General features: G+C 69.0%; 51 protein-coding genes and 2 pseudogenes (2 of these 53 only partly in view). 28 read left to right on the forward strand and 25 right to left on the reverse strand.

The genetic code is table 11. The features are described from left to right. Nucleotides 1-921, forward strand: partial view of a glutamate synthase large subunit gene (gene gltB / locus W7S_RS00840; RefSeq protein WP_008262912.1) — the final stretch only. Its footprint begins 3663 nt before the window's first position; only the last 921 of its 4584 coding nucleotides appear in the window; the start codon falls outside the window, past its left edge; the stop codon is at nt 919-921. Then, nucleotides 914-2389 (forward strand): glutamate synthase subunit beta, encoded by a 1476-nt coding sequence (locus W7S_RS00845; RefSeq protein ID WP_008262914.1) that lies wholly within the window; start codon nt 914-916, stop codon nt 2387-2389. The genes gltB and W7S_RS00845 overlap by 8 nt, the downstream gene beginning before the upstream one ends. A gap of 394 nt (nt 2390-2783) precedes the next feature. On the opposite strand, the pseudogene W7S_RS00850 reads toward W7S_RS00845, so the two are convergent. Continuing rightward, a pseudogene (locus tag W7S_RS00850) lies at nt 2784-3634 on the reverse strand (LLM class F420-dependent oxidoreductase). A gap of 51 nt (nt 3635-3685) precedes the next feature. Here W7S_RS00850 and W7S_RS00855 point away from each other — a divergent pair. Then, a complete protein-coding gene (locus tag W7S_RS00855; protein WP_008262917.1) occupies nt 3686-4126 on the forward strand; it encodes a hypothetical protein in 441 nt (146 codons plus the stop codon). 31 nt (nt 4127-4157) lie between these two features. Then, nucleotides 4158-5165: a PHP domain-containing protein gene (locus tag W7S_RS00860; RefSeq protein WP_008262918.1), complete on the forward strand. Its 1008-nt coding sequence runs from the start codon at nt 4158-4160 to the stop codon at nt 5163-5165. Between the two features lie 8 nt (nt 5166-5173). Here W7S_RS00860 and W7S_RS00865 read toward each other — a convergent pair whose 3' ends face one another. The 3 genes from W7S_RS00865 to W7S_RS00875 form a co-directional block, all read right to left on the reverse strand. Then, nucleotides 5174-5929, reverse strand: a complete 756-nt coding sequence (locus tag W7S_RS00865; protein WP_008262924.1) for a YoaK family protein — start codon at nt 5927-5929, stop codon at nt 5174-5176. Between the two features lie 159 nt (nt 5930-6088). Next, nucleotides 6089-7303, reverse strand: a complete 1215-nt coding sequence (dinB, locus tag W7S_RS00870; protein WP_008262934.1) for a DNA polymerase IV — start codon at nt 7301-7303, stop codon at nt 6089-6091. Nucleotides 7304-7333: 30 nt separating this feature from the next. Beyond that, nucleotides 7334-7972: a TetR/AcrR family transcriptional regulator gene (locus tag W7S_RS00875; protein ID WP_008262935.1), complete on the reverse strand. Its 639-nt coding sequence runs from the start codon at nt 7970-7972 to the stop codon at nt 7334-7336. 76 nt (nt 7973-8048) lie between these two features. Here W7S_RS00875 and W7S_RS00880 point away from each other — a divergent pair, with 76 nt between their 5' ends. Then, the gene (locus W7S_RS00880) at nt 8049-9518 is read left to right on the forward strand and encodes an NAD(P)/FAD-dependent oxidoreductase (protein WP_008262936.1); all 1470 of its coding nucleotides are present in this window, start codon (nt 8049-8051) and stop codon (nt 9516-9518) included. Here W7S_RS00880 and rraA read toward each other — a convergent pair. From rraA to W7S_RS27085, 9 genes are all read right to left on the reverse strand, one after another. Next, nucleotides 9515-10000, reverse strand: a complete 486-nt coding sequence (rraA, locus tag W7S_RS00885; protein ID WP_008262937.1) for a ribonuclease E activity regulator RraA — start codon at nt 9998-10000, stop codon at nt 9515-9517. The two genes, W7S_RS00880 and rraA, sit on opposite strands and share 4 nt — an antisense overlap. A 25-nt stretch (nt 10001-10025) precedes the next feature. After that, nucleotides 10026-10466 (reverse strand): hypothetical protein, encoded by a 441-nt coding sequence (locus W7S_RS00890; protein WP_008262940.1) that lies wholly within the window; start codon nt 10464-10466, stop codon nt 10026-10028. Between the two features lie 88 nt (nt 10467-10554). Further along, a complete protein-coding gene (locus tag W7S_RS00895; protein WP_014710802.1) occupies nt 10555-11058 on the reverse strand; it encodes a copper resistance CopC family protein in 504 nt (167 codons plus the stop codon). Then, the gene (locus W7S_RS00900; protein ID WP_014710803.1) at nt 11055-11723 is read right to left on the reverse strand and encodes a YcnI family protein; all 669 of its coding nucleotides are present in this window, start codon (nt 11721-11723) and stop codon (nt 11055-11057) included. The genes W7S_RS00895 and W7S_RS00900 overlap by 4 nt, the downstream gene beginning before the upstream one ends. A 28-nt stretch (nt 11724-11751) precedes the next feature. Beyond that, nucleotides 11752-12408, reverse strand: a complete 657-nt coding sequence (locus W7S_RS00905) for a DUF6474 family protein (protein ID WP_014378840.1) — start codon at nt 12406-12408, stop codon at nt 11752-11754. A 120-nt stretch (nt 12409-12528) separates the two neighbouring features. Next, nucleotides 12529-12927, reverse strand: coding sequence for a secretion protein EspR (locus W7S_RS00910; protein ID WP_008262950.1), 399 nt, complete (start codon nt 12925-12927; stop codon nt 12529-12531). A 583-nt stretch (nt 12928-13510) separates the two neighbouring features. Beyond that, a complete protein-coding gene (locus tag W7S_RS00920) occupies nt 13511-14044 on the reverse strand; it encodes a hypothetical protein (protein WP_008262953.1) in 534 nt (177 codons plus the stop codon). Between the two features lie 195 nt (nt 14045-14239). Beyond that, a complete protein-coding gene (locus tag W7S_RS00925; protein WP_007771867.1) occupies nt 14240-14863 on the reverse strand; it encodes a superoxide dismutase in 624 nt (207 codons plus the stop codon). A gap of 145 nt (nt 14864-15008) precedes the next feature. Beyond that, the gene (locus tag W7S_RS27085; RefSeq protein WP_008262955.1) at nt 15009-15164 is read right to left on the reverse strand and encodes a hypothetical protein; all 156 of its coding nucleotides are present in this window, start codon (nt 15162-15164) and stop codon (nt 15009-15011) included. Nucleotides 15165-15630: 466 nt separating this feature from the next. Between W7S_RS27085 and W7S_RS00930 the strand changes: the two genes are divergently transcribed. Together W7S_RS00930 and W7S_RS00935 are read left to right on the forward strand one after the other, a co-directional pair. Then, on the forward strand, nt 15631-16668 hold the full coding sequence (locus W7S_RS00930; RefSeq protein WP_193375013.1) for a DUF4328 domain-containing protein: 1038 nt from the start codon (nt 15631-15633) through the stop codon (nt 16666-16668). A 4-nt stretch (nt 16669-16672) separates the two neighbouring features. Next, on the forward strand, nt 16673-17497 hold the full coding sequence (locus W7S_RS00935) for a glycerophosphodiester phosphodiesterase (RefSeq protein ID WP_014710805.1): 825 nt from the start codon (nt 16673-16675) through the stop codon (nt 17495-17497). Nucleotides 17498-17506: 9 nt separating this feature from the next. Here W7S_RS00935 and W7S_RS00940 read toward each other — a convergent pair whose 3' ends face one another. Both W7S_RS00940 and W7S_RS00945 read right to left on the reverse strand, forming a co-directional pair. Then, entirely contained in the window at nt 17507-18451 is a 945-nt protein-coding gene (locus tag W7S_RS00940; RefSeq protein ID WP_014710806.1) for an LCP family protein, read from the reverse strand. Nucleotides 18452-18734: 283 nt separating this feature from the next. Further along, nucleotides 18735-19523, reverse strand: coding sequence for a DUF2470 domain-containing protein (locus W7S_RS00945; RefSeq protein WP_014710807.1), 789 nt, complete (start codon nt 19521-19523; stop codon nt 18735-18737). Between the two features lie 90 nt (nt 19524-19613). Between W7S_RS00945 and pheA the strand changes: the two genes are divergently transcribed. Both pheA and W7S_RS00955 read left to right on the forward strand, forming a co-directional pair. Further along, nucleotides 19614-20564, forward strand: coding sequence for a prephenate dehydratase (gene pheA / locus W7S_RS00950; protein ID WP_009956965.1), 951 nt, complete (start codon nt 19614-19616; stop codon nt 20562-20564). Beyond that, entirely contained in the window at nt 20561-21247 is a 687-nt protein-coding gene (locus W7S_RS00955) for a histidine phosphatase family protein (RefSeq protein WP_008262970.1), read from the forward strand. Before pheA ends, W7S_RS00955 begins: the two co-directional genes overlap by 4 nt. Before the next feature lie 8 nt (nt 21248-21255). Here the strand turns inward: W7S_RS00955 and W7S_RS00960 are convergent, their stop codons facing one another. The 3 genes and pseudogenes from W7S_RS00960 to W7S_RS00970 form a co-directional block, all read right to left on the reverse strand. Next, complete coding sequence (locus W7S_RS00960) at nt 21256-21447, reverse strand: hypothetical protein (RefSeq protein WP_008262971.1); 192 nt, start codon at nt 21445-21447, stop codon at nt 21256-21258. Further along, a pseudogene (locus W7S_RS00965) lies at nt 21444-21846 on the reverse strand (metallopeptidase family protein). The gene W7S_RS00960 and the pseudogene W7S_RS00965 overlap by 4 nt, the downstream one beginning before the upstream one ends. A gap of 4 nt (nt 21847-21850) precedes the next feature. Continuing rightward, nucleotides 21851-23224, reverse strand: a complete 1374-nt coding sequence (locus tag W7S_RS00970; RefSeq protein WP_008262974.1) for a septum formation family protein — start codon at nt 23222-23224, stop codon at nt 21851-21853. Nucleotides 23225-23336: 112 nt separating this feature from the next. On the opposite strand from W7S_RS00970, the gene serS reads away from it, so the two are divergent. Further along, nucleotides 23337-24596: a serine--tRNA ligase gene (gene serS / locus W7S_RS00975; RefSeq protein WP_008262975.1), complete on the forward strand. Its 1260-nt coding sequence runs from the start codon at nt 23337-23339 to the stop codon at nt 24594-24596. On the opposite strand, the gene W7S_RS00980 is transcribed toward serS, so the two are convergent. After that, nucleotides 24597-25343 carry a helix-turn-helix domain-containing protein gene (locus W7S_RS00980; protein ID WP_014383635.1) on the reverse strand — a complete coding sequence of 249 codons (747 nt, stop codon included), beginning with the start codon at nt 25341-25343 and terminating at the stop codon, nt 24597-24599. It abuts the gene before it with no gap. 55 nt (nt 25344-25398) lie between these two features. On the opposite strand from W7S_RS00980, the gene W7S_RS00985 reads away from it, so the two are divergent. Then, nucleotides 25399-25968 carry a class I SAM-dependent methyltransferase gene (locus tag W7S_RS00985; protein WP_014710808.1) on the forward strand — a complete coding sequence of 190 codons (570 nt, stop codon included), beginning with the start codon at nt 25399-25401 and terminating at the stop codon, nt 25966-25968. Here the strand turns inward: W7S_RS00985 and W7S_RS00990 are convergent. Then, nucleotides 25965-26462 (reverse strand): DUF2834 domain-containing protein, encoded by a 498-nt coding sequence (locus tag W7S_RS00990; protein ID WP_008262978.1) that lies wholly within the window; start codon nt 26460-26462, stop codon nt 25965-25967. The two genes, W7S_RS00985 and W7S_RS00990, sit on opposite strands and share 4 nt — an antisense overlap. An 88-nt stretch (nt 26463-26550) precedes the next feature. Here W7S_RS00990 and W7S_RS00995 point away from each other — a divergent pair, with 88 nt between their 5' ends. Continuing rightward, on the forward strand, nt 26551-27189 hold the full coding sequence (locus tag W7S_RS00995) for a TetR/AcrR family transcriptional regulator (RefSeq protein ID WP_008262979.1): 639 nt from the start codon (nt 26551-26553) through the stop codon (nt 27187-27189). A gap of 49 nt (nt 27190-27238) precedes the next feature. Next, complete coding sequence (locus W7S_RS01000) at nt 27239-28801, forward strand: NAD(P)/FAD-dependent oxidoreductase (protein WP_008262986.1); 1563 nt, start codon at nt 27239-27241, stop codon at nt 28799-28801. Here the strand turns inward: W7S_RS01000 and W7S_RS01005 are convergent. After that, nucleotides 28798-29148, reverse strand: a complete 351-nt coding sequence (locus W7S_RS01005) for a hypothetical protein (RefSeq protein ID WP_008262993.1) — start codon at nt 29146-29148, stop codon at nt 28798-28800. The two genes, W7S_RS01000 and W7S_RS01005, sit on opposite strands and share 4 nt — an antisense overlap. After that, nucleotides 29145-30695: an MBL fold metallo-hydrolase gene (locus W7S_RS01010; RefSeq protein ID WP_008262995.1), complete on the reverse strand. Its 1551-nt coding sequence runs from the start codon at nt 30693-30695 to the stop codon at nt 29145-29147. The genes W7S_RS01005 and W7S_RS01010 overlap by 4 nt, the downstream gene beginning before the upstream one ends. A 131-nt stretch (nt 30696-30826) precedes the next feature. Here W7S_RS01010 and W7S_RS01015 point away from each other — a divergent pair, with 131 nt between their 5' ends. The 4 genes from W7S_RS01015 to W7S_RS01030 are packed head-to-tail and all read left to right on the forward strand — an operon-like array spanning nt 30827 to nt 34000. Next, nucleotides 30827-31597, forward strand: coding sequence for a 1-acyl-sn-glycerol-3-phosphate acyltransferase (locus tag W7S_RS01015; RefSeq protein WP_008262996.1), 771 nt, complete (start codon nt 30827-30829; stop codon nt 31595-31597). 3 nt (nt 31598-31600) lie between these two features. Then, on the forward strand, nt 31601-32368 hold the full coding sequence (locus tag W7S_RS01020; RefSeq protein ID WP_008262997.1) for a 1-acyl-sn-glycerol-3-phosphate acyltransferase: 768 nt from the start codon (nt 31601-31603) through the stop codon (nt 32366-32368). Nucleotides 32369-32382: 14 nt separating this feature from the next. After that, nucleotides 32383-33168, forward strand: coding sequence for a 1-acyl-sn-glycerol-3-phosphate acyltransferase (locus W7S_RS01025; RefSeq protein ID WP_008262998.1), 786 nt, complete (start codon nt 32383-32385; stop codon nt 33166-33168). 19 nt (nt 33169-33187) lie between these two features. Beyond that, complete coding sequence (locus W7S_RS01030; protein ID WP_008263000.1) at nt 33188-34000, forward strand: Cof-type HAD-IIB family hydrolase; 813 nt, start codon at nt 33188-33190, stop codon at nt 33998-34000. Nucleotides 34001-34006: 6 nt separating this feature from the next. Here the strand turns inward: W7S_RS01030 and W7S_RS01035 are convergent, their stop codons facing one another. Both W7S_RS01035 and W7S_RS01040 read right to left on the reverse strand, forming a co-directional pair. Further along, the gene (locus W7S_RS01035) at nt 34007-35653 is read right to left on the reverse strand and encodes an LGFP repeat-containing protein (protein ID WP_179293376.1); all 1647 of its coding nucleotides are present in this window, start codon (nt 35651-35653) and stop codon (nt 34007-34009) included. A gap of 132 nt (nt 35654-35785) precedes the next feature. Continuing rightward, nucleotides 35786-36817: a PirG gene (locus tag W7S_RS01040; protein ID WP_173662725.1), complete on the reverse strand. Its 1032-nt coding sequence runs from the start codon at nt 36815-36817 to the stop codon at nt 35786-35788. A gap of 275 nt (nt 36818-37092) precedes the next feature. Here W7S_RS01040 and glf point away from each other — a divergent pair, with 275 nt between their 5' ends. The 11 genes from glf (at nt 37093) to W7S_RS01095 (ending at nt 56427) form a co-directional block, all read left to right on the forward strand. Beyond that, on the forward strand, nt 37093-38283 hold the full coding sequence (glf, locus tag W7S_RS01045) for a UDP-galactopyranose mutase (RefSeq protein WP_008263005.1): 1191 nt from the start codon (nt 37093-37095) through the stop codon (nt 38281-38283). A 99-nt stretch (nt 38284-38382) separates the two neighbouring features. Beyond that, the gene (locus W7S_RS01050; protein ID WP_008263006.1) at nt 38383-40269 is read left to right on the forward strand and encodes a glycosyltransferase; all 1887 of its coding nucleotides are present in this window, start codon (nt 38383-38385) and stop codon (nt 40267-40269) included. Then, nucleotides 40262-40810 (forward strand): phosphatase PAP2 family protein, encoded by a 549-nt coding sequence (locus W7S_RS01055; RefSeq protein WP_179300124.1) that lies wholly within the window; start codon nt 40262-40264, stop codon nt 40808-40810. Before W7S_RS01050 ends, W7S_RS01055 begins: the two co-directional genes overlap by 8 nt. Next, complete coding sequence (locus W7S_RS01060; RefSeq protein ID WP_008263021.1) at nt 40807-41724, forward strand: decaprenyl-phosphate phosphoribosyltransferase; 918 nt, start codon at nt 40807-40809, stop codon at nt 41722-41724. Before W7S_RS01055 ends, W7S_RS01060 begins: the two co-directional genes overlap by 4 nt. Continuing rightward, nucleotides 41711-43681 (forward strand): terminal beta-(1->2)-arabinofuranosyltransferase, encoded by a 1971-nt coding sequence (gene aftB, locus W7S_RS01065; protein ID WP_269147568.1) that lies wholly within the window; start codon nt 41711-41713, stop codon nt 43679-43681. Before W7S_RS01060 ends, aftB begins: the two co-directional genes overlap by 14 nt. A gap of 391 nt (nt 43682-44072) precedes the next feature. Beyond that, nucleotides 44073-45116 (forward strand): diacylglycerol acyltransferase/mycolyltransferase Ag85A, encoded by a 1044-nt coding sequence (gene ag85A, locus W7S_RS01070; RefSeq protein ID WP_008263023.1) that lies wholly within the window; start codon nt 44073-44075, stop codon nt 45114-45116. 162 nt (nt 45117-45278) lie between these two features. After that, nucleotides 45279-46181 carry an esterase family protein gene (locus tag W7S_RS01075; protein WP_008263024.1) on the forward strand — a complete coding sequence of 301 codons (903 nt, stop codon included), beginning with the start codon at nt 45279-45281 and terminating at the stop codon, nt 46179-46181. Between the two features lie 131 nt (nt 46182-46312). After that, complete coding sequence (locus W7S_RS01080; RefSeq protein ID WP_009956783.1) at nt 46313-47323, forward strand: cutinase family protein; 1011 nt, start codon at nt 46313-46315, stop codon at nt 47321-47323. 307 nt (nt 47324-47630) lie between these two features. Next, the gene (gene fadD32, locus W7S_RS01085) at nt 47631-49529 is read left to right on the forward strand and encodes a long-chain-fatty-acid--AMP ligase FadD32 (RefSeq protein WP_009956782.1); all 1899 of its coding nucleotides are present in this window, start codon (nt 47631-47633) and stop codon (nt 49527-49529) included. 11 nt (nt 49530-49540) lie between these two features. Beyond that, nucleotides 49541-54853, forward strand: a complete 5313-nt coding sequence (pks13, locus tag W7S_RS01090) for a polyketide synthase Pks13 (protein WP_009956781.1) — start codon at nt 49541-49543, stop codon at nt 54851-54853. Between the two features lie 8 nt (nt 54854-54861). After that, a complete protein-coding gene (locus W7S_RS01095; protein ID WP_014378854.1) occupies nt 54862-56427 on the forward strand; it encodes an acyl-CoA carboxylase subunit beta in 1566 nt (521 codons plus the stop codon). Here W7S_RS01095 and W7S_RS01100 read toward each other — a convergent pair. After that, nucleotides 56424-57671, reverse strand: partial view of an acyl-CoA dehydrogenase family protein gene (locus tag W7S_RS01100; protein WP_014710809.1) — the 3' portion only. Its footprint extends 537 nt past the window's final position; 1248 of the gene's 1785 nt are visible here — the last part of the coding sequence; its start codon lies off the right edge, out of view; it ends in the stop codon at nt 56424-56426. The genes W7S_RS01095 and W7S_RS01100 overlap by 4 nt on opposite strands.

Raw genomic sequence — 57671 nt, forward strand, 5'->3', positions numbered from 1 at the left:
CTGCACGAGCCGGAATCGGCGTTTATGAACCAGGACCTGTACTGCACCTCGCGTCAGGACCACGGCCTGGACAAGGCGCTCGACCAGCAGTTGATCGTGATGAGCCGCGAGGCACTGGATTCCGGTACGCCGGTGCGTTTCTCGACCACGATCAGCAACGTCAACCGCACGGTGGGCACCATGCTCGGCCACGAGGTCACCAAAGCCTATGGCGGTCAAGGGTTGCCGGACGGGACCATCGACATCACCTTCGACGGCTCGGCGGGCAACAGCTTCGGCGCGTTCGTGCCGCGCGGCATCACCCTGCGCGTCTACGGCGACGCCAACGACTACGTCGGCAAGGGTCTGTCCGGTGGCCGGATCGTGGTTCGGCCGTCGGACGACGCCCCGCAGGACTACGTGGCCGAGGACAACATCATCGGCGGCAACGTGATCCTGTTCGGCGCGACCAGCGGTGAGGCGTACCTGCGCGGTGTCGTCGGCGAGCGGTTCGCGGTCCGCAACTCCGGGGCGCACGCCGTCGTCGAGGGTGTCGGGGACCACGGGTGTGAATACATGACCGGCGGCAAGGTCGTCGTCCTCGGTCGCACCGGCCGCAACTTCGCGGCCGGCATGTCCGGCGGGGTGGCGTACATCTACGACCCGCACGGCGAATTGCCAGGAAATCTCAACACGGAGATGGTCGAGCTCGAGAGCTTGGATGAGGATGACGACGAGTGGTTGCACGGCATGATCCAGGCACACGTTGATGCCACCGATTCCGCTGTGGGTCAGCGCATTCTGGGTGACTGGCCGGAGGAGCGCCGGCATTTCGCCAAGGTGATGCCGCGCGACTTCAAGCGGGTGCTGCAGGCCATCGCCGATGCGGAACGCGACGGCGCCGATGTCGACAAGGCGATCATGGCGGCCGCCCATGGCTGATCCGAGCGGCTTCCTGAAATACACGCACCGGGAATTGCCGAAGCGCCGGCCGGTCCCGCTGCGGTTGCGCGACTGGCGCGAGGTCTACGAGGATTTCGACAACGAGACCCTGCGCGAGCAGGCGACCCGCTGCATGGACTGCGGTATTCCGTTCTGTCACAACGGTTGTCCGCTGGGCAACCTGATTCCGGAGTGGAATGACCTGGTCCGCAGGGACCAGTGGCAGGCCGCGATCGAACGGCTGCACGCCACCAACAACTTCCCGGACTTCACCGGCCGGCTGTGCCCGGCGCCGTGTGAGCCGGCCTGTGTGCTCGGCATCAACCAGGATCCGGTGACGATCAAGCAGATCGAGCTGGAGATCATCGACAAGGCCTTCGACGAGGGCTGGGTGCGGCCGCTTCCGCCGGAGAAGCTGACCGGGAAAAAGGTCGCCGTGGTCGGTTCCGGACCCGCGGGCCTGGCCGCCGCTCAGCAGCTGACCCGCGCCGGCCACAGCGTCACCGTCTTCGAGCGGGCCGACCGCATCGGCGGCTTGCTGCGCTACGGCATCCCGGAATTCAAGATGGAAAAGCGCGTGCTCGACCGCCGGTTGGACCAGATGCGCGCCGAGGGAACCGAGTTCCGGGCGGGCGTCAACGTCGGGGTCGACATCAGCGCCGAGCAGCTGCGCTCCGACTTCGACGCGGTGGTGCTGGCCGGCGGTGCGACCGCCTGGCGCGATCTGCCCGTTCCCGGCCGGGAATTGGACGGCATCCATCAGGCGATGGAATTCCTGCCCTGGGGCAACCGGCAAGCGTTGGGTGATCTGGGCGAAGGCGAGGTGGACGCCGACGGGCAACCGCCGCTCACCGCCAAAGGCAAGAAGGTCATCATCATCGGCGGCGGTGACACCGGCGCCGACTGCCTGGGCACCGTGCACCGGCAGGGCGCCACCGAGGTGCACCAGTTCGAGATCATGCCGCGCCCACCGGAGACGCGCGCCCCGTCCACCCCGTGGCCGACCTACCCGCTGATGTACCGGGTCTCCGCGGCGCACGAAGAGGGCGGCGAGCGGGTGTTCTCCGTCAACACCGAGCAGTTCGTCGGCCGGGACGGTCGCGTCACGGCGCTCAAGGCGCACGAGGTCACCATGGAGGGCGGCAAGTTCGTCAAGGTCGACGGCTCCGATTTCGAACTCGAGGCCGACCTGGTGTTGCTGGCGATGGGATTCGTCGGGCCCGAGAAGGAGGGCCTGCTCACCGAGCTCGGAGTCAAGCTCACCGAGCGCGGCAACGTCGCGCGCGGCGCCGACTTCGAGACGTCGGTTCCGGGCGTCTTCGTAGCCGGGGACATGGGTCGCGGCCAGTCATTGATCGTTTGGGCGATTGCTGAGGGCCGGGCGGCCGCCGCGGCGGCGGACCGGTTCATGATGGGTTCCACCGCGCTGCCGGCGCCGATCAAGCCCACCGCGGTACCGCTTCAGTAGTAACACCAGTCACACCAGAAACACGCGCTGGTTCGTTCGGCGCGTCTTCCGCAGTTTGCCAGACGGTGGGTGTCTAATAATCCCCTGTGAGCCCGCTCACAGGGGGGTCACACTGTTTCCCGGATGGACGGACCGATTGCAGGAGTGGTTTTTGTGCATATCCACCCAGTACCCCGGACGCGGATGGGGCGAATGGCCTGGTCATGGTTGCGTCACCCGGTAAAAAGTCGCGAGTTCCCCGCCAAGCACGAGCGGTTGGTCACCGCCCAGGATCTACTGCTCTTCGGCGCGTGACCACTCTGCCGCCGCGCCTGCGGGCGCCCGGCGGGTTTGCTCCGCGGCCGGCGGGCGGGATTTTCGCCTGAGCGCCAGGGGCGGGGCCCGAAAATCGGTGCTATCCGTCGAGTAATCCCGAATCGCGGATCGCCTCGGCGAGCGGTTCCAGCACGGCGGGGTCGTGTGGCGGGGGTAGGTAGACGATCCCGAGGTCGAGCCCTTCGGCGGCGAGTCCGGCGGCGTCCGCGACGACCTTCCCGTAGTCGAGGTCCGGCTCGAGGCGCAGGTGCGCCAGAGGGTGATCTCCTTCGGATCGCGGCCGATGTCCGCGCAGTGTGCGGCGAGGACGTCACGCTTGTGGGCGAAAACGTCGGGCGGGCCGCCGACGAAGTTCCAGTGCTGGGCGTAGCGGGCGGTGATCCGCAGCGTGCGCTTCTCGCCGCTGCCGCCGATGCAGATCGGGGGGTGCGGACGCTGCGGCCCCTTGGGCTCGTTGCGGGCACCCTTGAGCTGATAGAACCTGCCTTGAAAATCGGAGCAGTCCGTGGTCAAAAGGCTGGTCAACACCTCGCAGGCTTCCTCGAAGCGGTCGAAGCGTTCCTTGATGCTGCCCAGCTCGATGCCGTAGGCGCCGGATTCCTCCTCGTTCCAGCCGGCGCCGATCCCCAGCTCGAGGCGCCCGTTGGAGATGATGTCGAGGGCGGCCGCCATGTTGGCCAGCACCGCGGGGTGGCGGTAGTGGATCCCGGTGACCAGGGTGCCCAGCCGCAATCGCGTGGTGGCCTGTGCCAGCGCCGTCAGCGTCGTCCACCCCTCCAGACAGGGCCCGCTGCTGTCGGAGAAGATCGGGTAGAAGTGGTCGAAGGTCCACCCGGATTCGTAGACGTCGATGTCGTCTGCGGCCTGCCAGACGGCCAGCATCTGGGCCCAGGTGGTGTTCTGCGGAGAAGTCTTGAAGGCGAATCGCATGTCAACGACGTTAGTCGGCGTTTATGAAGGGCAACTAAACTCGACCGCGCTATGACTTGCCCTTGTTGCTCCCTGGGAATCGACACCAAGCTCACGCTGCTGGCGGCGGGCCTGATCTTCCTGCTCGCGCTCGTTCTCGGGATCTGGAAATACCGCGGGATGATGACCTCCGAGAATCATCTCGCGCATCCCTACGTCGACATCGCGCATCGCGCGGCGCTGCTGTATTCGTTCGCGACGCTGCTGCTCGCGGTTTTCGTACAACTGAGCGCCTGGCCGGTGTGGGTGAACCTGACGGCCGCCGGCGTCGTCGTCTTCTTCTTCGTGGCCGCCATCGCCGCCTACATCACCCACGGGGCACGGCGCGACACCGTCAACCAATTCGAAAACGCCGACCGCAGCACCGAATTGGCGATGGCCGCGCTGATCGTCGGGGAAATCGGCGGGTTCGGCGTGCTGCTCGCCGGGTTCGTGGTCGGCCAACTGCTGTAACTCGCCGAGGTCTGGCGGGCACACTGGAGTAATGGATCCGGTAGCGGCCCTGCGGCAGATCGCCTACTACAAGGACCGGAGCCGTCACGACCCGAGACGCGTGATGGCCTACCGCAACGCGGCCGACATCATCGAGGGCCTCGACGACGCGGCGCGCGAACGCCACGGCCAGGCCAACAGCTGGCAGTCGCTGCCGGGAATCGGCCCCAAAACCGCCAAGGTCATCGACCAGGCGTGGTCCGGCCGAGAACCCGACCTGCTGGTCGAATTGCGTTCCACCGCAGAAGATCTCGGTGGCGGTGACATTCGTGCCGCGCTGCGCGGCGACCTGCACCTGCACTCCAACTGGTCGGACGGCTCCGCTCCGATCGAGGAGATGATGGCCGCGGCGGCGGCGCTGGGCCACGAATACTGCGCGCTGACCGACCATTCGCCGCGGCTGACCATCGCCAACGGCCTGTCGCCGGAGCGGTTACGCAAGCAACTCGACGTGATCGACCGGCTGCAGGAGACGTTCGCGCCCATGCGCATCCTCACCGGGATCGAGGTCGACATCCTCGACGACGGCAGCCTGGACCAGGAACCCGAACTGCTGGAACGCCTCGACGTCGTGGTGGCCAGCGTGCACTCCAAGTTGTCGATGGATTCCGCCGCGATGACCCGGCGCATGCTGCGCGCGGTCCAAAACCCGCACGCCGACGTGCTCGGCCACTGCACCGGCCGGCTGGTGTCCGGCAACCGCGGCATCCGGCCGGAATCCAAGTTCGACGCCGAGGCGGTGTTCACGGCGTGCCGCGAGTCCGGCACCGCGGTGGAGATCAACTCCCGGCCGGAGCGGCGCGACCCGCCGACCCGCCTGCTCAACCTGGCGCTGGAGATCGGTTGCGTGTTCAGCATCGACACCGACGCCCACGCCCCGGGCCAGCTGGACTTCCTCGGTTACGGCGCGCAGCGCGCCCTGGACGCGGGCGTTCCCCCCGACCGGATCGTCAACACCTGGCCGGCCGGCCGGCTGCTGGAGTGGACCGGGTCGAATTGAGACGCCGCTCAGACCCGCACCCGTTCGGCGCGCTCGGGAACCGGTGCGGCGCTGCGGACGGTGCCCTGCAGCAGGTTGGCGGCGCCGACGGTCGCGCAGATCGCGGCCGGGATGAGCAGCGCGTAACCCCCCAACTGAGCCCCGAACATGATCCCGGCCACGCCGCCGCCGAGGAATAACACCAGGGTGGCGGCCAGTATCGCCGTTTTCCAGTTCTTGATGCCGTGTATCCGGCTGCGGCCGAGGATCAGCCCGAGGTCGGTGATGGTTCCGGTGAAGTGCGTGGTGCGGATCGCCATCCCGCGAAAGCTCGATGTCATCCCGTTTTGCAGGCCGAGCGCCGCGGCGGCGAACAGCGCCTGCACCGCGGTCTGCTCGACGCCCAGGGCGTTGATCTGTGCCCTGACGACGGTCTCCGCTCCCCCGGCCGCGGCGAGCACGAGCAAGCCTGCCTCGAGGTACAGCACGGCGGCGTGGCGTGGGCCCGCAAGGGCATCGGTGGGTGCGAGGATCGCCCCGGCTATGGCCGCTCCCATCAGGAAGCCCAGAAAGATTGCGCCGAGCACGTGGCCTTCGTACAGCCACGGGTTGGCCGTGTGCATGCCCAGCTGGGTGGTGATCCCGGTCAGATTGCCGACGGGCACCGCCAAGATCAGCAGCGCCACGGCATTGACGAAGCCCGCGGATAAGGCGAGTAACGCGCTGTAACCGAGCAGGAGACCTTCGCGGGGCAGGCCGGTGTCGCGGGATTGGTGCGGCGGCATCGGATTCAGTTGCTCACTTTCGAGGTCGGGTTTACGCCAACCTAACAAGCGGGCCGCCGCACAAGCGGGGTCGCGAGGCTGATTCAAATCAACCTCAAATCATCGAAAAGGCATGTGGCAAAGAGTAATTGAATAATTAGTGAAAACACCGACGACCCGTCAGTCGGGCAGGTGCGGCATCTCGAAGCCCGGATCGCGCCCCAATAGCACCGCGGGCGTGAGCGCCGACTTGCCATAGCGCCGGCGCACCCGGTCGATGGCGGCGTCGATGTCGTCGCCGGCAGCGCGCCGGCGCGATTCGCCGAACGGCAGCATCAGCTGCTGGGCGCCGCTGCGGTCGATGCCCGATACCGCGAACCCGACCAGCGTCAGGCCGCGCTGCGCGATCAGCCGCGCCGCGCCCGCGACCAGGCGCCGCGCGGCGGCCAGGATGGGCGCCGTGGCCGACGTGGCCCACGGCAGGGTGTGCGAGCGCGTGGCCCTGGAGAAGTCGTCGAAGCGCAGCCGCAGCACCACCGTGCGGCCCGTCCGCCCGGCGGCGCGCATGCGGCCGGTGATGCGGTCGATCAAGTTCACCACCACGGCGTCGATCTCGTTAGGCGACATGGCATTGCCAGAGCGGCCCAGCGCTCGCTGCGCCCCGACGGAGCGGCGACCAACGCCGGCGGTGACCCGCCGGCGGTCGATGTTGCGCGACAGCGCATAGAGCTGACGACCCATCGCGCCACCGACCATCGAGCCCAGCGCCGACTCGCTGAGCTCGGCGACGTCGGCCACGGTGACGATGCCGTGTGCATGCAGCTTCTCGGCGGTCACCGCGCCCACGCCCCACAGCCGGCGCACCGGCAGCGGCCGCAAAAACGTCAACTCCTGATCGGGGGGCACCAGCAGCAGCCCGTCGGGCTTGGCCTCCTGGCTGGCGACCTTGGCAAGGAACTTGGTCCGGGCGATCCCGACGGTGATCGGCAGCCCGACCCGCTCGCGCACGTCGGCGCGCAACCGCTCGGCGATCGCCACCGGCGTGCCGCTGACCCGGCGCAGCCCGCCGACGTCGAGGAAGGCCTCGTCGACCGACAGCGCCTCCACGATCGGGGTGCAATCGCGGAACACCTCGAAGACGGCGTCGCTGGCGCGGCTGTAGGCGCTCATCCGCGGCGGCACCACCACGGCGGCCGGGCACAACCGCCGCGCCTGCGCCCCGCCCATGGCCGTGCGCACGCCGTAGGCCTTGGCCTCGTAGCTCGCGGCCAGCACCACGCCGCCGCCGACGATCACCGGGCGCCCGCGCAGGGCCGGGTCATCGCGCTGTTCGACGGACGCGTAGAAGGAGTCCAGGTCCGCGTGCAGAATGGACGGGTCACACCGCACGAACATATGTTCGCACGGGGCGCCGACAAACCCGTTTCAGCAGGCCTCGCCGTACACGCTGCTGACCCAGATGTGCACCAGCGTGTCGAGCAGTTGCTCGCTGGGCACCGACGGTCGCCCGCCGGCGAACGCGCTGAGCATGACCTTTTCGTTGAGCAGGTTCAGTGCCGCGGACAGGTTGCGCGCCGGCAGTGTCACCGGCGCGGCGCCGCGCGCGCGCTCGGCTTCGATCACGGTGGTGATGTGGTCGACCCATTTCTGCATGAAGCGTGACCACAGCCCGCCGACGTCTTTGTTGGTGCGCGCGGCATCGGCGGCCAGCGACACCGCGCGATGCGTGCCGAAGGTCTCGACAAACACGTTGATCCCGATGCGCCACAACGCTTTCAGGTCGGCGGGCGGGCTGGCGACCAGCGACTCCAGCGCGGAGTCTGCCTCCATGATCACCCGCTCGAACAGGGTGAACAGCACCGCGTCCTTGGACGGGAAATAGAAGTAGAACGTCGGCCGGGACAGCCCGGCCCCCTTGGCGAGGTCGTCGACGGAGATGTCGGCGAGCGGGCGTTCCTGCAGCAACCGTTCGGCGGTGGTCAAAATGGCCAGTTCGCGGTCGTCGCCGGACGGGCGCGCCGAGCGCCTGCCCCGGTGGGTGCGGGCGGAACCGACGGTAGTCACGGCCGCTACTTTACACGGCGTCGAGATTTTCGACACGGTGTTGACCGATTCAACACCGTGTTGATAGCGTGGCCGTATGACTGAGCACCTTGACGTCCTCATCGTGGGCGCCGGCATCTCCGGTGTGAGCGCGGCCTGGCACCTGCAGGAACGCTGCCCGACCAAGAGCTACGCCATCCTCGAGCGCCGCGCCGACCTCGGCGGCACCTGGGACCTCTTCAAGTACCCGGGCATCCGATCGGACTCGGACATGTTCACCCTCGGCTTCCGGTTCAAGCCCTGGCGTTCGGCGAAGTCGATCGCCGACGGCGCGTCGATCAAGGCCTACATCAGGGAGGCCGCGGTCGAGAACCGGATCGAGCCGCACATCCGCTACAACCACCGGGTGGTGGCCGCCGACTGGTCCGACGTCGACAACCGCTGGACGCTGACGGTCGAGGACGACGGCCGCACCAGCGAGATGACCTGTTCCTTCCTGTTCGCCTGCACCGGCTACTACAACTACGACGAGGGGTTCTCGCCCACCTTCGAAGGCTCCGACGACTTCGGGGGCACCATCGTGCATCCGCAGCACTGGCCGGAGGACCTGGACTACGCGGGCAAGCGGATCGTCGTCATCGGATCCGGCGCGACCGCGATCACCCTGATCCCCGCCCTGGTGAACTCCGGTGCCGGCCACGTCACGATGCTGCAGCGCTCGCCGACCTACATCGGGTCGCTGCCCGGTGTCGACCCCTTCGCCGAGAAGGCCAACCGGCTGCTGCCCGAGCGCCTCGCGCACATGGCCAACCGCTGGAAAGCCATCGCGTTCAGCACTTTCCAGTACCAGCTGTCCCGCAAGGCGCCGGCCTACATGCGCAAGACGTTGATGACGATGGCGCAGCGACGGCTGCCGCAGGGCTACGACGTCGAGAAGCACTTCGGGCCGCGCTACAACGTCTGGGACGAGCGGCTGTGCCTGGCGCCGGACGGCGACTTCTTCCGGACCATCCGGCACGGCAAGGCCGACGTCGTCACCGACACGATCGACCGGTTCACCAAGACCGGCATCAAGCTCACCTCGGGTGAGGAGTTGGCGGCCGACATCATCATCACCGCAACGGGATTGAACATGCAGTTGCTGGGCGGGGTGAAACCGACCCGCAACGGCGAGGACATCGACCTGACCTCGCTGATGACCTACAAGGGCCTGATGTTCTCCGGCGTGCCGAACTTCGCCATCACCTTCGGCTACACCAACGCGTCCTGGACGCTGAAGGCCGACCTGGTCTCCGAATTCGTCTGCCGACTGCTGAACTACATGGACGCCAAGGGTTTTGACTTCGTGGAGCCGCAGCATCCGGGCAACGACGTGGACGAGCTGCCGTTCATGGACTTCACTCCCGGCTACTTCCGGCGGTCGATGCACCTGCTGCCCAAGTCGGGATCGCGGGCGCCGTGGCGACTCAAGCAGAACTACTTCTTCGACATGCGCACCATCCGGCGCGGCAAGGTCGACGACGAGGGCTTGAAGTTCGCGAAAAAGCCTGCGCCGGTAGCGGTTTAGGGGACTGTGGCGACGACGACGATCCCGTCGTCGTCGCTGTAGGCGATCTCACCGGGCACGAACGTCACACCGCCCAGGGTGATTTCGACATCGCGTTCGCCGGCGCCGGTCTTGGTGCTCTTGCGCGGATTGGTGCCCAGCGCCTTGATGCCGATGTCCATGCCCCGCAACGCGGCGGAGTCCCGCACCGCGCCGTTGATGATGAGCCCGGCCCAGCCGTTGGACCGCGCGAGCTCGGCGATGACGTCGCCCACCAGCGCGGTGTGCAGCGAGCCTGCGCCGTCGATCACCAATATCCCGCCGTCACCGGGCTCCGAGAGCACCGACTTCAGCAGCGCGTTGTCTTCAAAGCAGCGCACGGTACTGATCGGGCCGGCGAACTCGGCTCGCCCGCCGAGCTGGCGGAATTGGGTGTCGCAGCTGCGCACGTCGGGGCCGATGCTGTCGACGAGGTCGGCGGTCGGCCGGAATGGCACCGTCACTTCTGACATGTAAACGCCCGCGCCCTCAGCGACGGCGCAGCTGGCGGATGAGCAGGATGGCCAGCAGGCTGACCGCCACGGCGACGATCAGCGGCACCGGGGATTGGCCCACCGCGGAGCCCGGGACGGCGGGAGAGACCGGGTTGTTGGCGGCTTCCACGGTGGACTTCGCCTGTGCGGCAGCGTCTTTGGCGGCGGCCGTGAGGTCGCCATTGGTTTCGGCCCGCTGCTGCACGCCGGCCGGCGGCCCGGGTGGCCCCGGGGGTGCGGGTTCGGCGTTCTTGGCCGGCGCCTTCTTCGCGGGCGCCTTCTTGGCGGGCGCCTTCTTGGCGGGTGCCTTCTTCGCAGGTGCCTTCTTGGCCGGCGCCTTCGCGGTCTTTTTCGCCGCCTTGGCGGGCGGTTTCTTCTCCGGCGGAGTGCCGGCGCCGTCGGGCGCGCTGTTGGTGGGGTCCTGCGGGTCTGCCATGCGGCCGCTCCTTGAGCTTCCTCTGTCGTCGTTTCCCTAGCTCAGGGATCTCGACCCCATCATGCCAGCACGCGTGACGGCGCCTCGATCACCGCCTGTGCCGCACCGCCCACCAGGCGCCGCCGGCGACGAGCGCCAACGCGGCCGCCACGAACGGCCAGACGGGGACGTCACCGCCGCCGCCCCCGCCGCCGGCAACCGGCGGCCCGGGCGTGCCGGTGCCGGACACCGTGAGCTGGAACGACCAGGACCCGGACACCACGTGGCCGTCCGCGGAGGTCACCCGGTAGTTCACCGTGTACGTGCCGGACGGTCCCAGTCGACGCAGGGCGATGCTGACCATCGCGCCGGCCACGGTGGGCTCGCCGGCGGACCACACGTTGCCGTCCGGGCCGACCACCGTCATCGCGGCGAACGTGGTCTGCAACTGCTCGTTGAAGGTCGCGCTGACCCGCTGCGGGCCGGAGGCCAGCACCGCGTTGGCCGCGGGGTCGGTGGCGATCCGCGTGGCGTGCGCCGACGACACCGGCGCGGTGAGCGTGGCCATCGCGAACATGGCGCTCATGCACGCGCCGAACGCCAGCCGTTTCACGGGCGGCGGCGGATCAACGCGATCGCGACGCCCAGCGCGGCGACCACCAGAGCGGCGCCGCCCAACAATCGCGCGGTGTTGTCGGCCGCGTGGGGCCGCGCCGGTTCGGTCGCTTGGTCGGGCGTCCCATGGTGGTGGTGTGACCCCGCCGGCCCGGTGGCAAGGGTGAGCATGGGCGCCGGGTGTTCGGGCTCGCCGCCGTCGGGCAGCGGCGCCTGATCCCACTTCACGACGGTCCCGTCGGCGTAGGACTGCGTGGCCGGGAAGCTGACGGTGTCGGTGTCGGGCAACTTCACGGACAACCGGAACAGCGCGAATTGGTCAGCGGCGATCCCCCCGCCGGGGGCGGCCGTCCATGTCACCGAGCGGACGGCACCGGACGCCGCGTCGCGGTCGAGCCTGGCCGTCCAGCCCGGCATGCTTTGGGTGCGCGCCGAGGCGACGCCGGGCAGGGCGACGGTCAAGGCGGTGGTGGCGGCCCCGACGTTCGATTCGTTGGGCACCTGGAAGGTGACCAGGGCCATGGCGCCGCGCACCGGATTGTCGCTGCTGGCGTGGACGTGCGCCGACGCCGTCGGCGACTGCAGCGCCGACCCGAGGGCCAGGACGACGACCGCGCCGGCCGCGAACAGGATGCGCGGGATCCACCTGCCGTGGATTGACATGGGAGGAGATTGCCTTTCGTGGGGTCGGTCAGCTCAACCCGAGGCGGGCCATCAGATCGGCCTCGATGCCTTCGAGCTGCGACGAGATCGCGGCGTGGGCGGCCCGGCGACGCGCGGCGGGCAGATTCTCCGCGGCGGTGACGGCCGCCGACAGATCGGTGAGCCGCTCGGTGATGGCGACCACGAACGCCTTCGTCTCGGCGTCCTTGGGCTTCTTGTCCTGCACCGACCGCAACGACCTCTCGGCCCCCGCGATGCGGGCCGACAGCTGGGCGCCGGGGCCGGAGAACTGGCCGATCTGAGCCAGCGGGATTCCGAGCCGGTCCGCGCGGCGCTGATCGATCAGCGCGCGCGCCGAGACGGCCAACCGGTAGATCACCGGGGTGAGGATCGGCGCGAGCAGCCGCGAGACCGTCAGCACGCGGCGGATCCGGGTCGGGGAGAAGATCTTGCCCTCCCGCGCCGCCTTGAGTTGGGCCTCAGCGACTTTGAGCGCGTTGCGGTCGCTGTCGCGCTGCGCCTTGATCTGGGCCCTGAGCGCCTTGTTCTCCGCCCGTTGGGCGGACTTGGCGCGCCGCACCTCGTTTTTCGCGGCCAGCTTGGCCTCGAGCTTCGCGCGGGCCTTGATGGCGCGGGCTTCAGCGCGACGCGTCGCGCGGCTCTTTCGCTTGCCGAACAGGGCCATTCCCGGCCGCCTCCCGGTATCTCGCTGGCAATCGTCGTCTAACGCTCTCGCGTTCGCGATCCGTTTGCCAACCCTAATCGGAATGGGCGGGCGCCAGCTCCCCAGGGCTGGCCGGGGCCGCTAGGCGTCCAGGTGCTCCGCGCGGCGCAGCTCGTTGACGCGCTCCATGACCTCGCGCTGGGCCTCGGGGGAGAGCTCGGCCGTGCGCATCGCGATGCGGCGCACGTTGTCGTCGCGCGCCGTGGCCAGCCACGACAATTCCTTGTCGAGCTTCTCGTAGTACTCGTCGTCGGTGAAGTAGGCCGGCTTGATGCGGAAGAAGTTGGCCAGGGCGGCCATCGTCGCCGAGGACGGGTTGGTGCGGTTGCCGGAACGCAACTGCGACAAGTAGGGAGCCGACATCGTTATGCCCTCCGCCTTGAGCGCCGCGATCACTTCCGCGGAGGTGTGCGCACCGCGTCCAGGCGGATACACCGTGTCGAACAGGCGGTTCAGGCGAGCAGCGAACGTCGTGCTCATTGATATGACCTCCACTGGGCTGTAGAAGCGAACTATTACCTAGGTGTATTTGCTGATCATGGTAGCGAGGCTTGGTAAGGGTAACCAGGTGCAAACCCCGAAGGATTCCCGAGCGGCACAGCCGACGCTCACCAACTCCCCACTTGACGAGCGTCTAACTGATTCGCTGAGGTGTCCACCAAATCCATGGAACTCACAGGTTATCCGCAGAATCGGACACCCGTCCCGAAGTGGCGGGCCGGACGCCTCGTGGGGGCCGTTGCGAGCACCCGCGCCGTGCTGGGCGATTGCACCGCAACGGACCGGCAAGCTGGCCGGATCCGGTACGCCATTTGCTGCCGGGCCCGAAACCTAGCCATCGAGCGCGCGCCGCAACTCGCCGGCCGCATGGTGGACACCGATGGTCGAGGGGCCGTTAACTTAGTGGGCGCCGTCGAAGTCGCGGTCATCCACGACCGGTCCACCGCTGAGCGCCGCCCGACGTGACGGTCGCCAGAGCGGTCCGGTCGCGTGATTCCCGCGGGCGCGAAGCGCCTCCTCGCGGCCGGGAAGGCGAATCGCCATTCGCGCCGCCGTGTTCTCGCTAGGCGGCGAGCAGCATCGCCAAAATCGCCGTGTCGGGATGGCTGATCGGATCGACGCCGACCCGGCTCACCATCGACGTGATGGTGCCGTCGGCTTCTGCTTCCACCCAGGCCGCCCGGTGTTCCAGGCCGAGATAGGGCAACCCGGGCAGCAATACGCATCCCGATGCCGCCCCCGTGCATTCGGGCAGCGACGGCGTGGTTTCCGACGGCGGATGCAGCATGAGTAGCGCGGGGGGCTGATGGTCGGCGAAATAGCCTGGCTGGATTGCCGATTCACCAAAGACCGTGCCCTCGGCCAGCACCAGGCCGACCGTGTCCGGTTCGGGTTCGTCGGGCAGTTCTTCGCGGGCGCCGAACACCGTTGTGGTGGAGAGCAACCCGGGCAACGACGCGATCCGGACCGCGACCATGAGCAGCTGGGCCCATTCTTTCGTCGAATCGGGCCAACGGCCGGAGATCAGGAACCCCTTCAGGGACCCACGAGAATGGAACGGGGAGACCCCGATCGGTCGATCCGACCCAGTTTCCATCTCCGACCTCCGCGCGACGCCTCCGTTGGGAATAACCACACTGGTAGTCCGAATAATTAAGAATGCCTGCGGATTAGGCGCCGTGCAACACGACACGGTCAGCGTCGCGGATCTTCAGATCGACCCCTCCGGGGCCGCACAAACGACTGGGGCGCCGCGCAATCCGCGCGACGCCCCCGCCGATCGAAATAAAAGTCAGCCGAAAATCAGGCCCTGGGTTTTCGAGGTCGCCGCGGCGTAGCGCTTCTGCACGTCGGCCCAGTTGACGACGTTCCAGAACGCCTTGACGTAGTCCGCCTTGACGTTCTTGTACTGCAGGTAGAAAGCGTGCTCCCACATGTCGACCTGCAGCAGCGGAATGATGCCCAGCGGCACGTTGGCCTGCTGGTCGTAGAGCTGGAAGGTCAGCAGCCGGTTGCCGAGGGTGTCGTAGCCCAGCACCGCCCAGCCCGACCCCTGCAGGCCGTTGGCGGCCGCGCTGAACTGCGCGCGGAACCGGTCGAAGGATCCGAAGGCGTCGTCGATCGCGGCGGCCAATTCGCCGGTCGGCTTGTCGCCGCCGTCCGGCGACAGGTTCTTCCACCAGATGGAGTGGTTGACGTGGCCGCCCAGGTGAAAGGCCAGGTTCTTTTCGTTCAGGAAGATCGCAGCGTGATCTTCGTTGGCACGGGCCTCTTCGAGCTTGGACAGAGCGTCGTTCACGCCTTTGACGTAGGTGGCGTGGTGCTTACTGTGGTGGATCTCGTTGATCTGACCTGAGATGTGCGGTTCCAACGCTGCGTAGTCCCAGTCCAAGTCGGGCAGGGTGTATTCAGCCACGGCGTTCCTTTCTTCGATTATCGTCTTGACGCTCAGTCACGGGGCGCCTTGCGGCGGCCGACCGTTATCAACCCTGCTCCATGAGCGCGCGCACCGCAAGAATGACCCCTCTGAGCCGCAGGGCGGATACCCGCTCGGGGTCAGTTCAGAACAAAACGATGACCGCGAGCACGGCCAGTAAGGCCAGTGCGATCAGTCCGGCGCGCAGCGCCGCGATGGTGTAGCTGTGATTCCACGCGGGCGAGCCGCAATACGACTTCGACGCGGCCGGTGAACCCGGACCGAACGAATGCGTGGCCATCAATCGCCTTCCACCCCCCGGTGCACCTCACGGTGAGTGAGGTGAGTCACAAACACTTACGAGAACGCGATCATAGCGCTTTGCGGCGAAGTTGAAAAAATAGCGCCCTGAGCTGCGGGTTAGCGAGGACCGGGACGTGGGTGGTTGCAAGACGTCGGGACGGGAAACGGGGCGGCGTGGGCGCCGCCGCGCCGATGCTTAGCGGGGCAATCCATTTCGCTCACACGGGCGCCTTGGACTGTTTAAGACACGCGTGCAACACCGCGATGTTATCCACAGTTACACCACAGTTCGGCGCCAGAGGCAGTAGCGATGGTTCTCTGTACCCCGGGGGCCTATGTGGATAAACCTGTGGAAACTGTGGATAGTCCGCGGCGGCCGATTACGTTGCCCACGCCCCCTCGAGCGCCGCTCCTCAGCGCCCCGCGTTCCGCGGCCCGCATGGTCGCGGCGCTAGTCTGGTCCGGTGATCCAGGTGTGCTCCCAGTGCGGCACCCGCTGGAACGTGCGCGACCGGCAACGCGAGTGGTGTCCCCGCTGCCGCGGCGCCCTCATGGCGCCCCAGTCCCCGCCCGCCGACCCGCGATGGGCCTCTGCGGGCGCCCCGCCGCCGGCCGGACCCCAGCGGTCTCCGGGGTGGCAGCGCACCCCACCACGGCTGCCGCCCGGCTATCGCTGGATCGCGGTGCGTCCCGGCGCCGCGCCGCCCGCCCGACACGCCCGGCGCCCCCTCGGGCCCACGCCGCGCTACACGGTGATACCGCGTTGGAGTTTGGCGGACCGCGTCGAGCAGGCACCCGCCGCCGCAGCGCCCGGGGCGCCGGGGCCGACGGGGCAGGTCATCCGCACCACCTCATTCGTGAGCGTGCTGGTCCTCAGCATCGCCGCCCTGGTTTACGTCGTCCGCTATGTGCTGCTGGTCATCAACCGGAACACCCTGCTGAATTCGTGGGTCGCCCTCGCGGCCGACTGGCTGGGCGTGCTCGCCAGCGTGGGCGCGGGCGCGGCGGTGATCGCGTCGGGCGTGCTCCTGATCCGTTGGCTGATCGCGCGGCGTGCCGCCGCGTTCGCCCATCACGGGCTGCCGGAGCCGCGCTCGCCGCGGGCACTGTGGGCCGGCTGCGTCGTGCCGCTGGCCAATCTCTTGTGGGCTCCGGTCTACGTGATCGAGCTGGCCCTGCTCGAAGACCACTGGGCGCGGCTACGCGGACCCGTCCTGCAGTGGTGGACCGCGTGGGTCTGCAGCTACGCCGTCTCCATCGCGGCCATCGTGACCAGCTTCGCCACCGACGCGCAGGGCATCGCCAACAACACCGTCCTGATGGTCGTCGCCTACCTGCTCGCGGCCGCCACCCTGGCCGCCGCGACCCGCATTTTCGAGGGCTTCCATCGCAAACCCGTCGCGCGTCCCGCGCACCGCTGGGTCATGGTTCCCGACGACGGCGCCCCCGCACCGGCTTCGGCCGGCCCAGTTGAGTTAGAGGGGCAGGAACCGGCAGCATAGGGATATGACGTGGGCCGACGAGGTGCTCGCCGGGCATCCGTATGTCGTCGCCCACCGCGGTGCTTCGGCGGCGCGTCCCGAACACACGCTGGCCGCCTACGATCTCGCGCTCAAAGAGGGCGCCGACGGCGTGGAATGTGATGTGCGGTTGACCCGCGACGGCCATCTCGTGTGCGTGCACGACCGCCGGCTGGACCGCACCTCGACCGGAGCCGGCCTGGTCAGCACGATGACGCTGGCTCAGCTGCGCGAGCTCGAGTACGGCGCGTGGCACGACAGCTGGCGCGAGGACGGTACGCACGGCGACACCAGTCTGCTGACGCTGGACGCGCTGGTTTCGCTGGTGCTGGATTGGCATCGGCCGGTAAAGCTGTTCATCGAAACCAAGCACCCCGTCCGGTACGGCTCGCTGGTGGAGACCAAGCTCCTGGCGTTGCTGCACCGTTTCGGCATCGCCGCGCCCGCCTCGGCCGATCGGTCCCGCGCCGTGGTGATGTCGTTCTCGGCGTCCGCGATCTGGCGGATCCGGCGGGCGGCGCCGCTGCTGCCCACCGTGCTGCTGGGCAAAACGGCGCGCTACCTGACCAGCGGCGCGCCCACCGCCGTCGGCGCCACCGCCGTCGGGCCCTCACTGCTGACGTTGAAGGAATATCCCCAACTGGCGGACCGCGCCATCGCCCAGGGCAGGGCGGTGTACTGCTGGAACGTCGACGAGTACGACGACATCGACTTCTGCCGCGACGTCGGCGTGGCCTGGCTGGCCACCCACCACCCGGGCCGCACCAAGGCGTGGCTCCGCGGCGATCCCGCCGGCCAGGTCAGCATCTAGGTCGGTCCGCTACTGCTGGCCCTCCGCGGCGGTGGGCGGCAGCGGCGCGTCGGCGGCCAACGCGTCGAACAACCGGCCGGCCGCGTCGTGATTCCACACCACCACCGCGCCGGCGTCACCGCTGGTGAACTCCCCGATCGGGACGGTCATGGTGGCGGTGGGCCCGTGCAACGCCCAGCCCAGCCGAGCCAGGTCCCAGGTGTGGTCGTCCTGGTCGACGGTCAGGGCGTCGGCGGCCGCGCGCGGGACCGAATACCAGCGCCGGGGATCGAGCCACACCGCCGGGCTGCCGGCGCGATGCAGCAGTTCGGCCACGAACTGACGCTGATTGACCATACGGTCCAGGTCGGCCCGCGGGGTGTCGCGCGTCCTGACGTATCCGAGCGCCTGCCGGCCGTCGAGCCTCTGGCAGCCGGCCGGCAGGTCGATGCCGGCCAGCGGGTCATCGATCGGGGTCGTCGGGCACACCGTCACCCCGCCGAGCGCGTCGACCAGCGCGGCGAACCCGCCGAATCCGATCTCGGCATAGTGATCGATGCGCAATCCGGTCGCCTGTTCCAGGGTGCGGACCAACAACCGCGCGCCACCCATCGAGAACGCCGCGTTGACCTTGTCCTTCCCGTGATCCGGGATCGGCACCAAAGAATCGCGGGGTATCGACACCAGCGCCGTCGGAACGCTGGACCCGACCCCCGGCACGTGAACCAGCAGGATCGTGTCGGTGCGGCCGTCCCCGATGTCGCCGCCGGTGGCCAAGTCCTGTTGCTGCGCGGCGCTCAGGCTCTGGCGGCTGTCCGAGCCGACGATGAGCCAGTTGGTGCCGCGGCCGGGCGCGGGGCGTTCGGGATAGTCGGCGAGCACCTGCTCGCGGTGCAGTTTGGTGTCGAACCACACGGCGCCGGCGACCAGGCCACCGCCGATCAGCAGCACGGTCACGACCAATAACGACACCATGGTTCGGATCCAGCGGCGCCGCTTGCGGGGCGCGCGTGGTCGGGGCGGGCGCGGTCGCTGCGCCGGGGCGACGGCCGCCGGAGCCGGTGGCGCCGGGCGGTGCAAGGGTTGGGTCTCCGCGGTCGGCGACGGCGGCGGGCGCCCTCGCGGCGGATTACCTGCGGCGGCTCGGGGCGCGGCGGGACCGGCGGGCCCGGCGGAGCGGGCCGCCGACGCTGCGGTGCGCGGTCGCGGTTCACCTGGCTAACGTACGTGCCCGGCGGCGCACCGCGATCAGGACTGGCTAGCCGCGCGCCCGCAGCCCATTGATGAACGGGCACCCCATCAGCACCCGAATGGCCTGGCGCAGGCCGGTCATGTCGTCCACCGGTTTGTGGAACGGAAGCCGGACGTCGTGGTCCTGGTCGGTGCCCTCGACGCGGAACCGCACGCCGTAGCGGTCGAGCCCCAGCGGTCGCACGTGCCCGCGGCGCAGGGGAGCCGGCAGGCGGGACACCAACCGCGCCAGGACGTCGCCGTGGGCGGCGTCCAGGTGCCGCAGCAGGCTCGACTCGAGCGCGCAGAACGGGTCGGGCCGGGCGGCGAGAAGGTCGTCGACCGCCACCGGCTCCGCGCCGGTCGCGTCGGTGACCACAACCGAGGCGATCTCGAGCCGCAGCAGCGTGTATCGCTGCTCCTGCCCGCCGGGGGGCGCACACCTCGGCGTGTCGACGCCGAGCAACGCCGGATTCGGGCATTCGGCGGCGATCACGTCGAGCGTGGAGAGGATCTCCGCCGGGGGCACCCGCTGCAGGCGCCCGCGCACCCACACCAGCGAACGGACCGGTTCGCGCAGGGGAAGCGGCGCGTAATCGGTCAGCTCCAGCAGCGCTTGCGATCCCGCGATGGGCCGCCCGCGTTGCTGTTCGACGGGCAGCGCCAGCGCGAAGGAGCCGTCGTCCATCAGGTGGTGCACGGGCGTGGGGACCGGGTCGTCGTGCTCGATCGCCAGGAGCGCGCCGCCGGCGCGCACGCACGCGCTGCGGATCCGTTCGGCGGTGGTCGGGGCGTGGCAGCTCAGCGGTAATACCATTCTCATCCTTATGCTTAGGTAAGCCTAAGTTAACTTACGGGGGTTGGCGTCGCAAGGGTTTTCTGTGCGGCGCGCCGCTAGGGTTGGGACGTGGCCCGCATCGCTTACCTCGGTCCGGAAGGGACCTTCACCGAGGCGGCGCTGCGGCAGATCACGGCCGCCGGCATGGTTCCCGCCCCGCACTCCGACGGGGTGCAGTCGGTGCCGTTCGACAGCACCTCCGCGGCGTTGGCCGCGGTGCGCGACGGCGCCGCGGACTACGCGTGCGTCCCGATCGAGAACTCGATCGACGGTTCGGTGACGCCGACCCTGGACAGCTTGGCCATGGGCTCACCGCTGCAGGTCTTCGCCGAGACGACGCTGGACGTCGCGTTCAGCATCGTCGTCAAACGGGGATGCCGCGCCGCCGACGTGCGCACGTTGGCCGCCTTCGGGGTGGCCGCGGCACAGGTGCGGCAGTGGGTGGCCGCGAACCTGGCCGATGCCGAACTGCGGCCGGCGTACTCCAACGCCGACGCCGCCCAGCAGGTCGCCGAGGGGCGGGTCGACGCCGCGGTGACCTCGCCGCTGGCGGCCACCCACTGGGGCCTGGACACCCTGGCCGACGGCGTGGTCGACGAGCCCAACGCCCGCACCCGCTTCGTTTTGGTCGGACTGCCGGGCCGCCCGCCGGCCCGCACCGGAGCCGATCGGACCTCGGTGGTGCTGCGCATCGACAACGCGCCGGGCGCCCTGCTGGCGGCGCTCGCCGAGTTCGCCGTCCGCGGCATCGATCTGACCCGGATCGAATCCCGGCCGACCAGAACCGGACTCGGCACCTACCGGTTTTTCGCCGATTGCGTCGGACACATCGACGACGACGCCGTGGCCGAGGCACTCAAGGCGCTGCACCGTCGTTGTGCCGATGTGCGATATCTCGGATCTTGGCCCACCGGTTCGCCCGCCGGGGCCCTGCCGCCGTCCGCCGACGAGGCGTTGCGCTGGCTGGCGCGGGTCCGCGACGGAAAGCCCGAAGACCCTGCCGGGGGGTCGCAGCGGTGAGCGGTCGCTTGATCCTGGTGCGCCACGGCCAGTCCTACGGCAACGTCGAGCGCCGGCTCGACACCCGCCCGCCCGGGGCGGAGCTGACGCCCTTGGGCCGCGACCAGGCCCGGGCGTTCGCCCGCGGCTCGGGCCGCCCGGCGATGCTCGCGCACTCGGTCGCCACCCGGGCATCGCAGACCGCGGCGGTGATCGCGGACCAGCTCGCCATGTCGGCCATCGAGGTGCCCGGCATCCACGAGGTGCAGGTCGGCCGGCTCGAAGACCGCAACGACGACGAGGCGGTCGCGGAGTTCAACGCCATCTACGACCGCTGGCATCGCGGCGAGCTCGACGTGCCGCTGCCCGGCGGCGAGACCGGCAACGACGTGCTGGACCGCTACGTGCCGGTGCTCACCGACCTGCGCCTGCGCTACCTCGACAACCACGACTTCCACGGCGACATCGTGGTCGTCAGCCACGGCGCCGCGATCCGGCTGGCCGCCGCGGTCCTGGCCGGCGTGGAGGCCGACTTCGCGCTCGACAACCATCTCGAGAACGCCCAATCGGTGGCCCTGACCCCGATCACCGACGGCCGGTGGAGTTGCGTGCGCTGGGGGACGTTGACCCCGCCGTTTTATCCGGAGGCCGAGGCCACCCCGGTCGCGGACGCGGTGCGGTCAAGCACCGACCCGATGGGTTGAGACGTCGATCAGACGGCCAGCGCGATCACTTCGGTGCAGGCACAGCCCACGGCGTCGCAGTCGATGACGAAGGCGTGCGGCAACAGTTCCGGGCTGAAGCAGTCCGGCTCGGTGCACTCCGACCGGTGCAGCGCGTGGTGAATGATGGTGCCGTGACAGTGATCTAAGCCTGCCCGGCAGTCGCGGCAGTCAGTGCTCATAACGCGTTCATAGCACCCGCGGGGGACAAATCCGGGACGCCGCGCCAGTCAGGCCCAGCCCAGTTCGTGCAGCCGGTCGTCGTCGATGCCGAAGTGGTGCGCGATTTCGTGGATCACCGTGATGGCCACCTCCTCGACGACCTCGGCCTCGGACTCGCACACGTCCAGCAGCGCCTCGCGGTAGATGGTGATGGCGTCGGGCAGCGCGCCGGCGTAGTCGGAGTCGCGCTCGGTCAGCGCCACTCCTTCGTACAGCCCGAGCAGTTCGTCGTCCTCGGGATGGCGGTCCTCGACCAGCACGACGACGTTGTCCATCGCGGCGGCCAGCTCGGGCGGTATCAGATCGAGCGCGTCGGAGACCAGTTCGTCGAAGCGCCGCGGGTCCATCCGCACGGGCACCCGGCTAGCCCCCCGGTGGGGGCTCGGCGGGCGGGGCCGGCGGCGGCGGGGGCGCCTCGGGTGCCGGGTTCGCGGGCGGTGCGCCGTTGTCCGCCGGCGGGGGCGGTGCTTGCGGCGCGGGAGGCTGCTGCTGGGGGGCCTGCTGGGGTTGCGGTGGCTGCTGGGGCTGTGTCACCACGGGTTGCTGGCCGGGCAGGTGCTGATTGTTCGGCGGCATCTCCGGCGCCGTGGTGGACTGGTTGGACGGCGCCTGCGCCGGGACCTGCAGCGGAATCGGCGGCATGGTCAGGCGCTCTTCGGGGATGTCGGGCGGCGGCACCGGGGGCTGGCCGTTGATCAGCAGCTGACCCTTGGCGCTGTTCAGCAGGGTGGCCCAGCCCCCGTTGCCCAGCGTCGCGCCGATGCTGCAGGCCACCTCGCGGCTGCCGGCCGTCCAGCTCGCCAGCGGCACCGTGGGGTAGATCAGGGTCAGCGTGGTGGTGCGCAGCTTGACCGGCGCCAGGTAGGCGTCGGTCATCTTGGTGCACGAATCCTTGATGAAGCTGTCCTGGTCCGGCTCGGCGGGCAGGGCGTCGGGGAACCTCTCGGCCAGGTTGACCGTGCCGGTGACCTCCATCGCGTGCGGGGCCGTGCAGTCCACCGGCACATCGGTCGGCTGGTTGGTCGCCGGATCGATGCCCAGGCAGGTGCCGGCCGGCCAGATCTTGGACTGGTCGACGTCGGCGACCTTGCCCTTGAACGCCTGCTGCTGGTTGTTCGTGGCGGGCAGTTGCAGGCCGCACAGCATGCGGCGATCGCCGGACTGACGCCACGCGCGGTCGCCGGGCCACAGCAGGCTGACGGTGAACTTGCTGTTCGGATCGAACTTGAGTCCGAGGTAGTTACGGACGGACGCCTCGCACTGCTCCTGGGTGATCTGCTGGATGCGGGCGGGCGTCGGGGGCGCGGCGTTGGGGCCGTACTCCGAGCCCGGGAACGTCCGCATGTCAATGGATTCGGCCACTTCGAACTTGTGGTCGTCGCCGCAGTTGACGATCTTCGCCGACTCCGGCGTGGCGTCGGGCCACATCAGGCATTCGCCGCGAGAGGCGCGGTTGAGGGCGGCGTCGCTCTTGGCCCCGGTGCTGCGCACGGGGCTGCTGTCGAGGAGTCGCCCGGATTCGGTGCTGACCGGGATCGCGGTCACCAGCCCGGCGATCAAGAGGCCGCCGAGCGCGGTCAGCAGCAGCGCCCGCCGGGTGGCCCGGGCCTGCAGGCTGCGCGGCCACAAGAAGGCCGACGGCTGCTGTCCGGACGGCTCACCGGTCGAGGCGGCGGGCGTCTCGACGGCGGGGCCTTCCGAACGTTGCTTCTCGGGCGCTTGCGACATCGGGTCCATTCTGACAGGACGACCTGAGGCGCGTGACAAAAGTTACTGATGTGAGTCCTGAGCCGGGCCGGCGGGGACGCTGTGCCGGTCGGGCGGTGCCGGTGAAAGTAGTGTCAGGGCCGTGATCGACCTGAAGCTGCTCCGGGAAGACCCCGACGCCGTGCGCCGCTCCCAGCTCAGCCGCGGTGAAGACCCGACGCTGGTGGACACGCTGCTGTCGGCCGACGCCGCACGCCGGGCCGCCATCTCCTCCGCCGACGCGCTGCGCGCAGACCAGAAGTCCGCGAGCAAGAGCGTCGGCGCCGCGTCGCCCGACGAGCGGCCCGCGTTGCTCGCGCGCGCCAAGGAACTGGCCGAGCAGGTGAAGGCCGCCGAGGCCGCGCAGGCCGAGGCGGAGGCGGCGTTCACCGCGGCGCACATGGCCATCTCGAACGTCGTCATCGACGGCGTCCCGGCCGGCGGGGAGGACGACTTCGCCGTCCTCGACACCGTCGGCGAACCCCCCGCGCTCGACGACCCCAAGGACCACCTCGAGCTGGGCGAGTCGCTGGGCCTGATCGACATGCAGCGCGGCGCCAAGGTGTCCGGCTCGCGGTTCTACTTTTTGACCGGCCAGGGCGCGCTGCTGCAGCTCGGCCTGCTGCAGCTGGCGGCGCAGCTGGCAGTCAGCAACGGTTTCACCCTGATCATCCCGCCGGTGCTGGTGCGCCCAGAAGTGATGTCGGGCACCGGATTCCTCGGCGCCCACGCAGAAGAGGTGTATCACCTCGACGCCGATGATCTTTACCTCGTCGGCACGTCCGAGGTGCCGCTTGCCGGCTACCACGCCAACGAGATCCTCGACCTGTCCGGCGGACCGCTGCGCTATGCGGGCTGGTCGTCGTGCTTCCGGCGCGAGGCCGGCAGCCACGGCAAGGACACCCGCGGCATCATCCGGGTGCATCAGTTCGACAAGGTCGAAGGCTTCGTCTACTGCACGCCCGCCGACGCCGAGGCCGAACACCAGCGGCTGCTGGGTTGGCAGCGCGAGATGCTGGCCCGCATCGAGGTGCCGTATCGGGTGATCGACGTGGCCGCAGGCGATCTCGGCTCGTCGGCCGCCCGCAAGTTCGACTGCGAGGCGTGGGTTCCCACGCAGGGCACCTATCGCGAGCTGACGTCGACGTCGAACTGCACCACGTTCCAGGCGCGCCGGCTGTCGACCCGCTACCGCGACGAGAACGGCAAGCCCCAGACCGCGGCCACGCTCAACGGCACGCTGGGCACCACCCGCTGGCTGGTGGCGATCCTGGAGAACCACCAGCGGCCCGATGGCAGTGTGCGGGTTCCCGAGGCGCTGGTGCCGTTCGTCGGCGCCGAGGTGCTCGAGCCGGGTGGGTAGCTAGCGCCCGCCGGCCAGCTGCCCCGGGGTGTGGCCGAACGCCCGCCGGTAGGTGTCGATGAACGCACTCGCCGTGGCCCAACCACATTCGGCCGCCACCGACGTGACATCGCGCCGATCGGCGAGCAACACGAGGGCATGCTGCAGCCGGACCTGGGTGCGCCATTGCGGGAACGTCATGGCCAGCTCGTCGCTGAACAATCGGCTCAGCGTGCGTTGTCCGACGCCGACCCGATCGCCGATCTGCTGCAGCGTCAACGGCTCGCGCAGGTTGTCGGCGATCAGTGCGCACGCCCGGCGCAGCCGGGGGTCGACGGGCGTGGGGATCCACAGCGGCTCCGCGACGCCGGTCGCCCGCACCTGGTCGTGCAGGACGGCCAGCATCCGGTGATGCTCGGCGGTCTCGGTGCCGTCGGCCTGCGAACACGCGATGATCAGTTCGCGCATCAGCGGGCTGACCGCCAGCACGGCCGGCGCCCGCGGGCCGCGGCGGTAGCGGCCGGGATCCAGTGCGACGCCGTGAAATTGCGTCGTGCCGTGGAACTTGTGCTCGTGCCAGCATCCGGCCGGTATCCAGATGGCGCGATTGGCCGGCGTGATCCACGTTCCGGCCGGGGTGGTCACCGACACCGCGCCCGAGGACGGGTACACGATCTGGTGTTGCGGATGGCGGTGCCGTTCGATCCGCGCGCCCGGCGGCAGCGTCTGCGCCGACGTGACCAGTCCGTGGTGGCTGATTTCCGACATATCTCGGCAGGATATCGGAAGCACGCACCCGCCGTCGCGGCCTAGCGTGGGCGGTATGGCGATGAATCTGATCCACCGACGGCGCTGCAGCTCCCCGTCATGGGAAAGGGCGGTGGCCGATCAGCTGCTGCCGTGGGCGCTCCACGGCGTCGAACTGGGCACGCGCACTGTGGAAATCGGCCCCGGATACGGCGCGACGCTGCGCGCCCTGCTCGATCGCACGGAATCACTCACGGCCGTTGAACTCGACGGCGCGATGGCCGATCGCCTGCAGCGCCGCTACGGCGAGCGGGCCCGGATCATCCAGGCGAGCGGCACCGAAACCGGCCTGCCCGCAGCCGATTTCACGTCGGTGGTGTGCTTCACGATGCTGCACCACGTTCCCACCGCCGCGTTGCAGGATCAGCTCTTCGCCGAGGCGTTCAGGCTGCTGCGGCCCGGCGGGGTGTTCGCCGGTAGCGACGGCGTCCCGTCGCTGGCGTTCCGACTGATCCACGTTGCCGACACCTACAACCCCATCGCGCTGAAGGACCTGCCCGGCCGGCTTCGCGCCGCGGGATTCACCGACATCGACACCGAGGTCAAGCGTGGCCGGCAGCGATGGCGGGCCACCAAACCGGGCTAGGCGCTGATCTTCGGCGCGGCCTCGCCGGTGACCTGCGCGTGCCGGCGCTGCCGTTCCATCGTCGCGAAGTAGAAGGCGAACGCGAACGCGAAGCTGGTGAACAGGCTGGACACGAAGTACAGCCAGGGGTGGCGCAGCCCGCGCCGGTAGCCGTCCACGATCGTAAAGATCGGCAGCAGAATCACATTCGCGATCGTGTAGTCCTGGCTGGCCGAGCTCGCGGCGGGGTTGGTGAACATCAGCTTGATGTATTCGGCCCAGCTCCCGTGTTCGCCCCACAGGGGATTGGTGGAGCCCTGCGAGTACTCGTGCACGAACGTGATGTTGAAATACCAGCCGAGCGCCACGGACGCGATGCCGACGACGTAGTAGACGATTTCCATCGGCGAAAACAGTGGGCCGTTGGCCGGCCGGGCGAAGACCTTCGAGTTCGACGTGACGATCCAACCGATGACCGCCAGTCCGAGCACCGCGTGAGTGAGTAGCGAGACCATGGGCGCAGTCTCACCCGCGCCGCAAAGTTTTGTCAATATTGACACAACAAACCGAATGGCCAAACCGAAGTGTTGGTATCTTGCTGCAATGGTCAGGCCCGCTCAGACGGCGCGCAGCGAGCGCACTCGCGAAGCGTTGCGCCAGGCCGCCCTGGTGCGGTTCCTCGCCCAGGGCGTCGAGGACACGTCGGCCGAACAGATCGCCGCCGACGCCGGGGTGTCGCTGCGGACGTTCTATCGCCACTTCAGATCGAAGCACGACCTGTTGTTCGCCGATTACACGGGGCTGCACTGGTTTCGCGCTGCCCTGGACGCCAGGCCGGCCGACGAACCGATCATCGACTCGGTGCAGTCGGCCATCTTCTCGTTCCCGTACGACGTCGACGCCGTCACCAAGATCGCCGCGCTGCGCCAGGACGAGCTCGACCCCGGCCGCATCGTCCGCCACATCCGGGAGGTCCAGGCCGACTTCGCCGACGCCATTGCGGCACAGCTGCAACGGCGTGGCCGCGGGAACGCGGAGCCGACGGCCGACCAGCGGGTGCGCACCGCGGTGACCGCGCGGTGCATCGCGGCGGCCGTCTTCGGCGCGATGGAGGTCTGGATGGTCGGCGACGAGCGGTCTTTGGGCGAACTCGCGCGGCTGTGCCACGCGGCGTTGGAGTCGCTGCGGGCGGGGATCACCGACTCCTGGCTCACCGCGACCTCCGGGCAAGTTTCGTCATAATTGACAAAACTTTGGGGCCGTGCGAGCCTCCTTTGCGGAGGGCAAGAACATGACTGGATATGACGCGATCGTCATCGGCGCGGGGCACAACGGGCTGACCGCGGCGGTGCTGCTGGCCAAGGCCGGGCTGCGGACGGTGTGCCTGGATCCCAAGCTCTACGCGGGCGGGATGGCTTCCACCGTCGAGCTTTTCGACGGGTATCAATTCGAGATCGCCGGCTCGGTGCAGTTCCCGACGTCACAGGTGGTCGTCGACGAGCTGGGCCTGGACACCCTGCCGACGATCGACCTGGACGTGATGTCGGTGGCGGTGCGCGGGGTCGGCGACGATCCGCTGGTTCAATACAGCGACCCGGTGAAGCTGTTCACCCACCTCAACGAGGTGCACGGGGCCGACGCCGTCAACGGGATGGCGGGGCTGATGGCGTGGAGCCAGGGCCCGACCCGCGCGCTGGGCCGCTTCGAAGCCGGCACCCCACCCAAGAGCATCGACGAGATGTATGCCTGCGCCACAAACGAATTCGAGCGCGCGGCCATCGACGACATGCTGTTCGGCTCGGTCACCGACGTGCTGGACCGCTACCTGCCCGACCGCGAGAAACACGGCGCGCTGCGCGGTTCGATGACCGTGCTGGCCGTCAACACGCTGTACCGGGGGCCGGCCACCCCGGGCAGCGCGGCCGCGCTCGCCTTCGGCCTCGGCGTTCCCGAGGGCGACACGATGCAGATGAAGAAGCTGCGCGGCGGCATCGGCGCGCTCACCTCGCACCTGTGCGACGTGCTGGAAAGCCACGGCGGGGAGGTTCGGCTGCGCACCAAGGTGACCGAGATCCTCGTCGCGGACGGGCGGGTGACCGGGGTGCGCACCGAGGCGGGGGAGACGCTGCACGCCCCGATCGTCGTTTCGGGCATCGCCCCGGACACCACGCTCAACGACCTGATCGATCCCGCCGCGCTGCCCGCCGACATCCGGGCGCGCTACGCGCGCATCGACCACCGCGGCAGCTACCTGCAGATGCACTTCGCGCTGGACGAGGCCCCCGCCTTCGCCGCGCCGTATGAGGCCCTCAACGCACCGGCCATGCAGGCCTCGATCGGCCTGTTCTGCACGCCGGAAGAGGTCCAGCAGCAGTGGGAGGACGCGCGGCGCGGGATCGTTCCGGCCGATCCCACGGTGGTGCTGCAGATCCCCTCGCAGAACGACCCGGATCTCGCCCCGGCGGGCAAGCACGCCGCGTCGGCGTTCGCGTTGTTCTTCCCGATCGAGGGCGACGTGGATTACGGGCAGGCGAAGGTCGAAATGGGTCAGCGGGTGATCGACAAGATCACCCGGCTCGCGCCGAATTTCGAACGCAGCATCATCCGGCACACCACCTTCACGCCCAAGCACATGGGGGTGATGTTCGGCGCCCCGGGCGGCGACTACTGCCACGGTCTGTTGAACGCGAATCAGGTGGGCCCCAACCGGCCGGGCCCCAGGGGCTTTCTGGGCCAGCCGATCCCGATCGAGGGGCTGTACCTGGGCAGCGCGGGATGCCACGGCGGACCCGGCATCACGTTCATCCCCGGCTACAACGCGGCGCGACAGGCGCTCGCCGACTGCGGACTCTAGCCGCGGGCGGCCAGCAGTGCGTCGAGCAGCGTGGTGAACTCGTCGGGACGCGCCGGCGTGAACGCGGGGCTGGGCCAGGTGCCCGGTACGTCCAGGGTGATCAGCGTCGACCGCAGCGGCCGTCGGATGTCCAGGGGGAGCCAGCGGCGGAAATCGGAGCTGCCCCAGATTCGGAGCCGCTGCGTGAACAGGCCCAGGCTTTCGGCTTTGTAACCGCGGATCGAGTCGAGCGCGATGACCTTCGATGTGCCCGACGGAAAGTGGTAGCGGCGCAGCGTGATCGCCGCGCGATCCAGCTGAACCAGCCCATCGTCGTAGGAGTCGTAGGAGCGGTGGGAGTCGTTCACGCGCGGCGACTCCGCAGCTGGTGGCCCCGCGCGGTCAGGCACCGCCCGTCGTCCAATCGCCACTGCCACCCGTGCAGGTTGCAGGTCAACGTGTCTCCTTCGACCACACCGAATTTCGACAGATCGGCCTTGAGGTGGGGACAACGGCGCTGGATCTCCCAGCCGTCCAGCGTGACCGACGCCGAGTCGTCGTGGGTTTCGGCGAACCAGCCGTCGGCGTAGGCGATGCGTTCGTCGGTCAGGCACTTGAAGAAGGTGTAGAGGTACTCGTTGTAGCCGCCGACCCGCCACGCCCGAAAGCGGGTGGACAAGAAGATGGTGTTGACCCAGTCGGGTTCGCGGTCGCGCAGCACGGTGCGCACCAGCTCCGGTGCGATCTCGAATCCGTAGCGGACCTTCTCGTCCGGAATCCGTTCCCGCACGGCGCGTTTCGGGAAGTCCAGGATCACGGTCTCCGGACCGAGTACCAGTTCGACGGGGTAGCCGATCCCGTCGCAGATCTCGTCGCTTTGGGACATGATCGGCTCGAACAACGCGCGCAGCGGTTCCAGGAGGGGCTCCCCGGCCGCGGGGGCCCAGCTCGTCCGCTCGGCGGCGACGACGGGCGCCATCCGCTCGGCGTACGCGGCGATGTAGTCGGCCTTGCCCGTGGTGAAGATGGCCTCGACCTCGTCGGTGGGCAGCGGGTGGCGCAGCGAATTCAGGGTGGACCCGGTGAAGTCGGCGGTCGACCCGGGCATCATCAGCAGGCCGCCGTCGTGGCCGTGCGTGCGCATCTGGTCCAGGAACACCATCTGGTCCGGAAAGATGTTGGCCGGATCCGCGTGGTCGTCGTTGAGGTGGCGCAACTCGGGATCCAGGAAGCACGGCGGCCCCGCGGACGGGACCACCCACGTCGCCCCGACCTGGGCGAGGTACTGGCGGGCGCGGTCCATCTGCCGTTGCCGCTTCTGGACGCCGAAGGACTCCTTGGCGCGCGCCGGCATGTCGTAGACCATCGGGTACCAGATCGCCCCGGAGTACTGCAGCAGGTGCACATCGATGTGCCCGAACTCGGCGGCCAGCACGTCCAGGTCGACGGGCCGGGCGTCGTTCATGTTGAAAACCGTTGTGGCGCCGTCGCAGACCAGCAGCGCCGAATCGCCGATCGGGCCGTCGGCGGGCGCCCGCAGGGCGATGATCATGACGTCCAGGCCGCCACGGGGACCGTCGATCCGATGCTTGACCGAATCGCTGGTCTCGAAGAATCGGTGAAAGCCCAATTCCTGCAACGCGTTTCGCAGGTCGGGCACGGGAAAGTCCGGCAGCAGGACCGTCGCGTCCTTGTTGACGTGTTCGGCCAGGTTCTTCGCGTCGAAGTGGTCCTTGTGCAGGTGCGAGACGTACAGGTAGTCGCAGGCGCCCAGCTTGTCCCAGTCCAGCGTGCTGTTGTCCGGGAACGGGAACCAGGAGGCGAAGTAGGCCGGATTGACCCAGGGGTCGCAAAGGACGCTGCCCGCTTGGGTCTCGATCAGAAATCCGGCGTGGCCTACGCTGGTGACCTGCACTAATACCTTTCCGGGGGGCGCTGGGGGACCGAGTCGGGGTCGGCCGGCGGTGACGGTTTTTGCGCCCCCGAGCTTAGCGCGAGGCGCCATCCGGGGGCGCCGCGCAGCCCGGAGCACTAGGCTGATGAGCTGTGGAACCGGTTTACGGGACTGTCATCGCACTAGCCCGCTTGGTGTGGCGCGCGCAGGGGCTGAAGATCACGGTCACGGGTGTGGAGAACCTCCCGACGAGCGGCGGTGCGGTCATCGCGATCAACCACACCGGCTACCTGGACTTCACGTTCGCGGGGTTGCCCGCCTACAAGCAGGGCCTGGGCCGCAAGGTGCGGTTCATGGCCAAGCAGGAGGTCTTCGACCACAAGGTCACCGGGCCCATCATGCGCAGCCTGCGCCACATCTCGGTGAATCGGCAGGACGGCGCCGCCTCCTACGAGGCCGCCGTCCGGCACCTGAAAGACGGTGAGCTGGTCGGGGTTTACCCCGAGGCCACCATCAGCCGCAGCTTCGAGATCAAGGAGTTCAAATCGGGCGCGGCCCGCATGGCGGTCGAGGCCGGGGTGCCGATCGTCCCGCACATCGTCTGGGGCGCCCAGCGCATCTGGACCAAGGACCACCCGAAGAAGCTCTGGCGGCCGAAGGTGCCGATCGTCGTGGTGGTCGGGGAGCCGATCGAGCCGACGCTGGGCATCGAGGAATTGAAGGGCCTCCTGCATTCCCGGATGCAGCACCTGCTCGAACGCGCGCAGGAACTCTACGGCGCCCATCCCGCCGGGGAGTTCTGGGTGCCGCACCGGTTGGGCGGGGGCGCCCCGTCGCTGGCGGAAGCGGCCCGGCTGGAAGCCGAGGAGGCGGCCGCGCGGGCGGCGCGCCGGGCGCGCCCCGCAGGGGCGCCGGAGCAGTGATCGATGGTGGAGCCGACCTTCCGCGCGCTGGAGCTCCTGGCCCAACTGGCGGTGACGGCCACCGGCACCAAAATCACCTACCGCGGCGAGCAGCACATCCCTGAGCGGGGTGGGGCCGTGGTGGCGATCAACCACACCAGCTACGTCGACTTTTTGCCCGCAGGCCTGGCCGTGCACCGCCGGGGGCGGCGTTTGCGGTTCATGATCAAGGCCGAGATGCAGCAGGTCAGGGTGGTCAACTTCCTGATCAAGCACACCCGCACGATCCCGGTGGACCGGGGCGCCGGCGCGGGCGCCTACGCGGTGGCCGTGCAGCGGCTGCGTGAGGGTGAGCTGGTGGGCGTGTACCCCGAAGCGACGATCAGCCGCAGCTTCGAGCTCAAGGAGTTCAAGACGGGCGCCGCGCGGATGGCGCTGGAAGCGAACGTCCCGATCGTCCCGGTGATCGTGTGGGGGGCGCAGCGCATCTGGACCAAGGACCACCCGCGTAAACTGGGTCGGGCCAAAATTCCTGTCACCGTGCAGGTGGGCGCGCCGTTGCAGGTGCGCGAAGACATTGCGCAGACCGACGCTGCCCTGCGCGACTCGATGACGACGTTGCTGCACGAGGCGCAACGGGACTATCCGCACGAGCCCGGGGCGTACTGGGTGCCGCACCGGCTGGGCGGGACGGCCCCGACCCGCGCGGAGGCCGCGCGCATCGAGGCCGACGAGGCGGCGGCCCGATCGGCCAAGAAGGCGGCCAACCGGGCCGACCGCCCGTCGCAGTAGGCGAAGGAGACAACATGCCCGAGGGGTTCTACCGGCTGGCGGAGTGGATCGTCCCGCCGATGGTCGCCGTGCAGGGAACCAAGTTCACCTATGAGGGCCTCGAGAACATCCCCGAGCGCGGCGGCGCCCTGCTGGCCCAAAACCACACCAGTTACTTGGACTGGCTTCCCACGCTGATGGCCGTCCGGGAGCGCCGGCGGCGCGCGTATTTCATGATCAAGGCCGAGATGGCCGACGTGAAGGCGGTCAACTACGTCATCAAGCACGCCCGGCTGATCCCGGTGGATCGCAGGTCGGGTCACGACGCCTTCGACGCGGCGGTGCAACGCATGCGCGAGGGCGAGCTGATCGGGACGCACCCCGAGGCCACCATCAGCCGCAGTTTCGAGCTGCGGGAATTCAAGACCGGGGCCGCGCGCATGGCGCTGGAAGCGCAGGTGCCGATCGTCCCGGTGATCGTGTGGGGCGCCCACCGGATCTGGCCCAAGGACCATCCGAAAAAGGTGCTGCGCAACAAGGTTCCGATCACCGTGGTCGCCGGGCGCCCGCTGCCACCGCGGGGCACGCCCGATCAGCTCAACGCGGTGTTGCGTGAGGCGATGAATGCCCTGCTGTATCGGGTGCAGGAGGAATACCCGCACCCGAAGGACGAATTCTGGGTGCCGCGCCGATTGGGGGGCGGCGCGCCCACCCAGGAGGATTCCCGGGCCATCCGGTTGTCGGAATTGCAGGAGCGGATGCAGAAGTACGGGACCGACGGCGTCACGCGCCCGGGGCAGACGCAAAGCGGATTGCATTGAGCGGTCGGGCCCGAGGACGATGAAGCCGACGCTCATCGCCTGCGACGTCGACGGCACCCTGTTCGACGACGACGAAAAGATCACCCCGCGCACCCGCGACGCCATTCGCGCCGCGGTGGACTCCGGTGCGCAGTTCGTCGTGGCGACCGGGCGCCCGCCCCGGTGGATACGTCCCGTCGTCGACGCGCTGGGCTTCGCCCCAATTGCGGTGTGCGCCAACGGCGCCGTGATCTATGACTCCGCCACCGACCGGGTGATGTCGACGCGCACGCTGTCCGTCGACACCCTGGCCGAGTTGGCGGAGCTGGCGACTCGCGTCATACCCGGCGCGGGTCTGGCCGTCGAGCGGATCGGCGAACGCGCCCACGACACGGCGACCCCGCAGTTCATCAGCTCGCCGGGCTACGAGCATGCCTGGCTCAACCCCGACAACACCGAGGTGTCGATCGAGGACCTGCTCAGCGCCCCGGCGATCAAGCTGCTCATTCGCCGGGCCGGGGCCCGTAGCTCCGACATGGCCGCCGAGCTGGCCAAGCACGTCGGCATCGAGGGCGACATCACCTACTCCACCGACAACGGCCTGGTCGAGATCGTGCCGCTGGGGATCAGCAAGGCCACCGGGGTGGACGAGATCGCCAGGCCGCTGCAGATCGCCCGTGAGGAGGTGGTGGCGTTCGGCGACATGCCCAACGACCTGCCGATCCTGCGCTGGGCGGGCCATGGCGTGGCGATGGGCAACGCCCATCCCGACGTGCAGGCCGCCGCCGACGAGGTGACCGCCGCCAACAACGACGACGGCGTGGGGCGGGTGCTGGAACGTTGGTGGCTTTAACGCGCCTCAGGTGGCGCCGGGGTGCGCCGGTAGCGAGAAGTGTTCGGCGGGCACCGTTGGGCCGCTTGGCAATTGGGTGGCCAGCGGCGTCGTGATGCCGTCCACCACCTCGGTGACGTTTCCGGTCAGCCGCTCGAAGTTCAGCGTCCCGTGCTGGAAGTTCTGCGTAATCTGCAGCGGCTCTTGTATTTCCGCGCTGGTCGGCAACCCGAGTGGGCCGCGCTCGTAGCTCTGCGATCCCCAGGCGTCGTAGATGGCGCCGGTGACCGGCTGGGGGCCGGTCTCGGGTGACCAATACATGGCCCCCCGGGCGAAGGTGACAAAGCGGGCGTCACCGGCCGCGCTGTCCTCGGGCGCGGTCGGCGCACCCAGCACGCTGTTCATCCCGCCGATCGCCTGCCAGTGATCGTAGATCGCGCCGCCCTGCAGCGCCTTGATAAGTTCCTCCGGTGGGTCGTTGAAATGCGCTGCGATGTCCCGTATCTCGTCCATCAGCGCGTAGGCGGCGTTGCCCGGGCAGTCGGTGTTGCCGACGTCACGGTGGGTGAAGATGGTCGGCAGCGTCGCGACCGAACCCGCCGGGAAGGTGGTGTAGTGGCTGCCGGCCGACTCCAGTTGCACCGTGCCCTTGGGGTCGACGCCGTCGATGCCCAGCCGCCAACCGAGCAGGCGGCCGACGGTGCGCAGTTGGATCGGTGTCGGGGGCACGTCGTCGAAGTTGCCGATCATCGACACGCCCCAGGTGTTGCGGTTGAACCCGCCGGTGTGGAAGGCCTCGACCGCCTTGGTGAGCCCGCCTGCGCTGCCCTCGAACACCTGTCCGTACTTGTCGACCAGCGCGTTGTAGGCGATGTCGCACCAGCCCAGCGTCTTGCTGTGGTAGGTGTAAATGGCCTTGACGATCCCGGCCGATTCCAGCGGCGAATAGTCGTTACTGCCCGCGGTGTGGTGGATGACCGCGGCGCGAATCCCGTTGTCGTACTGCGGGCTACCGCATCGCAGCGATTCGTCGGCACCCCATTCCGCGCGGCTGATGATGGGGGGCGCCTGCCCGGGCATCACCACCCCGGACGGAGGTGTCCACTGGGTTTGGGTCGGCGCTTGGGGCGGGGAGATGAGGACGGCGGAGATGTTCTGCCCGAAGGGCTGTTCCCTCGACGCCGGTTTGTACCCCAGATCCTTCGCTTCAGTCGGGGACGCCGGGGGCGGCTGGGTCGCCTTCGCGTCGAGCGGCCGGGTCACCGCGATCTGGACGGTGGTCGTGGTGCCGACGAAGACCGGGTCCGTGCCGCGCGGCCCCTCCGCAACGCCGGCCGGATGGGCGGCCCCCGCGGGGTCGGGCGCCGCGGTTTCGTACTCCGTCTGATACCAGGGGCCCCACGAGCCGTCGGGGTGTCTGGCGCGCACCCGGGTCGACGTGCCGGCCAGGTCGCCGGTCAGCGCCACCAACGAGAACGGAGTGTCCTGACCGATTTCGCGAACCGTGACTCCGGCGCCCAGTCCGATGAGCGGTTGCTCGACGAGTTGGGTGCCGCGCGCCGGCGCTGGGCCGGCGGCAACGCGACCGCGCGTCGCGTCCCCCACCCACGAGACGATGACGACGGTCGCCGCGATGGCGGTGAGCATCATCGTCGGCGCGCGACTGCGAGACACCAGCCGATGTTACGTGTGTTTCTAATGTTATCTATGAGACGACACGAGGTTGGGCGTGGCCGAATCTCGACCAAAATCGACGGCACCGCAGATGATTCTGCGGTGCCGTCTGGTGGAGGGTTCGGGTAAAGGTCAGACCGGGGGCAGTGCCGGCACCGCGCCCGCGGCCGCCGGAAGCGCACCGGCGGCACCCGCGGCGGCCGGGAGTGCTCCCGCCGCGGCACCGGGCAGGGCGCCCGCGGCGCCCGGCAAGGCACCCGCGGCGCCCGGCAGAGCGCCCGCGGCGGCACCCGGGAGGGCGCCCGCGGCCCCGCCGCCCTGCATGCCCTGCGTGATGGCCGGCATCACCAAGCCCTTGAGCAGGTCGATCGCCTGACCGGCGCCCAACTGGTTGGCCGCCTGCATGACGTCGTTGACCAGGCCGCCGCTGGCGCCGGATCCGGAGCCACCGCCCAGGCCGGTGCCGCCACCGATGGGCGAAGCGTTACCGAACGTCGACGGGTCGCCGAGGATCGGGTAGGTGCCGCCGACGCCCGGGTCCAGGCCGGCCCCGGAGTCGATGGGTACCTCGCTCGGCGACAGGGTCGGGCTGCCGAGCCCCGGCGCCACCCCGGCCGGGCTGGTCAGCCCGGGGTTGGACAGCGCGGGGTTGAGCCCGGCGCCCGGGGTCGCGATCCCCGCGCCCGGGGTGGCCGGCAGCGCACCGGGCGCGGTGAGCCCGGGCGTCGTAGGAGCCGCGCCGGGGTTCGTGAGGCCCGGGCTCGCCAGCCCGGGGCTGGTCAAACCGGGGCTCGTCAGGCCGGGGCTGGTCAAACCGGGGCTCGTCAGGCCGGGATTGGTCAGGCCCGGCGTCCCCAGCCCGGGGGTCCCGAGGCCCGGAGTGCCCAGGCCGGGACTGGCGAGACCGGGTGTGGTCGCGCCCCCGCTCAGGGCGGGAACCGGAGGCATGTTGATCCCGAATTGCGACAGCCCCTGGGACAGCGCGCCCATCAGCTCGCCGGGCAGGTCGCTCATCACCGCGGCCTGCTTGAACTCGTGATGCTCGGGCGCCTTGTGGTCGGCCGTCGATTCGTAAACAAGGAAGTATGCGCACGGACTCGCCACTGCCAGGGCGGCAACCGCGCTCATGGCTGTCGAGAGCTTGCGTCGGCGTCGGTTCGGCACGGAAGTCTCCTCTATCTGACTATGTGTTGTGTTGGCGGTCCCGCCGGTCCTATCTGGCTGGAATCACACACAGTCGATGGTACGAGTGGGGACCCTGTTACTAGAGTGGTGATATTGAATCGTGAGGCAATTGCGACCAGGACTGTGATCGCGAGCCCGGGACCTCCCACCGGCCGCCGCGAAGGCCCCCGCGGCGGCGCCCGTCAAACGGCCGGCCCTCTCCGTGGCCTCGCCAAATGGGTTAGGGCCCCGCGGTCGGATACCCTAAGCAACCGATGACAGCTCGTTTCGATCTTTTCGTCGTCGGCTCTGGATTCTTCGGACTGACCATTGCCGAGCGCGTGGCTACCCAGCTTCAGAAGCGTGTACTCGTGGTGGACCGCCGTCCGCACATCGGTGGCAACGCCTATTCGGAAGCCGAGCCGCACACCGGCATCGAGGTGCACAAGTACGGCGCCCACCTGTTCCACACCTCTAACAAGAGGGTCTGGGACTACGTGCGGCAGTTCACCGAGTTCACCGACTACCGGCACCGGGTCTTCGCCATGCACAACGGGCAGGCCTACCAGTTCCCGATGGGGCTGGGCCTGGTGTCGCAGTTCTTCGGCAAGTACTTCACCCCCGACGAGGCGCGCAAGCTCATCGCCGAGCAGGCCGCCGAGATCAAAACCGAGGACGCGCAGAACTTCGAGGAGAAGGCCATCTCCCTGGTCGGCCGGCCGCTCTATGAGGCCTTCCTCAAGAACTACACCGCCAAGCAGTGGCAGACCGACCCCAAGGAGCTGCCGGCGTCGAACATCACCCGGCTGCCGGTGCGCTACACGTTCGACAACCGCTACTTTTCCGACACCTACGAGGGCCTGCCGGTCGACGGGTACACGGCGTGGCTGCAGAACATGGCCGCCGACGACCGCATCGAGGTCCGGCTGGACACCGACTGGTTCGACGTGCGCGACCAACTGCGCGCGGACAGCCCCGACGCGCCGGTCGTCTACACCGGCCCGCTGGACCGCTACTTCGACTACGCCGAGGGCCGGCTGGGCTGGCGCACGCTGGACTTCGAGCTGGAAGTGCTTCCGATCGGGGATTTCCAGGGCACACCGGTGATGAACTACAACGACGCCGACGTGCCCTACACCCGCATCCACGAGTTCCGGCACTTCCACACCGAGCGCGACTATCCGGCCGACAAGACCGTGATCATGCGCGAATATTCGCGGTTCGCCGAGGACGACGACGAGCCCTACTACCCGATCAACACCGAGGCCGACCGCGCCGTGCTGGCCGCCTACCGGGCCAGGGCGAAGTCCGAAACCGCTTCGGCGAAGGTGCTTTTCGGCGGGCGGTTGGGCACCTACCAGTATCTGGACATGCACATGGCCATCGCCAGCGCACTGAACATGTACGACAACGTCCTCGCGCCGCACCTGCGCGACGGCAAAGCTCTAGTGGGGGAGAGCGACTGATGCGTGCCACGACGACGCAGAGCGAAGCGATGAGGAGGAGTGGCGCCTGATGCGTGCTACGACGATGCAGAGCGAAGCGATGAGGAGGAGTGGCGCCTGATGACTGCCGTAAGCCTGTTGTCCCGAATCATCCTGCCGCGTCCCGGCGAGCCGCTCGACGTGCGCAAGCTGTACCTGGAGGAGTCGACGACCAACGCCCGGCGTGCGCATGCCACCAGCCGCACCTCGCTGGAGATCGGCAAAGAGTCCGAGGTGTCGTTCGCCACCTACTTCAACGCGTTCCCCGCGAGCTACTGGCGGCGCTGGTCGATCTGCAGTTCGGTCGTGTTGCGCGTCGAGCTGACCGGGACCGGACGCGTCGACGTCTACCGGACCAAGGCCACCGGGGTGCGAATCTCGGTGGAGGGCCGCCAATTCGTCGGCACCGACGAGCAGCCGGCCGTCGTCGAGATCGAGGTGGCCCTGCGGCCGTTCGAGGACGGCGGCTGGATCTGGTTCGACATCACCACCGACACCGAGGTCAACCTGATCAGCGGCGGCTGGTATGCGACCGAGCCGGCCCCGGGCACGGCCAACATCGCCGTCGGCATCCCCACCTTCAACCGCCCCGCCGACTGCGTCAACGCGCTGGCCGACCTCACCGCAGACCCGTTGGTGGACAAGGTGATCGGCGCGGTGATCGTTCCGGACCAGGGCACCCGCAAGGTGCGCGAACACCCGGACTTCCCGGCGGCGGCCGCCGGCCTGGGCGATCGGTTGTCCATCCACGACCAGCCCAACCTCGGCGGCTCCGGCGGCTACAGCCGGGTGATGTACGAGGCGCTGAAAAACACCGACTGCCAACAGATCCTGTTCATGGACGACGACATCCGCATCGAGCCGGACACGATCCTGCGGGTGCTGGCTCTGCACCGCTTCGCCAAGACACCGATGCTCATCGGCGGCCAGATGCTGAACCTGCAGGAGCCGTCCCACCTGCACATCATGGGCGAGGTCGTCGACCAGTCGAACTTCATGTGGACCGCCGCGCCGCACGCCGAATACGACCACGACTTCGCGCAATTTCCGTTGAACGACAAGAACCCTCGCAGCGCACTGCTGCACCGGCGCATCGACGTCGACTTCAACGGCTGGTGGACGTGCATGATCCCCCGGCAGGTCGCCGAGGAACTGGGCCAGCCGCTGCCGCTGTTCATCAAATGGGACGACGCCGAATACGGCCTGCGCGCCGGCGAGCACGGCTATCCGACCGTCACCCTGCCCGGCGCCGCCATCTGGCACATGGCCTGGAGCGACAAGGACGACGCCATCGACTGGCAGGCCTACTTCCACCTGCGCAACCGGCTGGTGGTCGCGGCGCTGCACTGGGACGGTGACATCACCGGGCTGGTCCGCAGCCACCTCAAGGCGACGCTGAAACACCTTGCCTGCCTTGAGTATTCGACGGTGGCGATCCAGAACAGGGCCATCGACGACTTCCTCGCCGGGCCCGAGCACATCTTCTCGATCCTGGAATCCGCGCTGCCGGAGGTGCATCGCCTGCGCAAGGAATACCCGGACGCGGTGGTGCTGCCGGCGGCCAGCGAGCTACCGCAACCGCGCTACCAGAGCAGGGTGATGAACCCGCCGGTCAACCCGGTGTCGATCGGTTACCGGCTGGCCCGCGGGATCCTGCACAACGCGACCAAGGCCGACACCGAGGCGCACCGGACCCCGGAGTACAACGTGCCGACCCAGGACGCGCGCTGGTTCCGCTTGTGCACCGTCGACGGCGTGACGGTCACGACGGCCGACGGATGCGGCGTGGTCTACCGACAGCGGGACCGCCGAAAGATGTTCTCGCTGTTGTTCAAATCGTTGCGCCGGCAGCGTCAGCTGCTCAGCCGGTTCGACGAGATGCGCAGGGTCTATCGCGACGCACTGCCGGTGTTGTCCAGCAAGCAGAAGTGGGAGACGGCGTTGCTGCCAGCTGCGGAACATGCCTGAGGCCTCTGCTGCGCAGGCCCCGCGCGGTGAGGTGGCCGCGCTGGTCGCCGTCCAGGCGGCGCTGGGCGGTCGGCCCGGGGTGCTATCGGTGGCGCGCGCGCTGTCCCACTTCGGCGAGCACAGCGTCGGGTGGGTGGCCGTCGCCCTGCTCGGCGCGGTCCTGTCGCCGAAGCGGCGCGGGGACTGGCTGATCGCCGGGGCCGGCGCCTTCGTCGCCCACGCCGCCGCCGTGGTCGTCAAGCGGATCGTGTGGCGCAAGCGGCCGCACGATCCCGCCGTCGTGGTGAACGTCGGCACGCCCAGCCAGTTGAGTTTTCCCTCCGCGCATGCCACTTCCACCACCGCCGCCGCCATCCTGATGGGCCGGACCACCGGCCTGCCGCTACCCGCGGTCCTGGTGCCGCCGATGGCGTTGTCGCGAATGTTGCTGGGCGTGCACTACCCCAGCGACGTGGCCTGCGGCATCGCCCTGGGTGCCGTCATCGCGGCGATCGCGCGCCGCGCCGGACAGGTGCAAGAGGTTGTAAGAGGTAACGCATGACCGAGGAAACCGAGGAAGTGGTGGCCGGGCCGCCCAGCAACCTGGTCGCCGGGGTGATCAAGGCGCTCCGCCCGCGCCAGTGGGTGAAGAACGTCTTGGTGCTGGCCGCGCCGGTGGCCGGGCTGGGCAGCGGGATTCGATACGACTACGGGCAGATGCTCACTCAGGTCGGGTTGGCGTTCGTGGTGTTCAGCCTGGCGGCGTCGTCGATCTATCTGGTCAACGACGTGCGCGACGTCGAGGCCGACCGCGAACACCCCACCAAGAGGTTCCGCCCGATCGCGGCGGGGGTGGTGCCCGAGTGGCTGGCCTACGCCCTGGCGGTGCTGCTGGGTGCGGCCTCGCTGGGCATCGCCTGGATGGTGACGCCGAACCTGGCCTTGGTGATGGCCGTCTACCTCGGCATGCAGCTGGCGTACTGCTTCGGACTCAAACACCAAGCGGTGCTTGACATCTGCATCGTGTCATCGGCGTACCTGCTGCGCGCCATCGCCGGCGGCGTGGCCACCGAAATCCCGCTGTCACAATGGTTTTTGCTCTCGGCGGCGTTCGCGTCGCTGTTCATGGTGGCCGGCAAGCGTTACGCCGAACTGCAATTGGCCGAACGCACCGGCGCCAAGATCCGCAAGTCGCTGGAGAGCTACACCAGCACGTACCTGAGGTTCGTCTGGACCATGTCCGCCACCGCGGTGGTGGTCTGTTACGGCTTGTGGGCGTTCGAGCGCGACCACCATTCGGGGTCCTGGTTCGCGGTCTCCATGGTCCCGTTCACCATCGCGATCCTGCGCTACGCGGTCGACGTGGACGGCGGTCTGGCCGGGGAGCCCGAAGACATCGCGTTGCGGGACCGGGTGTTGCAGCTGCTGGCGGTGGCGTGGATCGCGACCATTGGAGCCGCCGTTGCCTTCGGTTAGCCCCGAGCTGCAGGCGCTCAAGGCGCGCATGATGCGCAGCCGGCCGGTGATCAGGCGGCCCGGCTGGCCGGTGTTCCCATACACGACCATGGTGCGGACCAGCCTGTGGATCGGCGTCGCGGTCGTCGCCGTCCTGTTCGGTTGGGGCGCCTGGCAGCGGCGGTGGATCGCCGACGACGGGCTCATCGTGTTGCGCACCGTGCGCAACCTGCTCGCCGGCAACGGGCCGGTCTTCAACCAGGGCGAGCGGGTGGAGGCCAACACCTCCACCGCCTGGACGTACCTGATGTACGCCGGCAGCTGGGTCGGCGGCCCGCTGCGCATGGAGTACGTGGCTTTGGCTCTGGCGCTGGTGCTTTCGGTGCTCGGTGTGGCGCTGCTGATGCTGGGCGCCGCGCGGCTGTACGCGCCCAGCCTGCGCGGGCGCAAAGCGATCATGTTGCCCGCCGGCGCACTGGTGTACATCGCGCTGCCGCCGGCGCGCGACTTCGCCACCTCGGGCCTGGAAAGCGGTTTGGCGCTGGCCTACCTCGGGCTGCTGTGGTGGATGATGGTCTGCTGGGCGCAGCCCGTTCGCAACCGCCCGGACAAGAACGTGTTCGTCGGCGCGCTGGCGTTCGTCGCCGGGTTCAGCGTCCTGGTCCGGCCCGAGCTGGCGCTCATGGGTGGGCTGGCGCTGATCATGATGATGATCGCCGCCCGGACCTGGCGGCGCCGCGCGCTGATCGTGGCGGCCGGCGGTCTCCTGCCGGTCGGCTACGAGATCTTCCGGATGGGCTACTACGGCCTGCTGGTGCCGGGCACCGCCCTGGCCAAGGATGCGGCCGGGGACAAGTGGTCCCAGGGCATGATCTACCTCTCGAACTTCGACGCCCCGTACGCGGTGTGGATACCCGTGGTCCTGCTCGTGCCGCTGGGCGTGCTGCTGTTCGCAGCCCGGCGCCGGCCCTCGTTCCTGCGGCCCGCGCTGGCGCCCGACTACGGGCGGGTGGCCCGGGCCGTGCACAGCCCGCCGGCGGTGGTCGCGTGGGTCCTGATCAGCGGCCTGCTGCAGGCCCTGTACTGGATTCGGCAGGGCGGCGACTTCATGCACGCGCGGGTGCTGCTGGCGCCCGTGTTCTGCCTGCTGGCCCCCGTGGCCGTCGTCCCGGTCGCCATCCCCGACGGCCAGGACTATTCGCGCGAGACCGGTAACTGGGTGGCCGGCGCGGCCGCCGCGCTGTGGCTGGGGGTGGCCGGCTGGTCGCTGTGGGCCGCGAATTCACCCGGCATGGGCGACGACGCCACCCACGTCACGTACTCCGGCATCGTCGACGAACGGCGCTTCTACGCCCAGGCCACCGGTCACGCACATCCGCTGACCGCCGCGGACTACCTGGGCTACCCGCGGATGGCCGCCATCCTGACGGCCCTGAACGACACCCCCGACGGCGCGCTGCTGCTGCCGTCGGGCAACTACATCCAATGGGACCTGGTGCCGCAGGCCCAGCCCGCGCCGGGCGACAAACCGCAAAAGCCGCAGCACGCGGTGTTTTTCACCAACCTCGGCATGGTCGGCATGAACGTCGGGCTCGACGTCCGGGTCATCGACCAGATCGGGCTGGCGAATCCACTGGCGCAACACACCGAGCGGCTCAAGCACGGCCGCATCGGGCATGACAAGAACCTCTTCCCGGACTGGGTGATCGCCGACGGCCCCTGGGTGAAGGTGTACCCGGGAATCCCGGGCTACCTGGACGCGCAGTGGGTCGCCGACGCGGTCGCGGCGCTGAAATGCCCCGACACCCAGGCGGTGCTCGGCTCGGTGCGCGCGCCGATGAACCCGCATCGGTTCCTGTCCAACGTGCTGCACTCCTTCCAGTTCACCAAGTACCGCATCGACCGGGTCCCGCTCTACGAGCTGGCGCGGTGCGGGCTTCCGATACCCGAACAATCGCCCCCGCCGCCTCGCGAGTAAGCGCTGCGCAGAAGAAATTTCGGCAGATTTCACCACGATTACGGCCGGCCCGTCACGAAAAAATGGCAGCAACATCACATTTGGCCTCTCACCAGCTGGCAATGGCGGTCAAGCACATGCGCAATACTCGCCTTTTCTACACGTGTTTGACATGAAAACCGCTGGGTAGGTGGGCCGCTCGCCGGTTCGGGGGCCCGCCTCGATGCGAACGAATGGGGCAAGGTGTGGTTGACTACACGGGCACTCCTGCGCTTCGCGCGGTGACGATGCGGGCCGACCGGTTCGACGAGGAGCCGTGCAAGTGGGTACGCGCAGGCAGTTCGACCCAATCAGGAAAGCGCCCAAACGGACGAATGCGCCGGGAGGCCGCAAGAAGGATGAGGAAGCAAGGATGACGCTTGTCGACAGATTGCGCGGCGCCGTGGCGAGTATGCCGCGCCGGCTCGTGGTGGGGGCCGCCAGTGCGGCGCTGCTGACGGGCCTGATTGGCGCCGTCGGGGGCTCGGCGACCGCCGGTGCCTTCTCGCGCCCGGGTCTGCCGGTGGAGTACCTGCAGGTTCCGTCCGCCGGGATGGGCCGCGACATCAAGGTTCAGTTCCAAAGCGGCGGCGCGAACTCGCCGGCTCTGTACCTGCTCGACGGCATGCGTGCGCAGGACGACTTCAACGGCTGGGACATCAATACCCCGGCGTTCGAGTGGTACAACCAGTCGGGCATCTCGGTCGCCATGCCGGTGGGTGGCCAGTCCAGCTTCTACTCCGACTGGTACAAGCCCGCCTGCGGCAAGGCCGGCTGCACCACCTACAAGTGGGAGACCTTCCTGACCAGCGAGCTCCCCGCGTACCTGCAGAGCCAGAGGCAGGTCAAGCCGACCGGCAGCGCCGTCGTCGGCCTGTCGATGGCCGGATCGTCGGCGCTGATCCTGGCCGCCTACCACCCCGAGCAGTTCGTCTACGCCGGATCGCTGTCGGCGCTGCTGGACCCGTCTCAGGGCATGGGCCCGTCGCTGATCGGTCTGGCCATGGGTGACGCCGGTGGCTACAAGGCCGCCGACATGTGGGGCCCGAAGGAAGACCCGGCCTGGGCGCGCAACGACCCGTCGCTTCAGGTGGGCAAGCTCGTCGCCAACAACACCCGCATCTGGGTGTACTGCGGTAACGGCAAGCCGTCCGACCTCGGTGGCGACAACCTGCCCGCGAAGTTCCTCGAGGGCTTCGTGCGGACCAGCAACCTGAAGTTCCAAGACGCCTACAACGCCGCCGGTGGCCACAACGCGTTCTGGAACTTCGACGCCAACGGCACCCACGACTGGCCCTACTGGGGCGCGCAGCTGCAGGCGATGAAGCCTGACATGCAGTCGGTTCTGGGCGCCACCCCGGGCGCGGGCCCGGCCACGGCCTCGGCTGCCGGTAACGGAACCGGCCAGGGCACCTAAAACACGCCAAGCACCACGACTCGCGGCGGGAACCCTTCGGGGTTTCCGCCGTTAGTCGTTCGCGGCACGTGTGACGTGTTTCACTACCCGGCGAGCGCGGGGGCCGGCCCGCTGGCTAATGTGCATTCAGCGACTAGACGATGGAGGGTGGACATGACGGTCGTGCGGGGTGTGCCAGCGCTTCTTCGGGCGTTCTGCCTGGCCGCGCTAGCGGTCGGGCTGGCCTTTGTCTCACCGGCGGTCGGGGCCGTCGGCAAGGCCAGGGCCGCGGGCTACGAAAGCCTGATGGTTCCGTCGGCGGCCATGGGCCGGGACATCCCGGTGGCCTTCCTCGCCGGCGGCCCGCACGCGGTGTACCTGTTGGACGCCTTCAACGCGGCGCCCGACGTGAGCAACTGGGTCACCGCCGGCAACGCGATGAACACGCTGAGCGGCAAGGGCATCTCGGTGGTGGCCCCGGCCGGCGGCGCGTGGAGCATGTACACCAACTGGGAGCAGGACGGCAGCAAGCAGTGGGACACGTTCCTGTCCAGCGAGCTGCCCGATTGGCTGGCCGCCAACAAGGGCCTCGCGCCCGGTGGCCACGCCGCCGTCGGCGCCTCCCAGGGCGGCTACGGCGCGATGGCGCTGGCCGCCTTCCACCCCGACCGCTTCGGCTTCGCCGGCTCGCTGTCGGGCTTCCTGTACCCGTCGAGCACCAACTACAACGGCGCGATCCTGGCCGGGCTGCAGCAGTTCGGCGGCGTGGACGGCAACGGCATGTGGGGTGCGCCGCAGCTGGGCCGGTGGAAGTGGCACGACCCGTACGTGCACTCGGCGCTGCTGGCGCAGAACAACACGCGGGTCTGGGTCTACAGCCCGACCAATATGGGCGGCGACGACGCGGCCATGATCGGCCAGGCGTCCGCGGCGATGGGCAGTTCCCGGGAGTTCTACCAGCAGTACCGCAGCAACGGCGGGCACAACGGCCACTTCGACTTCCCGGGCGGCGGCGACAACGGCTGGGGCTCGTGGTCGGGGCAACTGGGGGCCATGTCGGGCGACATCGTCGGCGCCATCCGCTAGCAGCCGCGGCGGGTCGCGGCCCGGATTCGCCTAGCCGCAGAGCCGGTACCGTGTAGGAGTGCAGCAGGGGTCGCGAGGGCCGCTTGCCCGGATCCGAGCTGCGAATCCACCGACTCTGCTGGCAGGAGAACATGGCTAACAGCGCCCGGCGTAAGCGTCGCCGCACCCTCGCCTGGGTTGCCGCCCTTTCGGTCGCCGGTGTCGTCCTGTTGGTCATCGTGGCCGTCGTCACCGTGCTGCGCGGGCGCGAGTCGCAGCCCAGCGCGGTGCCGCCCGGGGTCTTGCCGCCGTCGTCGACGACATCGCACCCGCACAAGCCGCGACCCGCATCCCAGGACGCCTCGTGTCCCGACGTGCTGCTGGTCAACGTTCCCGGCACGTGGGAGTCCGCCCCCCAGGACGACCCCGCCAACCCGCTGCAGTTCCCGAACGCGTTGCTGCACAAGGTGACCGCGAGCCTCACCCAGGACTTCCCCGCGTCGCGGGTGCAGGCGTACACCACCCCGTACACCGCTCAGTTCCACAATCCGCTGAGCGGCGACACGCAGATGTCCTACAACGCCAGCCGCGCCGAAGGCACCCGCGCCACCGTGGCGGCGATGACCGACATGAACACCAAGTGCCCGCTGACCAGCTATGTGCTGATGGGCTTTTCGCAGGGCGCGGTGATCATGGGCGACATCGCCAGCGATATCGGCAACGGCCGCGGGCCCGTCGACGAAGACCTGGTGCTGGGTGTGACGTTGATCGCCGACGGGCGTCGTCAGCTCGGGGTGGGTAATGACATCGGGCCCAACCCGCCGGGCCAGGGCGCCGAGGTCACGCTGCACGAGGTGCCGATCTTGTCCGGGCTGGGTCTCACCATGACCGGCGCCCGCCCGGGCGGCTTCGGTGACCTCAACGGCAGGACCAACGAGATCTGCGCCCCGGGCGACCTCATCTGCGCCGCACCGGAAGAGGCCTTCAGCATCGCCAACCTGCCGAGCACGCTGAACACGTTGGCCGGCGGGGCCGCCCAACCGGTCCACGCGTTGTACGCGACGACCCAGTGCTGGAGCGTCGACGGGGCCCCGGCGACCGACTGGACGTTGAACTGGGCTCACGGGCTGATTGCAAATGCGCCACAACCGAAACACGGATGACCGGGGCGGTGGGACACAGGCTTTAGGTAGCGGTTGCCGGTGGCTATCAGCGGTACCTTGTGATTTGGTCTGCCGTGGGCAGGCCCGTAACATTAAGAGGAATTTAAGAGCTACCAGACTTTGTCGCGGACCCGGGTCGGGGTCGATGCCGGCTGGGACTGGCACGTGACCGCCGTTCTGGCCCGCGCGTAGACATGTAACGGTCGGCGGTAGCCGGCCAGAGCTAGGACCGAGACGTCGGCGGAGCCGACCGAGATAACAAACGTCGGCGGAGCCGACCTAGATACAGGTGTGACAGGAGAGCGGCATGGCGTACCACAACCCGTTCATCGTGAATGGAAAGATCAAGTTCCCCGACAACACGAACTTGGTCAAGCACGTTGAGAAGTGGGCGCGGGTGCGTGGCGACAAGCTCGCCTACCGGTTTGTCGACTTCTCCACCGAACGCGACGGCGAGTACCGCGACATCGTGTGGAGCGACTTCAGCGCCCGCAACCGGGCCGTGGGCGCCCGCCTGCAGCAGGTCACCCAGCCGGGCGACCGCATCGCCGTGCTGTGCCCGCAGAACCTCGACTACCTCATCGCGTTCTTCGGCGCGCTGTACGCCGGCCGGATCGCGGTGCCGCTGTTCGACCCGGCCGAGCCGGGTCACGTCGGCCGCCTGCACGCCGTCCTCGACGACTGCTCCCCCTCGACGATCCTGACCACCACCGACGCCGCCGAAGGCGTCCGCAAGTTCATCCGCGCCCGTTCGGCCAAGGAGCGGCCCCGCGTCATCGCCGTCGACGCGGTCCCCAACGAGGTCGCGTCCACCTGGGAGCCGCCCGAGGCCGACGAGAACACCATCGCCTACCTGCAGTACACGTCCGGCTCCACCCGGACCCCGACGGGCGTGCAGATCACCCACCTCAACCTGCCCACCAACGTGCTGCAGGTGCTCAACGGCCTGGAGGGCAAGGAGGGCGACCGCGGGCTGAGCTGGTTGCCGTTCTTCCACGACATGGGGCTGATCACGGCGCTGCTGTCGCCGGTGCTCGGCCACAACTTCACCTTCATGACGCCGGCCGCCTTCGTACGCCGGCCGGGCCGGTGGATCCGCGAGATGGCGCGCAAGCCCGAGGACGCTCCCGACAGCGAGGTCTTCACCGTCGCCCCGAACTTCGCCTTCGAGCACGCGGCGGTACGCGGGGTGCCCAAGGAGGGTGAGCCGCCGCTGGACCTGAGCAACGTCAAGGCGATCCTCAACGGCAGCGAACCGGTGTCCCCGGCGTCGATGCGCAAGTTCTACGAGGCGTTTTCGCCCTACGGTCTGCGGGAGACCGCGATCAAGCCGTCCTACGGCCTGGCCGAGGCGACGCTGTTCGTCTCCACCACGCCGATGGACCAGGCGCCCACGGTCATCCACGTCGACCGTGACGAGCTGAACAAGCAGCGCTTCGTCGAGGTGCCCGCCGATTCGCCGAAGGCCGTTCCGCAGGTCTCGGCCGGCACCATCGGTGTCGACGAGTGGGCCGTCATCGTCGATCCCGAGACGGCGAGCGAGCTGCCGGACGGTCAGATCGGCGAGATCTGGCTGCACGGCAACAACCTGGGCACCGGCTACTGGGGCCGCGAGCAGGAGACCAACGACATCTTCCGCAACATCCTCAAGTCGCGGATCAGCCAGTCGCACGCCGAGGGCGCCCCCGACGACGGCATGTGGGTCAAGACCGGCGACTACGGCACCTACTACAAGGGCCACCTCTATATCGCGGGCCGCATCAAGGACCTGGTCATCATCGACGGCCGCAACCACTACCCGCAGGACCTCGAGTACTCGGCGCAGGAAGCCAGCAAGGCGCTGCGCACCGGCTACGTCGCCGCCTTCTCGGTGCCGGCGAACCAGCTGCCGAAGGAAGTGTTCGACAACCCGCACACCGGCCTCAAGTACGACCCGGATGACAGCTCCGAGCAGCTGGTGATCGTCGCCGAGCGGGCCGCGGGCTCGCACAAGCTGGACTACCAGCCCATCGCCGACGACATCCGGGCGGCGATCGCCGTGCGCCACGGCGTCACGGTCCGCGACCTGCTGCTGGTGCAGTCGGGCACGATCCCGCGGACCTCCAGCGGCAAGATCGGGCACCGCGCGTGCCGCGCCGCCTACCTCGACGGCAGTCTGCGAAGCGGCGTCGGATCCCCGACCGCGTTCGCCAATTCCACCGACTGAGCTACAGGACCATGGCTGACACCGAGCACCCCGAAAGCACCGATCACCCGCCCGCCGCCAAGGGGACCGACATGACCGTCCCCGAGATGCGCCAGTGGCTGCGCAATTGGGTGGGCAAGGCGGTCGGCCGGTCACCGGACGACATCGACGAGTCGGTGCCGATGGTCGAGCTGGGCCTGTCGTCGCGCGACGCGGTGGCGATGGCCGCCGACATCGAGGACATGACCGGAGTCACGCTGTCGGTCGCGGTGGCCTTCCAGCATCCGACGATCGAGTCGCTGGCCACCCGCATCGTCGAGGGCGAGCCCGAAATAGACACCGCCGCCGACGACGCTATGGACTGGACCCGCACCGGCCCGGCCGAGCGCGTCGACATCGCGATCGTGGGGCTGTCCACCCGGCTACCCGGCGACATGAACAGCCCCGACGAAACCTGGCAAGCGCTCATGGAGGGCCGCGACGCCATCACCGACCTGCCCGAGGGCCGCTGGTCGGAGTTCCTCGACGAACCGCGCATCGCGGCGCGCGTCGGCGCCGCCCGCACCCGCGGCGGCTACCTGAAGGACATCAAGGGCTTCGACTCGGAGTTCTTCGCGGTCGCCAAGACCGAGGCCGACAACATCGACCCGCAGCAGCGGATGGCGCTGGAGCTGACCTGGGAGGCGCTCGAGCACGCTCGCATCCCGGCGTCGAGCCTGCGCGGCGAGGCCGTCGGCGTGTACGTCGGCTTCTCCAACAACGACTACCAATTCCTGGCGGTCTCCGACCCGACCGTCGCCCACCCGTACGCGATCACCGGCACCGCCAGCTCGATCATCGCCAACCGGGTGTCCTACTTCTACGACTTCCGCGGCCCGTCGGTCGCGCTGGACACCGCCTGCTCGAGCTCGCTGGTGGCGACGCACCAGGCGGTGCAGGCGCTGCGCAACGGCGAGTGCGACGTCGCGGTCGCCGGTGGCGTCAACGCGCTGCTGACGCCGTTGGTCACACTCGGTTTCGACGAGATCGGTCAGGTGCTTTCCCCCGACGGCCGGATCAAGTCGTTCTCGTCGGACGCCGACGGCTACACCCGCTCCGAGGGTGGCGGCATGTTCGTGCTCAAGCGGGTCGACGATGCCCGCCGCGACGGCGACCAGATCCTGGCCGTGATCGCCGGCAGCGCGGTCAACCACGACGGCCGCTCCAACGGCTTGATCGCCCCCAACCAGGACGCCCAGGCCGAGGTGTTGCGACGGGCCTACAAGGACGCCGGGATCGACCCGCGCACCGTGGACTACATCGAGGCGCACGGCACCGGCACCGTCCTGGGTGACCCGATCGAGGCCGAGGCGCTGGGCCGCATCGTCGGCCGCGGCCGCCCCGCCGACCGCCCTGCGCTGCTGGGTGCGGTGAAAACCAATGTGGGACACCTGGAGTCGGCCGCCGGCGCGGCGAGCCTGGCCAAGGTGGTGCTGGCGCTGCAGCACGACAAGCTGCCGCCGTCGATCAACTTCGCCGGCCCCAGCCCCTACATCGACTTCGACGGCATGCGCCTGAAAGTCGTTGACAGCGCGACTGATTGGCCGCGCTACGGCGGTTACGCGCTGGCCGGGGTGTCCAGCTTTGGCTTCGGCGGGGCCAACGCGCACCTGGTGGTGCGCGAGGTCTTGCCGCGCGACGTGGTGGAGCGCGAGCCCGAGCCCGCCCCCCAAGCAGAGGCCGCCGCAGCCGCCGAGGCCCCCACGCTCGAGGCCCACTCGCTGCGGTTCGATGACTTCGGCAACATCATCCCCGACGCCGAGGCGCCGGACGAAGAGGAAGACTACGAGCTGCCGGGCGTGACCGAAGAGGCGCTGCGCCTCAAGGCGATCGCGCTGGAAGAGCTTGCCGCGCAAGAGGAGGCGGAGCCGACCAGGCCGCTGATCCCGCTCGCGGTGTCGGGCTTTTTGACCTCGCGCAAGAAGGCCGCGGCCGCCGAGCTCGCGGACTGGATGGAAAGCCCGGAGGGGCAGGCGTCGTCGCTGGAATCGATCGGCCGGGCGCTGTCGCGGCGCAACCACGGCCGCTCGCGCGCGGTGGTGCTGGCCCACGATCACGAGGAGGCCGTCAAGGGCCTGCGGGCGGTCGCCGAGGGCAAGCAGCGGCCGAACGTGTTCAGCGTCGACGGCCCGGTGACCAGCGGCCCGGTCTGGGCGATGGCCGGTTTCGGTGCGCAGCACCGCAAGATGGGCAAAAACCTGTACCTGCGCAACGCGGTCTTCGCCGAGTGGATCGAGAAGGTCGACGCGCTGATTCAGGACGAGCGCGGCTACTCGGTGCTCGAGCTGATCCTCGACGACTCCCACGAGTACGGCATCGAAACCTCCAACGTCGTCATCTTCGCCATCCAGATCGCGCTGGGCGAGCTGCTCAAGCATCACGGCGCGAAACCCGCTGCGGTGGTGGGTCAGTCGCTGGGTGAGCCCGCGTCGGCGTACTTCGCCGGCGGGCTGTCGCTGCGCGACGCCGCCCGCGTGATCGCCTCGCGCTCGCACCTGATGGGTGAGGGCGAGGCCATGCTGTTCGGCGAGTACATCCGGTTCATGGCGCTCGTCGAGTACTCCGCCGACGAGCTCAAGACGGTGTTCGCCGACTTCCCCGGCCTGGAGGTGTGCGTCTACGCCGCGCCCAGCCAGACCGTGATCGGCGGTCCGCCCGAGCAGATCGACGCCATCGTCGCCCGCGCCGAGTCCGAGGGTCGCTTCGCTCGAAAGCTGCAGACCAAGGGCGCCGGCCACACCTCGCAGATGGATCCGCTGCTCGGTGAGTTCTCCGCGGAACTGCAGGGCATCAAGCCGATGAGCCCCACCGTCGGGATCTTCTCGACGGTGCACGAGGGCAGCTACATCAAGCCCGGCGGCGAGCCGATCCACGACGTCGCTTACTGGGTCAAGGGAATGCGGCATTCGGTCTACTTCACCCACGGCGTGCGCAACGCCGTCGACAGCGGCCACACCACGTTCCTGGAGCTGGCGCCCAACCCGGTGGCGCTGATGCAGATCGGTTTGACCACCGCGGCCGCGGGTTTGCATGACGCCCAACTGATTCCGACGCTGGCCAAAAAGCAGGACGACGTCGAGTCGATGATCTCGGCGATGGCCCAGCTCTACGTGCACGGCCACGAGCTGGACATCCGGACGCTGTTCACCCGCGCGCAAGGCCCCGAGGACTACGCGAACATCCCGCCGACGAGGTTCAAGCGCAAAGAGCACTGGCTGGACGTGCACTTCTCCGGCGACGGCTCGGTGATCATGCCCGGCACCCACGTCGCACTGCCGGACGGCCGGCACGTCTGGGAGTACGCGCCGCGCAACGGCGAGACCGACCTGGCCGCGTTGGTGAGATCGGCCGCGACACAGGTGCTTTCGGATGCCCAGTTGGTGGCGTCCGAGCAGCGTGCGGTGCCCGGCGCCGGCGCCCGGTTGGTGACGACCATGACCCGGCACCCGGGTGGCGCCTCGGTTCAGGTGCACGCCCGCATCGACGAGTCCTTCACCCTGGTCTACGACGCGCTGGTGTCGCGGGCCGGCCAGAGCGTGGCCGCGCTGCCGACCGCGGTGGGCGCCGGCGCGGCGATTGCGGCCCCGGTGACCGACGGGCCGGTGGCGGAAGCCCCCGCCGAGGAGACCGACGCCGAGACGCTGTCGGACAGCCTGACCAACCGCTACCTGCCGTCGAGCGTCGGCAGGTGGTCGCCGGACTCCGGCGAGACCATCGGCGAGCGGCTGGGCCTGATCGTCTCGGCGGCCATGGGCTACGAGCCCGAGGACCTGCCGTGGGAGGTGCCGCTGATCGAGCTCGGCCTGGACTCGCTGATGGCGGTGCGGATCAAGAACCGCGTCGAATACGACTTCGACCTGCCGCCCATCCAGTTGACCGCGGTGCGCGACGCCAACCTGTACAACATCGAGACGCTGATCCAGTACGCGGTAGAGCACCGCGACGAGGTCGAGCAGCTGCACGAGCACCAGAAGACGCTGACCGCCGACGAGATCGCGCAGGAACAGGCGCGGTTGCTCAGCGGCGCGACGGTCGACTCGGTGACCGCGCCGGCGCCCGACCCGCAGGCCGAGCCGCAGACCCAGCCGGCACCGCCGTCGTCGGACGCGCCGATTCCGCCGCCGCCGACGGATCCGTCGGGACCTTCGGGCAACGGCGCCACGGCGAACCTGGCGGGAGCGCTCAGCCAGGAAGCGGTGTCCAAGGCGCTCAATTCCGATGTGCCCCCGCGTGACGCCGCCGAGCGGGTCACCTTCGCCACCTGGGCGATCGTCACCGGCAAGTCGCCGGGCGGCATCTTCAACCCGCTGCCCAAGCTCGACGAGGACACCGCGGCCAAGATGGCGCAGCGCCTCTCGGAGCGTGCCGACGGCACGATCACCGCCGAGGACGTGCTGACGTCGGAGACCATTGAGGAGCTGGCCGAAAAGGTCCGCCAGTACCTGGAGGCCGGTCAGATCGACGGCTTCGTCCGCACCATCCGGGCCCCGGAGAACGACTCGCAGATACCGGTGTTCGTGTTCCACCCGGCCGGCGGGTCGACCGTGGTCTACGAGCCGCTGCTCAACCGGCTGCCGGCGGGCACCCCGATGTACGGACTCGAGCGCGTGGAGGGCACCATCCAGGAGCGGGCCGCCCAGTATGTGCCCAAGCTGCTGGAGATGAACGACGGCAAGCCGTTCATCCTGGCCGGCTGGTCGCTCGGCGGCGCCCTGGCGTACGCGTGCGCGATCGGGCTGAAGCGGGCCGGCGCCGACGTGCGGTTCGTCGGGATGATCGACACGGTGCGCCCCGGCGAGGAGATCCCCCAGACCAAGGAGGAGACCCGCAAGCGCTGGGACCGCTACGCCAGATTCGCGGAGCGCACCTTCAACGTCGAGATCCCCGCGATCCCCTACGAGCAGCTCGAAGAGCTCGACGACGAGGGGCAGGTCAAGTTCGTCCTCGACATCGTCCAGCAGAGCGGCGTGCAGATCCCGGGCGGCATCGTCGAGCACCAGCGGACCTCGTACCTGGACAACCGGGCGCTCGAGACCGTCGTGATCGAGCCCTACGACGGCCACGTGACCCTCTACATGGCCGATCGCTACCACGACGACGTCATCGAGTTCGAGCCGCGCTATGCGATCCGCCAGCCCGACGGCGGCTGGGGTGAGTACGTGGCGGACCTGGAGGTGGTCCCCATCGGCGGCGAGCACATCCAGGCCATCGACGAGCCGATCATCGGCAAGGTAGGCGCACACCTGACCGAGGTGCTGAATAAGGTGGACGCGGAAAGCACCCAGACAAGTGAGGTAGGCAAGTAGTGACGGAGATGGCGCCGGCCCCCATCCAGCACACCACCGCCGAGAAGCTGGCCGAGCTCCATCGCCGCCTGGAACTGGCCCAGGAGCCCGGCGGTGAGAAGGCCGTCGCCAAGCGCGACAAGAAGGGCATCCCCAGCGCCCGCGCCCGCGTGCACGCGCTGGTCGACCCGGGCACCTTCCTGGAGACCGGGGCGCTGGCCAAGACGCCGAACGACCCGAACGCGCTCTACGGCGACGGGTGCGTCACCGGGCACGCCATGATCGACGGCCGCCCGGTCGGGGTGTTCTCCCACGACCAGACGGTCTTCCAGGGCACCGTCGGCGAGATGTTCGGCCGCAAGGTCGCCCGGTTGATGGAGTGGTGCGCGATGATCGGGTGCCCGATCATCGGCATCCAGGACTCCGGTGGCGCCCGGATCCAGGACGCGGTCACCTCGCTGGCGTGGTACGCCGAGCTGGGCCGCCGGCACGAGGCGCTGTCCGGCCTGGTGCCCCAGATCTCCCTGATCTTCGGCAAATGCGCTGGGGGAGCGGTGTATTCGCCGATCCAGGACGACCTGCTGGTCTCGGTGCGCGACCAGGGCTACTTCTTCGTCACCGGCCCCGACGTGATCCGCGAGGTCACCGGCGAGGAGGTCACCCTCGACGAGCTGGGTGGCTCCGACGCGCAGGCCCGCTACGGCAACATCCACCAGGTGGTGAACTCCGAGGCCGAGGCGTTTCAGTACGTGCGCGACTTCCTGTCGTTCCTGCCGTCGAGCACCTTCGGCAAGCCGCCGGTGGTCAACCCCGGCCTGGAGCCGGAGATCACCCCGACCGACCTCGAGCTCGACTCGATCGTGCCCGACTCGGACAACATGGCCTACGACATGCACGAGATCCTGCTGCGGATCTTCGACGACGGCGACTTCCTCGACGTCGCCGCGCAGCACGGGCCGGCCATCATCACCGGCTACGCCCGGGTCGACGGCCACCCCGTGGGCGTGATCGCCAACCAGCCCATGTACATGTCCGGGTCGATCGACAACGAGGCCTCCGACAAGGCGGCGCGGTTCATCCGGTTCTGCGACGCGTTCAACATCCCGCTGGTTTTCGTGGTGGACACCCCCGGGTTCCTCCCGGGCGCCGAGGAGGAGAAGCGGGGAATCATCAAGCGCGGCGGGCGATTCCTCTACTCCGTGGTCGAGGCCGACGTGCCCAAGGTGACGATCACCGTGCGCAAGTCCTACGGCGGCGCCTACGCGGTGATGGGCTCGCGGCAGCTGACCGCCGACTTCAACTTCGCCTGGCCCACCGCGCGGATCGCGGTGATCGGCGCCGAAGGGGCCGCGCAGCTGCTGATGAAGCGGTTCCCCGACCCGACCACCCCCGAGGCGCAGCAGATCAAGAAGGACTTCATCGAGGGCTACAACCTCAACATGGCGATCCCGTGGACCGCCGCCGAACGCGGCTTCATCGACGCGGTCATCGACCCGCACCAGACCAGGCTGCTGCTGCGCAAGTCGATGAAGCTGTTGCGGGACAAGCAGTTGTGGTTCCGCACGGCCCGCAAGCACGGGCTCATCCCGATCTAGTCCGCACCGCCGTCGGTGAAGGCGCCCTCGAGCAACTCGTCGAAGCGCTCCAGCGCCTCGTCGGAGTCGGCATCGATACCGCGCAGCGCCCCGCGATCGGCCAGATAGCGCTGCGCGTAGAGCCGCGCCACCAGCGCCTTGCGCCCGCCGCCGCGGGTGGCGCGCTCCCAGGCGGCCTGCTCGATGAGCAACGCGCCGCCGTAGACGTCGCCCATGAATTGCGCCAGTCCGAACAGCCGCGCCTCGGCCAGCTCCCGGTCAAGTTTGGACCACGCGGTGATCGCCGCGTCGAGATCCTCGATCCGGCCGGCGACCAGCCTAGTGGCTTCGTCGTCGTCGGCGACCGACACGGCGTCGCGCAGCCGGGCCAGCAGCGTCTCGTGCGCGCGGGTCTGCTCGATCCCGCGGCGCACGTCCAGGCACAGGATGTTGTCCGGGCCCTCCCAAATGGTGTTGACCTGCGCGTCACGCAAAAGCCTTGCCACCGGCCAGGTCTCGATGTAGCCGTTGCCGCCGTGGATCTCGATCGCGTCCGACGCCGCGGTGATCCCCAGCCGGCACACCTTCAGCTTGGTGACCGGCACCGCGATGCGCTGTCGCAGGCTGCGCGGCTGGCGATGGTTGGTGGCGCCGGTGCCGTCGAACACCAGCGCCTGGGCGGCCTCGACATCGACGATCATCTCGGCGAGCTTGCGCCGCATCAACGGCTTGTCGATCAGCGCCCCGCCGAAGGCGCGCCGCTGCCGCGCGTAGCACAGCGACTCCACCAGGGCGCGCCGCGCATTGCCGAGCCCGAACAACGCGATGCCCAGCCGCGCGGCGTTGGTCAGCTCCATCATGCGGCCCAGCCCCTTGCCGTCGGCGGGGCCGGACTCGGCGGTGGGTTCGCCCGACAGCAGGAACGCCTCGGCGTCGACGAACTCGACCTCGCCCGAGGCCACCGAACGGGTGCCGAGCTTGTCCTTCAGGCGCCGGACCCGCACCCCGTTGCGGGAGCCGTCGCGGCGGGTGCGCAGCACCAGGAAATTGGCGACGCCCCGCGAAGAGTCCGGTGCGCCTTCGGGTTTGGCCAGGACGACGAACGCCTCCCCGGCGCAGTTGGACGCAAACCACTTGAACCCGTTCAGCAGCCACGAGTCGCCGTGACGGGTGGCGGTCGTCTCGAGGGCGCCCAGGTCGGAGCCGCCGGTGCGCTCGGTGAGCAGCTGGGCCGTCTCCCCGGCCCACTCGCCGGAGGCGAATTT

It is taken from the genome of Mycobacterium sp. MOTT36Y (assembly GCF_000262165.1).
Taxonomy (GTDB): domain Bacteria; phylum Actinomycetota; class Actinomycetes; order Mycobacteriales; family Mycobacteriaceae; genus Mycobacterium; species Mycobacterium intracellulare.

Bases quoted from the DNA above. Each gene is read 5' to 3' on its own strand.
- W7S_RS00845 (WP_008262914.1), top strand. From the start codon at position 914: ATGGCTGATCCGAGCGGCTTCCTGAAATACACGCACCGGGAATTGCCG.
- W7S_RS00855 (WP_008262917.1), top strand. From the start codon at position 3,686: ATGACTTGCCCTTGTTGCTCCCTGGGAATCGACACCAAGCTCACGCTG.
- W7S_RS00860 (WP_008262918.1), top strand. From the start codon at position 4,158: ATGGATCCGGTAGCGGCCCTGCGGCAGATCGCCTACTACAAGGACCGG.
- W7S_RS00865 (WP_008262924.1), bottom strand. From the start codon at position 5,929: ATGCCGCCGCACCAATCCCGCGACACCGGCCTGCCCCGCGAAGGTCTC.
- dinB (WP_008262934.1), bottom strand. From the start codon at position 7,303: ATGTTCGTGCGGTGTGACCCGTCCATTCTGCACGCGGACCTGGACTCC.
- W7S_RS00880 (WP_008262936.1), top strand. From the start codon at position 8,049: ATGACTGAGCACCTTGACGTCCTCATCGTGGGCGCCGGCATCTCCGGT.
- W7S_RS00890 (WP_008262940.1), bottom strand. From the start codon at position 10,466: ATGGCAGACCCGCAGGACCCCACCAACAGCGCGCCCGACGGCGCCGGC.
- W7S_RS00900 (WP_014710803.1), bottom strand. From the start codon at position 11,723: ATGTCAATCCACGGCAGGTGGATCCCGCGCATCCTGTTCGCGGCCGGC.
- W7S_RS00905 (WP_014378840.1), bottom strand. From the start codon at position 12,408: ATGGCCCTGTTCGGCAAGCGAAAGAGCCGCGCGACGCGTCGCGCTGAA.
- W7S_RS00910 (WP_008262950.1), bottom strand. From the start codon at position 12,927: ATGAGCACGACGTTCGCTGCTCGCCTGAACCGCCTGTTCGACACGGTG.
- W7S_RS00920 (WP_008262953.1), bottom strand. From the start codon at position 14,044: ATGGAAACTGGGTCGGATCGACCGATCGGGGTCTCCCCGTTCCATTCT.
- W7S_RS27085 (WP_008262955.1), bottom strand. From the start codon at position 15,164: ATGGCCACGCATTCGTTCGGTCCGGGTTCACCGGCCGCGTCGAAGTCG.
- W7S_RS00935 (WP_014710805.1), top strand. From the start codon at position 16,673: ATGACGTGGGCCGACGAGGTGCTCGCCGGGCATCCGTATGTCGTCGCC.
- W7S_RS00940 (WP_014710806.1), bottom strand. From the start codon at position 18,451: ATGGTGTCGTTATTGGTCGTGACCGTGCTGCTGATCGGCGGTGGCCTG.
- W7S_RS00945 (WP_014710807.1), bottom strand. From the start codon at position 19,523: ATGGTATTACCGCTGAGCTGCCACGCCCCGACCACCGCCGAACGGATC.
- W7S_RS00960 (WP_008262971.1), bottom strand. From the start codon at position 21,447: ATGAGCACTGACTGCCGCGACTGCCGGGCAGGCTTAGATCACTGTCAC.
- W7S_RS00970 (WP_008262974.1), bottom strand. From the start codon at position 23,224: ATGGACCCGATGTCGCAAGCGCCCGAGAAGCAACGTTCGGAAGGCCCC.
- W7S_RS00980 (WP_014383635.1), bottom strand. From the start codon at position 25,343: ATGTCGGAAATCAGCCACCACGGACTGGTCACGTCGGCGCAGACGCTG.
- W7S_RS00985 (WP_014710808.1), top strand. From the start codon at position 25,399: ATGGCGATGAATCTGATCCACCGACGGCGCTGCAGCTCCCCGTCATGG.
- W7S_RS00990 (WP_008262978.1), bottom strand. From the start codon at position 26,462: ATGGTCTCGCTACTCACTCACGCGGTGCTCGGACTGGCGGTCATCGGT.
- W7S_RS00995 (WP_008262979.1), top strand. From the start codon at position 26,551: ATGGTCAGGCCCGCTCAGACGGCGCGCAGCGAGCGCACTCGCGAAGCG.
- W7S_RS01000 (WP_008262986.1), top strand. From the start codon at position 27,239: ATGACTGGATATGACGCGATCGTCATCGGCGCGGGGCACAACGGGCTG.
- W7S_RS01020 (WP_008262997.1), top strand. From the start codon at position 31,601: ATGGTGGAGCCGACCTTCCGCGCGCTGGAGCTCCTGGCCCAACTGGCG.
- W7S_RS01025 (WP_008262998.1), top strand. From the start codon at position 32,383: ATGCCCGAGGGGTTCTACCGGCTGGCGGAGTGGATCGTCCCGCCGATG.
- W7S_RS01030 (WP_008263000.1), top strand. From the start codon at position 33,188: ATGAAGCCGACGCTCATCGCCTGCGACGTCGACGGCACCCTGTTCGAC.
- glf (WP_008263005.1), top strand. From the start codon at position 37,093: ATGACAGCTCGTTTCGATCTTTTCGTCGTCGGCTCTGGATTCTTCGGA.
- W7S_RS01050 (WP_008263006.1), top strand. From the start codon at position 38,383: ATGACTGCCGTAAGCCTGTTGTCCCGAATCATCCTGCCGCGTCCCGGC.
- W7S_RS01055 (WP_179300124.1), top strand. From the start codon at position 40,262: ATGCCTGAGGCCTCTGCTGCGCAGGCCCCGCGCGGTGAGGTGGCCGCG.
- W7S_RS01060 (WP_008263021.1), top strand. From the start codon at position 40,807: ATGACCGAGGAAACCGAGGAAGTGGTGGCCGGGCCGCCCAGCAACCTG.
- ag85A (WP_008263023.1), top strand. From the start codon at position 44,073: ATGACGCTTGTCGACAGATTGCGCGGCGCCGTGGCGAGTATGCCGCGC.
- W7S_RS01080 (WP_009956783.1), top strand. From the start codon at position 46,313: ATGGCTAACAGCGCCCGGCGTAAGCGTCGCCGCACCCTCGCCTGGGTT.
- fadD32 (WP_009956782.1), top strand. From the start codon at position 47,631: ATGGCGTACCACAACCCGTTCATCGTGAATGGAAAGATCAAGTTCCCC.
- pks13 (WP_009956781.1), top strand. From the start codon at position 49,541: ATGGCTGACACCGAGCACCCCGAAAGCACCGATCACCCGCCCGCCGCC.
- W7S_RS01095 (WP_014378854.1), top strand. From the start codon at position 54,862: ATGGCGCCGGCCCCCATCCAGCACACCACCGCCGAGAAGCTGGCCGAG.